This window comes from Lacisediminimonas profundi, assembly GCF_008831265.1.
Taxonomy (GTDB): domain Bacteria; phylum Pseudomonadota; class Gammaproteobacteria; order Burkholderiales; family Burkholderiaceae_D; genus Lacisediminimonas; species Lacisediminimonas profundi.
The window spans coordinates 403,701-461,371 of record NZ_VTTH01000003.1 but is presented as its reverse complement, the minus strand read 5'-3'; the positions used below and the strand labels follow the sequence as shown (position 1 = coordinate 461,371).

At 61.9% G+C, this 57,671-nt stretch carries 55 protein-coding genes (1 of these 55 only partly in view); 13 read left to right on the top strand and 42 right to left on the bottom strand.

The features are described from left to right. The 4 genes from FVE66_RS11820 to FVE66_RS11805 form a co-directional block, all read left to right on the top strand. Nucleotides 1–931 carry the 3' portion of an MFS transporter gene (locus FVE66_RS11820; protein WP_151447619.1) on the top strand. 374 nt of this gene lie to the left of the window's left edge, so the window shows 931 of its 1,305 coding nt (coding positions 375–1,305); its start codon lies off the left edge, out of view; the stop codon is at nt 929–931. 31 nt (nt 932–962) lie between these two features. Then, nucleotides 963–1,436: a rhodanese-like domain-containing protein gene (locus FVE66_RS11815; RefSeq protein WP_151447618.1), complete on the top strand. Its 474-nt coding sequence runs from the start codon at nt 963–965 to the stop codon at nt 1,434–1,436. A 36-nt stretch (nt 1,437–1,472) separates the two neighbouring features. Next, a complete protein-coding gene (locus FVE66_RS11810; protein WP_151447617.1) occupies nt 1,473–1,931 on the top strand; it encodes a hypothetical protein in 459 nt (152 codons plus the stop codon). A 275-nt stretch (nt 1,932–2,206) separates the two neighbouring features. Then, nucleotides 2,207–2,437: a hypothetical protein gene (locus FVE66_RS11805; protein WP_151447616.1), complete on the top strand. Its 231-nt coding sequence runs from the start codon at nt 2,207–2,209 to the stop codon at nt 2,435–2,437. A 70-nt stretch (nt 2,438–2,507) separates the two neighbouring features. Here the strand turns inward: FVE66_RS11805 and FVE66_RS11800 are convergent, their stop codons facing one another. From FVE66_RS11800 to ndk, 17 genes are all read right to left on the bottom strand, one after another. Next, nucleotides 2,508–3,032, bottom strand: a complete 525-nt coding sequence (locus FVE66_RS11800) for a phosphoribosyltransferase (RefSeq protein WP_151447615.1) — start codon at nt 3,030–3,032, stop codon at nt 2,508–2,510. A gap of 8 nt (nt 3,033–3,040) precedes the next feature. Next, nucleotides 3,041–4,354 carry an adenylosuccinate synthase gene (locus FVE66_RS11795; RefSeq protein WP_151447745.1) on the bottom strand — a complete coding sequence of 438 codons (1,314 nt, stop codon included), beginning with the start codon at nt 4,352–4,354 and terminating at the stop codon, nt 3,041–3,043. Beyond that, nucleotides 4,354–5,508, bottom strand: a complete 1,155-nt coding sequence (locus tag FVE66_RS11790; protein WP_151447614.1) for an ATP phosphoribosyltransferase regulatory subunit — start codon at nt 5,506–5,508, stop codon at nt 4,354–4,356. Before FVE66_RS11790 ends, FVE66_RS11795 begins: the two co-directional genes overlap by 1 nt. Before the next feature lie 24 nt (nt 5,509–5,532). After that, nucleotides 5,533–5,721 carry a DUF2065 domain-containing protein gene (locus FVE66_RS11785; RefSeq protein ID WP_151447613.1) on the bottom strand — a complete coding sequence of 63 codons (189 nt, stop codon included), beginning with the start codon at nt 5,719–5,721 and terminating at the stop codon, nt 5,533–5,535. A 6-nt stretch (nt 5,722–5,727) separates the two neighbouring features. Continuing rightward, nucleotides 5,728–6,642, bottom strand: a complete 915-nt coding sequence (hflC, locus tag FVE66_RS11780; protein WP_151447612.1) for a protease modulator HflC — start codon at nt 6,640–6,642, stop codon at nt 5,728–5,730. After that, a complete protein-coding gene (hflK, locus tag FVE66_RS11775; RefSeq protein WP_151447611.1) occupies nt 6,642–7,943 on the bottom strand; it encodes an FtsH protease activity modulator HflK in 1,302 nt (433 codons plus the stop codon). Before hflK ends, hflC begins: the two co-directional genes overlap by 1 nt. 49 nt (nt 7,944–7,992) lie before the next feature. After that, on the bottom strand, nt 7,993–9,117 hold the full coding sequence (gene hflX / locus FVE66_RS11770) for a GTPase HflX (protein WP_151447610.1): 1,125 nt from the start codon (nt 9,115–9,117) through the stop codon (nt 7,993–7,995). A gap of 35 nt (nt 9,118–9,152) precedes the next feature. Beyond that, nucleotides 9,153–9,389 (bottom strand): RNA chaperone Hfq, encoded by a 237-nt coding sequence (gene hfq, locus FVE66_RS11765; RefSeq protein WP_151447609.1) that lies wholly within the window; start codon nt 9,387–9,389, stop codon nt 9,153–9,155. 137 nt (nt 9,390–9,526) lie between these two features. Beyond that, complete coding sequence (gene der, locus FVE66_RS11760) at nt 9,527–10,873, bottom strand: ribosome biogenesis GTPase Der (RefSeq protein ID WP_151447608.1); 1,347 nt, start codon at nt 10,871–10,873, stop codon at nt 9,527–9,529. A gap of 15 nt (nt 10,874–10,888) precedes the next feature. Then, a complete protein-coding gene (bamB, locus tag FVE66_RS11755; protein ID WP_151447607.1) occupies nt 10,889–12,055 on the bottom strand; it encodes an outer membrane protein assembly factor BamB in 1,167 nt (388 codons plus the stop codon). A 29-nt stretch (nt 12,056–12,084) separates the two neighbouring features. Then, on the bottom strand, nt 12,085–12,741 hold the full coding sequence (locus tag FVE66_RS11750; RefSeq protein ID WP_151447606.1) for a YfgM family protein: 657 nt from the start codon (nt 12,739–12,741) through the stop codon (nt 12,085–12,087). An 11-nt stretch (nt 12,742–12,752) separates the two neighbouring features. Further along, the gene (hisS, locus tag FVE66_RS11745) at nt 12,753–14,120 is read right to left on the bottom strand and encodes a histidine--tRNA ligase (protein ID WP_151447605.1); all 1,368 of its coding nucleotides are present in this window, start codon (nt 14,118–14,120) and stop codon (nt 12,753–12,755) included. A 57-nt stretch (nt 14,121–14,177) separates the two neighbouring features. Further along, nucleotides 14,178–15,428: a flavodoxin-dependent (E)-4-hydroxy-3-methylbut-2-enyl-diphosphate synthase gene (gene ispG / locus FVE66_RS11740; protein ID WP_151447744.1), complete on the bottom strand. Its 1,251-nt coding sequence runs from the start codon at nt 15,426–15,428 to the stop codon at nt 14,178–14,180. Between the two features lie 146 nt (nt 15,429–15,574). Then, entirely contained in the window at nt 15,575–16,558 is a 984-nt protein-coding gene (locus tag FVE66_RS11735; RefSeq protein WP_151447604.1) for a helix-turn-helix domain-containing protein, read from the bottom strand. After that, nucleotides 16,551–17,354, bottom strand: a complete 804-nt coding sequence (pilW, locus tag FVE66_RS11730; RefSeq protein ID WP_241673181.1) for a type IV pilus biogenesis/stability protein PilW — start codon at nt 17,352–17,354, stop codon at nt 16,551–16,553. The genes FVE66_RS11735 and pilW overlap by 8 nt, the downstream gene beginning before the upstream one ends. Beyond that, on the bottom strand, nt 17,351–18,523 hold the full coding sequence (rlmN, locus tag FVE66_RS11725; protein ID WP_151447603.1) for a dual-specificity RNA methyltransferase RlmN: 1,173 nt from the start codon (nt 18,521–18,523) through the stop codon (nt 17,351–17,353). The genes pilW and rlmN overlap by 4 nt, the downstream gene beginning before the upstream one ends. A 35-nt stretch (nt 18,524–18,558) precedes the next feature. Continuing rightward, nucleotides 18,559–18,984, bottom strand: a complete 426-nt coding sequence (gene ndk / locus FVE66_RS11720; protein ID WP_151447602.1) for a nucleoside-diphosphate kinase — start codon at nt 18,982–18,984, stop codon at nt 18,559–18,561. Nucleotides 18,985–19,176: 192 nt separating this feature from the next. Between ndk and FVE66_RS11715 the strand changes: the two genes are divergently transcribed. Continuing rightward, on the top strand, nt 19,177–19,869 hold the full coding sequence (locus tag FVE66_RS11715) for a Bax inhibitor-1/YccA family protein (protein WP_151447601.1): 693 nt from the start codon (nt 19,177–19,179) through the stop codon (nt 19,867–19,869). 58 nt (nt 19,870–19,927) lie between these two features. Here FVE66_RS11715 and rlmD read toward each other — a convergent pair whose 3' ends face one another. The 6 genes from rlmD to surE form a co-directional block, all read right to left on the bottom strand. Continuing rightward, nucleotides 19,928–21,283, bottom strand: coding sequence for a 23S rRNA (uracil(1939)-C(5))-methyltransferase RlmD (gene rlmD, locus FVE66_RS11710; RefSeq protein ID WP_151447600.1), 1,356 nt, complete (start codon nt 21,281–21,283; stop codon nt 19,928–19,930). 66 nt (nt 21,284–21,349) lie between these two features. Continuing rightward, nucleotides 21,350–22,129 (bottom strand): 3'-5' exonuclease, encoded by a 780-nt coding sequence (locus tag FVE66_RS11705; protein ID WP_151447599.1) that lies wholly within the window; start codon nt 22,127–22,129, stop codon nt 21,350–21,352. Beyond that, complete coding sequence (gene rpoS / locus FVE66_RS11700) at nt 22,126–23,121, bottom strand: RNA polymerase sigma factor RpoS (RefSeq protein ID WP_151447598.1); 996 nt, start codon at nt 23,119–23,121, stop codon at nt 22,126–22,128. The genes FVE66_RS11705 and rpoS overlap by 4 nt, the downstream gene beginning before the upstream one ends. Beyond that, a complete protein-coding gene (locus tag FVE66_RS11695) occupies nt 23,122–24,060 on the bottom strand; it encodes a peptidoglycan DD-metalloendopeptidase family protein (protein ID WP_151447597.1) in 939 nt (312 codons plus the stop codon). 33 nt (nt 24,061–24,093) lie between these two features. After that, complete coding sequence (locus FVE66_RS11690; protein WP_151447596.1) at nt 24,094–25,047, bottom strand: protein-L-isoaspartate(D-aspartate) O-methyltransferase; 954 nt, start codon at nt 25,045–25,047, stop codon at nt 24,094–24,096. Continuing rightward, nucleotides 25,044–25,781 carry a 5'/3'-nucleotidase SurE gene (gene surE, locus FVE66_RS11685; RefSeq protein ID WP_151447595.1) on the bottom strand — a complete coding sequence of 246 codons (738 nt, stop codon included), beginning with the start codon at nt 25,779–25,781 and terminating at the stop codon, nt 25,044–25,046. The genes FVE66_RS11690 and surE overlap by 4 nt, the downstream gene beginning before the upstream one ends. Nucleotides 25,782–25,958: 177 nt before the next feature. Between surE and FVE66_RS11680 the strand changes: the two genes are divergently transcribed. Next, nucleotides 25,959–26,936 (top strand): NADPH:quinone oxidoreductase family protein, encoded by a 978-nt coding sequence (locus FVE66_RS11680; protein WP_151447594.1) that lies wholly within the window; start codon nt 25,959–25,961, stop codon nt 26,934–26,936. Here FVE66_RS11680 and FVE66_RS11675 read toward each other — a convergent pair. Continuing rightward, nucleotides 26,920–28,989 (bottom strand): DNA repair helicase YoaA, encoded by a 2,070-nt coding sequence (locus FVE66_RS11675; RefSeq protein ID WP_151447593.1) that lies wholly within the window; start codon nt 28,987–28,989, stop codon nt 26,920–26,922. The genes FVE66_RS11680 and FVE66_RS11675 overlap by 17 nt on opposite strands. Beyond that, nucleotides 28,986–29,198: a YdcH family protein gene (locus FVE66_RS11670; protein WP_151447592.1), complete on the bottom strand. Its 213-nt coding sequence runs from the start codon at nt 29,196–29,198 to the stop codon at nt 28,986–28,988. The genes FVE66_RS11675 and FVE66_RS11670 overlap by 4 nt, the downstream gene beginning before the upstream one ends. 181 nt (nt 29,199–29,379) lie before the next feature. Here FVE66_RS11670 and FVE66_RS11665 point away from each other — a divergent pair, with 181 nt between their 5' ends. Further along, on the top strand, nt 29,380–30,186 hold the full coding sequence (locus tag FVE66_RS11665) for a PP2C family protein-serine/threonine phosphatase (RefSeq protein ID WP_151447591.1): 807 nt from the start codon (nt 29,380–29,382) through the stop codon (nt 30,184–30,186). Nucleotides 30,187–30,278: 92 nt separating this feature from the next. Here FVE66_RS11665 and FVE66_RS11660 read toward each other — a convergent pair whose 3' ends face one another. From FVE66_RS11660 to FVE66_RS11600, 13 genes are all read right to left on the bottom strand, one after another. Then, nucleotides 30,279–30,992, bottom strand: a complete 714-nt coding sequence (locus tag FVE66_RS11660; RefSeq protein WP_151447590.1) for a hypothetical protein — start codon at nt 30,990–30,992, stop codon at nt 30,279–30,281. A gap of 21 nt (nt 30,993–31,013) precedes the next feature. Then, entirely contained in the window at nt 31,014–32,123 is a 1,110-nt protein-coding gene (gene zapE / locus FVE66_RS11655) for a cell division protein ZapE (RefSeq protein WP_151447589.1), read from the bottom strand. 141 nt (nt 32,124–32,264) lie between these two features. Further along, nucleotides 32,265–32,690, bottom strand: coding sequence for a hypothetical protein (locus FVE66_RS11650; protein ID WP_151447588.1), 426 nt, complete (start codon nt 32,688–32,690; stop codon nt 32,265–32,267). A 47-nt stretch (nt 32,691–32,737) separates the two neighbouring features. Further along, complete coding sequence (lpdA, locus tag FVE66_RS11645) at nt 32,738–34,165, bottom strand: dihydrolipoyl dehydrogenase (RefSeq protein ID WP_151447587.1); 1,428 nt, start codon at nt 34,163–34,165, stop codon at nt 32,738–32,740. 115 nt (nt 34,166–34,280) lie between these two features. Then, nucleotides 34,281–35,531 (bottom strand): 2-oxoglutarate dehydrogenase complex dihydrolipoyllysine-residue succinyltransferase, encoded by a 1,251-nt coding sequence (gene odhB, locus FVE66_RS11640; RefSeq protein ID WP_151447586.1) that lies wholly within the window; start codon nt 35,529–35,531, stop codon nt 34,281–34,283. A gap of 59 nt (nt 35,532–35,590) precedes the next feature. Beyond that, complete coding sequence (locus tag FVE66_RS11635; RefSeq protein ID WP_151447585.1) at nt 35,591–38,446, bottom strand: 2-oxoglutarate dehydrogenase E1 component; 2,856 nt, start codon at nt 38,444–38,446, stop codon at nt 35,591–35,593. Nucleotides 38,447–38,731: 285 nt separating this feature from the next. Continuing rightward, complete coding sequence (gene gltA / locus FVE66_RS11630; RefSeq protein WP_151447584.1) at nt 38,732–40,036, bottom strand: citrate synthase; 1,305 nt, start codon at nt 40,034–40,036, stop codon at nt 38,732–38,734. 75 nt (nt 40,037–40,111) lie between these two features. Then, a complete protein-coding gene (locus FVE66_RS11625; protein WP_151447583.1) occupies nt 40,112–40,381 on the bottom strand; it encodes an FAD assembly factor SdhE in 270 nt (89 codons plus the stop codon). A gap of 48 nt (nt 40,382–40,429) precedes the next feature. Continuing rightward, complete coding sequence (locus FVE66_RS11620; protein WP_151447582.1) at nt 40,430–41,140, bottom strand: succinate dehydrogenase iron-sulfur subunit; 711 nt, start codon at nt 41,138–41,140, stop codon at nt 40,430–40,432. Between the two features lie 11 nt (nt 41,141–41,151). Then, nucleotides 41,152–42,930 (bottom strand): succinate dehydrogenase flavoprotein subunit, encoded by a 1,779-nt coding sequence (sdhA, locus tag FVE66_RS11615; protein WP_151447581.1) that lies wholly within the window; start codon nt 42,928–42,930, stop codon nt 41,152–41,154. 2 nt (nt 42,931–42,932) lie between these two features. After that, nucleotides 42,933–43,304, bottom strand: coding sequence for a succinate dehydrogenase, hydrophobic membrane anchor protein (gene sdhD / locus FVE66_RS11610; RefSeq protein ID WP_151447580.1), 372 nt, complete (start codon nt 43,302–43,304; stop codon nt 42,933–42,935). A 2-nt stretch (nt 43,305–43,306) separates the two neighbouring features. After that, nucleotides 43,307–43,717, bottom strand: a complete 411-nt coding sequence (gene sdhC, locus FVE66_RS11605) for a succinate dehydrogenase, cytochrome b556 subunit (RefSeq protein WP_151447579.1) — start codon at nt 43,715–43,717, stop codon at nt 43,307–43,309. Between the two features lie 101 nt (nt 43,718–43,818). Next, entirely contained in the window at nt 43,819–44,610 is a 792-nt protein-coding gene (locus FVE66_RS11600) for a GntR family transcriptional regulator (protein WP_151447578.1), read from the bottom strand. A gap of 356 nt (nt 44,611–44,966) precedes the next feature. Here FVE66_RS11600 and FVE66_RS11595 point away from each other — a divergent pair, with 356 nt between their 5' ends. From FVE66_RS11595 to FVE66_RS11575, 5 genes are all read left to right on the top strand, one after another. After that, entirely contained in the window at nt 44,967–45,956 is a 990-nt protein-coding gene (locus FVE66_RS11595; RefSeq protein WP_151447577.1) for a malate dehydrogenase, read from the top strand. A gap of 343 nt (nt 45,957–46,299) precedes the next feature. Further along, the gene (locus FVE66_RS11590; protein ID WP_151447576.1) at nt 46,300–46,815 is read left to right on the top strand and encodes a hypothetical protein; all 516 of its coding nucleotides are present in this window, start codon (nt 46,300–46,302) and stop codon (nt 46,813–46,815) included. A 90-nt stretch (nt 46,816–46,905) separates the two neighbouring features. Then, complete coding sequence (gene acnA / locus FVE66_RS11585; protein ID WP_151447575.1) at nt 46,906–49,641, top strand: aconitate hydratase AcnA; 2,736 nt, start codon at nt 46,906–46,908, stop codon at nt 49,639–49,641. 55 nt (nt 49,642–49,696) lie between these two features. After that, on the top strand, nt 49,697–50,011 hold the full coding sequence (locus FVE66_RS11580) for a hypothetical protein (protein WP_338325385.1): 315 nt from the start codon (nt 49,697–49,699) through the stop codon (nt 50,009–50,011). 138 nt (nt 50,012–50,149) lie between these two features. Next, the gene (locus FVE66_RS11575) at nt 50,150–51,418 is read left to right on the top strand and encodes a DUF2863 family protein (RefSeq protein ID WP_151447574.1); all 1,269 of its coding nucleotides are present in this window, start codon (nt 50,150–50,152) and stop codon (nt 51,416–51,418) included. Between the two features lie 901 nt (nt 51,419–52,319). On the opposite strand, the gene def is transcribed toward FVE66_RS11575, so the two are convergent. Genes def through FVE66_RS11555 form a run of 4 tightly spaced genes read right to left on the bottom strand, consistent with a single transcriptional unit; the run spans nt 52,320 to nt 56,895 of the window. After that, on the bottom strand, nt 52,320–52,853 hold the full coding sequence (def, locus tag FVE66_RS11570; RefSeq protein ID WP_151447573.1) for a peptide deformylase: 534 nt from the start codon (nt 52,851–52,853) through the stop codon (nt 52,320–52,322). After that, nucleotides 52,850–53,728, bottom strand: a complete 879-nt coding sequence (gene galU, locus FVE66_RS11565) for a UTP--glucose-1-phosphate uridylyltransferase GalU (RefSeq protein ID WP_151447572.1) — start codon at nt 53,726–53,728, stop codon at nt 52,850–52,852. Before galU ends, def begins: the two co-directional genes overlap by 4 nt. After that, complete coding sequence (gene ligA, locus FVE66_RS11560) at nt 53,728–55,788, bottom strand: NAD-dependent DNA ligase LigA (protein WP_151447571.1); 2,061 nt, start codon at nt 55,786–55,788, stop codon at nt 53,728–53,730. The genes galU and ligA overlap by 1 nt, the downstream gene beginning before the upstream one ends. 15 nt (nt 55,789–55,803) lie before the next feature. Beyond that, complete coding sequence (locus FVE66_RS11555) at nt 55,804–56,895, bottom strand: cell division protein ZipA C-terminal FtsZ-binding domain-containing protein (protein ID WP_151447570.1); 1,092 nt, start codon at nt 56,893–56,895, stop codon at nt 55,804–55,806. 334 nt (nt 56,896–57,229) lie between these two features. Here FVE66_RS11555 and FVE66_RS11550 point away from each other — a divergent pair, with 334 nt between their 5' ends. Continuing rightward, a complete protein-coding gene (locus tag FVE66_RS11550; protein ID WP_151447569.1) occupies nt 57,230–57,439 on the top strand; it encodes a hypothetical protein in 210 nt (69 codons plus the stop codon). The last annotated feature ends 232 nt before the right edge of the window (nt 57,440–57,671 follow it).

Sequence of the window (57,671 nt, the reverse complement as noted above, 5' to 3'; positions counted from 1 at the left end):
GCTGACCTGGTCGATGACGCAGACCTCGAAACTGGACATCACGCGCGCCGACCAGCGGGGATTCGTCATCGGCCTGAACGAATTCTCGGGCTACCTGGGCGTTGCGCTCGCCGGCATCCTGACCGGATACGCCGCTTCGCTGTGGGGGCCGCGAGCAGGTTTGCTGTGGTTCGGAATCGCGGTGATTGGCCTGGCCACCTTGCTGGCTTTGGTCGCAGTGGTCGAGACGCTCCCGTGGGCGAGAGCCGAGATCAAGGCGCACGCTGCAATACAAAGCATCGCTTCCTTCAAGCCGCGCTATGCCAGCGTCACACGCGCCGAACCCTCGACCGGCGAGATGTTTGCGCTGATGACGTGGCGGGACCGGCGCATGGCAGCCCTGTGCCAGGCCGGCCTGGTGGAGAAATTCGTCGATGCGCTGGTATGGGCCTTCTGGCCGGTGTACCTCCACAAGCAAGGCCTCAGCTTGCCAGCGATCGGATGGGTCGTCGGCGTATATGGGTTTACCTGGGGCGTCTCCCAGTTTTTCACGGGCCGGATGTCCGATTGGTTCGGCCGCCACTACTTTAACGTGGCAGGCATGTTGATTTGCGGCCTCGGCGTGGCCGCGTTTCCCCTTGGTGCCGGCTCGCTCTGGTGGAGCATCTCCGCCGCGGTCACCGGCCTTGGGATGGCGATGCTCTATCCCAATCTGAGCGCGGCAGTGGCCGATATTGCCCATCCGGACTGGAGGGCCTCGGCGATCGGGATCTATCGCTTCTGGCGCGACCTGGGGTATGGGATTGGCGCACTCGGCCTGGGCGCCGCTGCGGCCCTGGGTGGCGACATCGAGTATGCATTCTGGTTCGTGGCTGGCTCGATGATCCTGTCCGGCCTCGCCTTGTTCCACTTCGGTGAAGAGACCCACCCGCGCCTCAACCCGGCGCCCTGATTTATCCAACACAACAAACGAGAGACAAAAAATGGCAATACCAAAGTACGCATCCAATCGCCTGAGAAGCTTCGCCGTGGTGGCGGCACTTGCCCTGTGTTCGCCCTTGGCCGCGCACGCGGCCCTCGACAAGGCTGCTGTCGAGTCGCTGGAGTCCTATTTCGACTTCATCGATTACAACAGCGGGACCATTGCGGCCCAGCAAATACCCGAGGCCGACTGGAAGAAAATTTACGCCCTGGATGTGCGTGACGCGGGCCAGTTTTCGAAGGAGCACATCCCCGGCGCAGTGAATATTGAATGGCGCAAGGTGTTTGCCGAGCGGAATCGGCTGCCCAAGGACAAGACGATCCTTGTGTATTGCAACACCGGCTCATTCTCCGGCCAGGTCGCCATGGCGCTGCGCATGGCGGGATTTGAAAACGTGCGGATCCTGCATGGTGGATTCGCTGAGTGGCAGGCGCGAGGAGGCATGGATGCCTATCGGCGCGCTACCGCCAAATAAGGTGCACGCGAGAAATATGCGATACAAGGAGACAACATGAAAAAAACTTTGCGGCCCCGGCTGGCAGCCCTGGCAGTTTCTGTGTTGCTGGCATCGACGGCTGTCGCCGCCGAAAAAATGTCATTAGCCGTTCCTGGTGCTCTCGACCGGGAGGGGCGTAAAGTCCTGACCTTCATCGCGAAGGATCCGCCCGGTCAGCGCTGCAACGGTAATCTGCAAGTAGCAGCTGAAATCGCGAACACCTACCTCGTGCCGATCCAGTTGCTCCCGTCTACGCTCGCTCCCGGGCTGCCTGCGCCAGCAGTTTTTTACGGAGCGCAGAATATCGCTGCGGACGGCGGCGATCACAATGGCGGCGTCAGCTATCAGATCGTCGCGGATATTCTCGAAATGGAAGGCGTTCCCAAGCAGGGAAAGGCGGGGCTGCTTTTCAACGGCAAAGTCAGGGAGCAACTCGACGGTCTGAAGGCGACTATCAAACAAGGTGGCAAGTAGCGTACGACACAGCCGGGATTCCGTCGCCACGCCCCCCCCCGGGGAAATCGCATTGAGGGGCTGAAGTACAAAAGAGGGACAGGGCTGGCCTTTCTGCCCTGTCCTCTCCCTCGCAAGCTGAGCACATTGCTGATCACCGGCTTGGCAGCATTTGGTCCATTCAAGCTATCCACCAGTAGAATGATGGCTGCGACGACCAACCGGACATCCCGAAGGTCGCAACATTCGCGGCCAATTATTCCGGCGCGACCTAAACCTGCTTGAAGGAAAAATCAGTGACAACAGTATTTGCGCTCCCGGTGTTTGACGGAACGGTAATCGTCAACGGGAACGAGCTATTCAAAGGACAGGGTTCGGCAACACAGTGGGCTCAACGGCTGGCAGCCGAACTTGGCATCGAAGTGACGGCCAGGAAGATTGGCAACGGCTGGGCACTATTCGGGACGGTAGATGGGGTTGATTGCGTCTGGGGCATCTACGGTCAACGCCTGAAGCGCGTCAATTGAATTGCCAGGATTACCGCCGAAAAAAAGCCCGCAGCAGCGGGCCATTCCAGCAAAAGCGGGCCTTGTCAGCTCACTCGCCCCATTTCCTCTTCAGTCCCTCGATCGTCATGCCGTCATACTCTTCGAACGGTTGATGAATCCAGGGACTCGTATCCAGGTAGCGGAGGTAGTAATCCGGTGTAAACGACGAGCAAGCCTTGCACCAGATCACTGCCGTCTTCACCTCGGTCACTTCCGGGAATGATGACTGCAATTGCCTGTGCACCGCCTTCAGGGTCACCCCTGAATCCGCCAGATCGTCGATCAGCAATATCCGCCCCTTCAAGGGCCCCGCCGTGGTGCTGACATGGGTGCTGACCTCGATCTCGCCCTGCACCGTCCCCGCCTCTGCCCGGTACGAACTGGTGGAAAGAATCGCCAAGGGGACTTGAAACAGCCGCGAGAATACGTCGCCGGGCCGGAGGCCGCCGCGTGCCAGGCACAGGATCTGGTCGAATTTCCAGCCGGATTTGTGAACCAGAAGAGCCAGCGCTTCAATTTCGCGGTGGTACTCGTCCCAGTTCACCCACAGGTGCTTGTCGTCCGATGCCGGCACGTCGCGAATTATTTGAACGGATGGCGCAGCACGATCGTCTCTTCGCGGTCGGGGCCGGTGGAGACCATGTCAATCGGCACCTTGATCAACTCCTCGATGCGCTTGATGTAGGCGATTGCCGCAGGCGGCAGCGCGTCCATCGACCTGGCGCCAACGGTTGTCTCGCTCCAGCCGGGCATCTCTTCATATACCGGCTCGCAGAGCGCTGCTTCCTCAGCGCCGCTCGGGAAGATGTCCACATCGCGGCCATCCACCTTGTAGCCGGTGCAGATTTTCAGCGTCGGCAGCCCGTCCAGCACGTCGAGCTTGGTCAGGCAGACGCCGGTCACGCCGTTGATCTGGACCGAGCGCTTCAGCAGGGCCGCGTCGAACCAGCCGCAGCGGCGCGCACGCCCGGTGACCGTGCCGAATTCATGGCCGACGCTCGCCAGGTGCTTGCCAACGCCCTGGTCGGTCGGCAGTTCCGACGGGAACGGACCGGAGCCAACGCGCGTGGTGTAAGCCTTGGTAATGCCCAGCACATAGTGCAGCATGCCAGGACCGACGCCGGCGCCAGCGGCCGCATTGCCGGCCACGCAGTTGCTGGAGGTGACGTACGGATAGGTGCCATGATCGACGTCCAGCAGGCTGCCCTGCGCGCCCTCGAACAGGATGCTGCCGCCGGCCTGGTGCACTGCATAGAGCGCGCTCGACACATCGGTCACCATCGGACGGATGCGTTCAGCATAGGCCAGCGCTTCATCCAGCGTCTTCTGGTAGTCGACAGGGTCGGCTTTCAGGTACTGGGTGAGCACGAAATTATGGTAATCCAGGTTTTCCAGCAACTTCTCGGAAAACCGCTTGGCAATGAGCAGGTCGGCAACGCGGATTGCGCGGCGCGCCACCTTGTCTTCGTAAGCCGGGCCGATGCCCTTGCCGGTAGTGCCGATCTTCGATGCGCCGCGCGCTGTTTCACGGGCTGCGTCGAGCGCAGTGTGATACGGAAGAATGAGCGGGCAGGCGTCCGAAATCTTCAGGCGCGACATCACTTCCACGCCGACTGCCTGCAGCTTGTCGATTTCGCGCAGCACGTCCGGCACGGACAGCACCACGCCATTGCCAATGTAGCAGGCCACGCCCGCACGCATGATCCCGGACGGGATCAACTGCAATGCCGTCTTCTGCCCGCCGATCACCAGCGTATGGCCGGCGTTATGGCCGCCCTGGAAGCGCACCACGCCCTGCGCATGGTCGGTCAGCCAATCGACGACCTTGCCCTTGCCCTCGTCGCCCCATTGGGTTCCGACCACCACCACGTTTGTTGCCATGCTCTTGTTCGACATCATTTTTCCAACTTTTTGAGTATCAATTTTCCATTTTCAAGCACGATTGCGCGATCGCACTCGAACTCGTCCTGATCGTTTTCATGCCCGGGCAGGCTTTGTATCACGACCTCGCCCGCAGCCCGCAGGCCTGCAATCATATTGCGTAACCCGTCGTCCCTGCCCCACGGCGCGCGCACCGCCGCCTTGGGCTCGGCCATCGGCATCAGCCGCGCGAGTTCGCGCAGGTCCATCGAAAATCCGGTTGCCGGCCGTGCACGGCCAAATGCCTCCCCGACCTGGTCGTAGCGCCCGCCGCGCGCCACCGCGTTCGGCAGGCCGGGAACGTAGACCGAAAACATCGCGCCGCTCTCGTATTCATAACCGCTCAGGTCGGCCAGGTCGACCGTGACCGAAGAGGGATCGGCCAGATCGGCCAGCGACTGCAATTCGTCGAGCGCGCGCCGGATCGACGGGTCGTCCGGCAGCACTTCGCGGGCACGCTCGATCACCTTGCTGTCGCCGTACAGTGTCGGCAATGCCAGCAGCGCGCGGCGCACCGGCGGCTGGCAATCCTGCGTGACCACCTGCAGTCCCGGCACATCCTTGGCGCGCAGCAAGGCGCCGATCTCGTCCTTGAGCCTGGTTGCGACAGCATCCATTGCTGTCAGCGCGCGGAAAATACCGACGTGACAAAGGTCCAGGCGCACGCGCGAAAATCCGGCGAGATCCAGCGCGGCAAGGGCCAGTTCCTGTATCTCGGCATCGGCTTCCAGCCCGGCATGGCCGTAGATCTCGGCTCCGATCTGGAAGGGTTCGCGGGTGGCGTGCAAGCCCGACGGCCGGGTATGGAGCACGCTGCCGGCATAGCACAGCCGGGTTACCGAGGGACGATTGAGCAAGTGGGCATCGATGCGCGCGACTTGCACCGTCATGTCGGCGCGAACGCCCATGGTCCGGCCGGACAGCTGGTCCACCAGCTTGAACATGCGCAGGTCCATGCCGTGCCCGGCGACGGGCAGCAGGGACTCGAGGTACTCGAGCATGGGCGGCATGACGAGCTCATAGCCATAGGAGCGGAAGCGATCCAGGATCGCCCGGCGCAGTTCCTCTATCTTGCGCGCTTCAGACGGCAAGACATCGGCAATGTTCTCGGGAAGGAGCCAGTTGGGCATGACAGGACTTCAGAAAAAATCAGGCTAAATTAGGGAAATGCCAAGGACAGCAAGGCCCAGGAGCAGGGACAGGAGGCCAAAGAAACGCAGTTGGCCGTCAGAGAGCCTGGCGATGTATTCAAAGACTTGCCGCCAACGCGCGGGAAATACAAACGGCCCGATCCCTTCCAGGACCAGCACCAGGCCGATTGCAACTACCCAGGCTTCCGACACGAGCCGCTACTTCTTGGCGGGCGGTGCCGGTGACTTGGCAGGCCCGGCCGAAGATACGCCCGGCGCCTTGAAGTACCTGAAAAATTCCGAACTCGGATCAAGCACCATCACGTCGCTGCGACTCTTGAAGCTGGCACGATACGCTTCCAGACTACGGTAGAACCGGTAAAACTCCGGACTCTGGCCGAAAGCCTGGCTGTAGATCTGGGTTGCCTTGGCGTCACCTTCGCCGCGCACGTTCTCCGCATCGCGATAGGCTTCGGCCAGGATGACGGTGCGCTGGCGGTCGGCGTCAGCGCGGATTTTCTCCGATTCTGCCGAGCCTGTCGAGCGTAACTCATTGGCAACACGGGTACGCTCCGCCTTCATGCGGTCGTAGACGGAGGCGTTGATCTGCTCCACATAGTCAACCCGCTTGAGGCGCACGTCGACGATGCCGACACCGATCTGCTTCGCTTCTTCAGCCACCTTCACGCGAATCGCATCCATGACCTTGCCGCGTTCGCCGGAGATTACCTCGCGCACTGTGCGCTTGGTGATTTCCTCGTTCAGCGCGGCCTTGACCGTCTGCGCCATGCGGTCGTGGGCACGGCGTTCGTCACCGCCGAAGCTGATGAAGAAAAGGCGCGGATCAATGATCTGGTATTTGACGAAGGCATCCACCAGGATGTTCTTCTTTTCGGCCGTGATGAACCGGTCCGCTTCCGGCGAATCGAGCGTAAGGATGCGCTTGTCGAGGAAGATGACGTTCTGGAACGGCGGCGGCAACTTGAAGTGCAGCCCCGGTTCGCTGATCACCTGCTTGACTTCACCCAGCGCGAACACGATCGCATAACGGCGCTGGTCGACGACGAACAGGGTGGAGAAAGCGATCGACAGCAGGATCAGGCCCGCAATCGCATAGGAGAAAATACGGTTCATCAGCGTGCCTCCCGGTCACGTGCATCACGGCTGCGGGAAGTCGCCGGACGGGTTGCCTCTGCCGGCGCCTCCGGCGCAGGTACAGGCGCTGCCTGGCCAGCCGCTGCCTGGCCAGCCGCGGCTGCAGGCTTGCCCGACGCGCTATCGGCCGCAGTCTGGGCAATCAGCTTGTCCAGCGGCAAATAGAGCAGATTGCTGCCGCTGCGCGCATCAACCATGACCTTGGCGGTATTGGAAAATATCTGCTGCATGGTTTCGAGGTAAAGGCGGTCGCGGGTAACCGCCGGCGCTTTCTGGTATTCAACCAGAACGTGCTTGAAGCGGTTTGCATCGCCTTGGGCAGTGGCTACCACGCGGGAGCGGTAGGCTTCAGATTCCTGCTGCAGGCGGGACGCTGCGCCGCGCGCTTTCGGAATCACGTCGTTGGCGTAGGCCTGTCCTTCATTTTTCTGGCGCTCGCGATCCTGCCCGGCACGCACCGCATCGTCAAATGCAGCCTGTACCTGTTCGGGCGGCTGTACTCCCTGCATGGTCACATTGGTGATCTGCACGCCGGACCGGTAACGATCGACGATCTGCTGCATCAGCTGGCTGGTCTCGAATGCGACTTTCTCGCGGCCTTCGTACAGGACGAAATCCATCTTGCTCTTGCCAACGATTTCGCGGATCGAGGTCTCGGCAACCTGCTTGATCATCTCTTCCTGGTCGCGATTGTTGAACACCCAGTCGGACGCGTTCTTGAGCTTGTACTGCACGGCGAACTGGATATCGATGATGTTTTCATCGTCGGTAAGCATCAGCGATTCTTTCGCCTGCTTGTTACGCACGTTGGTGCGATAACCAACTTCCACAGTCCGTACCTGCGATACGTTGACGATTTCGTGGGCCTGGACCGGATAAGGCCAACGCCAGTTGAAACCGGCCGGCGTCATGTGGCTGTAGCGGCCAAAGGTCATGACCACGCCGGTCTGGCCTTCCTGGACAATGAAGAATCCGCTCACCAGCCACAGGAACAGCACGATGACAGCGAGTACGCCCGCGCCAATGCCGGCACCGCGCATCTCGGCCTTGAAGCCGCCGTTGCCGCCGCCGTCGCCACTGCCGCCGCCCTTGTTGCCAAACAGGCGATTCAGGCGCTGGTTGAAGTCGCGCCAGAGTTGGTCCAGGTCAGGCGGGCCGTCTTGCGGCCGCCGGCCGCCCTGGTTCTGATTCTGCTTGTCGTCGTCCTGGGAACCTCGTCCCCATCGCGGATCGTTCAGCGAGAATTTCAGTCCAAATTTTTTGATCAGGGAAACGAGCATTCTGTTTGCGATCCGCTTGAAGTTATTTGGGTTTTGAAAGCCAATCGAATCAGTGCCTCGCCTCGGGGCGATCGTGCTCCTGTTCCTGCTCGATGGAGTGTTCGCCCTGCGCCGTCGCGGCATATTCGGCAACGGCCTGCCTCAGCAAATCAACGCCGGAACCGGTCTGGGCGCTAATGAAAACCCGCCGGATTTTATCATATTCGTCACGCTCCAAAGCCGGTTCGAGACCGGCCAGGTCGATCTTGTTATAGACCAGTATCTGCGGGATGTGGTCTGCACCGATTTCCTTCAGCACCTCGTTGACCTGCCCGATCTGCTCCAGCCGGGCCGGGCTGGCCGCATCGACCACGTGCAGCAGCAGATCCGCATGGATCGTTTCTTCGAGGGTAGCGCGAAAAGCCGCGACCAGCTGGTGCGGCAGGTCGCGGATGAATCCCACCGTATCGGATACCACGACATTGCCGACTTCGCCCATGTAGACCCTGCGCGAAGTCGTGTCGAGTGTCGCAAACAACTGATCGGCCGCATACACGCCGGCTTTGGTCAGGTTGTTGAACAGTGTGGATTTACCCGCGTTGGTATAACCGACGAGCGATACTGAAAACGAGCTGTTGCGGCTGCGGGCACGACGTTGCGTGACCCGCTGCTTGTGCAGCTTGCCCAGCTTGGCGCGCAGGGACTTGACCCGTTCGCCAAGCAGGCGGCGGTCAGTTTCCAACTGCGTCTCGCCGGGGCCGCGCAGGCCGATACCGCCCTTCTGTCGTTCAAGGTGAGTCCAGCCCCGCACCAGCCGGGTGGCAAGGTGCTGCAGCTGGGCCAGTTCGACTTGCACCTTGCCTTCGTGGCTTTGCGCGCGCTGCGCGAAAATATCCAGGATGAGGCTGGTGCGGTCGACTACCCTGACCTTCAGCAAGCGTTCGAGATTGCGCTGCTGCGCCGGACTGAGCGCATGATCGAAGATGACGATCTCGAGATCGAGGTCAGCGACCGCCTGCGCGATCTCCTCGGCCTTGCCGGATCCGACGAAAAGCGCTGCGTCCGGACTGCCACGGCGCCCCGTCACGGTAGTGATGGGCTCCGCACCGGCAGTCCGGGACAGCAGCGACAGTTCTTCGAGGCTGGCCGCGAAGTCGCCCTTGCCGAAGTCGACTCCGACCAGGGCTGCACGCATGGTGTTACTCGTTGTCAAATTTTGCGCGGACGGTCCTACTCGGTGTCCGCTTCCTGACTGAGATTCACGGCACGGGCCGGCACCACCGTCGAAATTGCATGCTTGTAGACCATCTGGGTGACGGTATTACGCAGCAGCACGACATACTGGTCGAAGGATTCGACATGACCCTGCAATTTGATGCCGTTGACGAGGTAGATGGAGACCGGAATGTGTTCCTTGCGCAAGGCATTCAGGAACGGGTCTTGTAACAATTGCCCTTTATTACTCATGGAAACTCCATTGTGTTGTTGTGATAGGAGGTGGCGGCAACCGGCGGCATTTCAAGTGCTGCGCCGCATGATTGCCAAACGACTGTAAACGATTTTCATCGTTCTTGCCAAAGAAAGCGCAAGTATCGCAAGTATTGCTACCGCTCTTCGCGGCTGAACGGATTTTTCCCCGAACGGAATTCTATGCGCAGCGGTGTGCCGGCCAGCGCGAACGTATCGCGGAAATGCTTTTCCAGGAATCGCTTGTAATTGTCATCGATGCTGTCGAGCGAATTGCCGTGGATGACGATGATCGGCGGGTTCTGGCCGCCCTGGTGCGCGTAGCGCATCTTGGGCCGGATCGAGCCCTTGCGGCGCGGCTGCTGATGCTCGACTGCTTCCGCCAGCGCACGCGTCAGCTTGGGCGTCGGTATCTTGGTCATCGCCGCCTTGTACGCAGCATCGACCGACTTCAGCAACAGTCCGATGCCCGTGCCTTTCTGTGCCGAGATGTAGTGGAACTTCGCAAAGGTCAGGAAGCCGAGCTTGCGGTCGATGTCGTTCTTGATCTCGTCGCGACGGGAACTGGTCAGTCCATCCCATTTGTTGACGCCGACCACCAGCGCCCGGCCGCTCTCGAGGATGAATCCGCCGATATGCGCATCCTGCTCCGAAATATCCTGCTGCGCATCGAGCAGCAGGACCACGACATTGGCTTCGGAGATCGACTGCAGGGTCTTCACAACCGAAAACTTTTCGATCGCCTCGAACACCTTCCCGCGCTTGCGTATGCCGGCGGTGTCGATCAGCGTATAGTGCCGGCCATCGCGCTCGAAAGGAATTTCGATTGAATCGCGGGTGGTGCCGGGCATGTCGAACGCAATCACGCGCTCCTCGCCGAGCAGGGCATTGACCAGGGTCGACTTGCCGACGTTGGGCCGGCCGACGATGGCGATGCGCACGCCGCGTTCGGCCTGCGCCTCTGGTTCTTCGGTGGCGCCCGCGTGCGCTGCTTCCACCTGGTCGAGTGCCACGTCGACCAGGTCCATCACGCCGTCGCCATGCGCCGCGGAAATCACGTAAGGATCACCAAGGCCCAACTCGTAAAACTCCGCCGTGACAGCGGTGTAGCGCATGCCCTCGGACTTGTTAACGACCAGCATCACCTCACGACCGGACTTGCGCAGGAAATCGGTGATGGTCTTGTCATGCGGGGTCAAGCCCTGGCGGCCATCGACGATGAACATGACGACGTCTGCTTCGGCGACAGCCTGCCGCGTCTGCTTGGCCATCTCGTGCAGGATGCCTTCCTTGGCAACCGGCTCGAAGCCGCCGGTATCAATGACCAGGAACGGCCGTTCGCCGATCCGGCCTTCGCCGTAGTGTCGATCCCGGGTGAGTCCGGGCATATCCGCAACCAATGCGTCGCGCGAACGGGTGAGCCGATTGAACAGCGTGGATTTGCCGACGTTTGGTCGGCCAACGATGGCAATTACCGGCTTCATTTAAGTTGCTTCTAGCTATTTTGTGGACAGCGCAAGCAACGCACCGCCCCGGGTTTGGACGACGAGGTTATCCCCTACCAGGATCATGCCGGCGACCGGACTGCCGTCGCTGGTGATACGGGCGAGGAAAGCACCCTCCTCGCGGGAAAGGAAATGGACGTAGCCTTCCATGTCACCGACTGCGACCGCGCGCCCGATGGATACCGGCGCGGTGAGGTCGCGGTTCTGCAATTTGTTGTTGCGCCATACGCTGCCGCCAGAATCGCGGGTGTAGGCATTGACGACGCTCTTGTCATCAACGCCGAACACGAAGCGCTCGTCGACAGCCAGTCCGACCGTGCTCGACAAGGGCCGGTTCCAGCGGCCATTGCCGTTGGCCACATCAAGGCAGCCCACGCGCCCCTGGTAGGCAACCGCACAGACTTCGCGCCCGCTCACCACCGGAGCGCCGGAAACGTCGGCGATGCGCTCAAGTTCGGTGGCGCCGCGCGGCTCGCCGATGCTTCCTTCCCAGCGCGGCCCGCCGTTCGACAGGGCCAGCGCCAGCAGGCGGCCACCTGGCAGTGCCACGAAGGCAGTACCTGAGGCGATCACGATGCCTGGGGCTGCCCGCAGCGTCAGCGGCGGCGCAGTGCGTTGCAAGGTCCAGCGGCGCTTGCCGCTGGCGATTTCGTAGGCCGAGATCCGGTTGTCCAGGCTGCGCACGACAACCACGCCCTCGCCTACTGCGGGGGCGCTCAGGATTTCGCTGCTCAGTTGCGCTTTCCAGCGCAGCTTGCCGGTATTGTCATAGGCAAGCAGGGATCCGTCGCGCGAGCCGACTGCGATGGTCTCGCCATCAGTGCCAACGCCGGCCGTCAGCCGGGTGCCTGCGGAGATACGCCATACTGCGCCTCCGCTCGCCGCGTCGTAGCGGGCAACTGTGCCGTCAGCGGCAGCGGCATAGACTGAACCGGCGCCAGCGGCGGGTTTGAGCGCGGAATCGCCGGCAGCGCCGATCGAAGCCGACCACAGGGTGCGCACCGCCATGGTCTGCTCGAACTGGGCCAGGGGCGCCGGCGGATTGCGCGGCGCCGGCTTGCTGGCGAACGGATTCAGCGACGACATCGTCGAACAACCGGCGAGCACGATTGCCACGCCCGCCATCAGCAGTCCTGCTGGAACCTTGAGCTTGCCCTGCATTCTTTCCCCTTTTTGTTCTTTTCCGGCTATCAGCCGGCCTTGCCGGCGCTGTCACTGCTGCCGCCCAGGGCATCCAGCTTGATCTGGATCAGCTGGCGGGCAGGATTTTTCGGATCGGATTTTTCCAGCGCGGTGCGGTAAGCAGCGCGGGCATCCTCGATTTTTTGCTGCGCCACCAGCACGTCGCCCCGGCGGTCCGCGAGTGCGCTGGCAAACTGCGCCGGCGCATCGGCGGCGAGCAGTTTCAATGCATCGTCAAACTTTTTCTCATCGGCCAGCAAGCCGGCCAGGCGGATGCGGGCAATCACGCGGAATTCGTCATCGCGGCCCTTGTCGGCAACCCATTGCAGCCTGGACCTGGCGCCGGCCATGTCGTTGGCATCATAGGCATTGCGTGCCGCCACCAGCGCGCCCATCTGGGCGTAGGCCGTGCGGGAAAACTTGTCCTGGATGTCGGCCGCCACACGCTGCACCTTGGCATTGTCCTTGGCTGCTGACGCTTTCTGCAGTTCGTCGTAGAGCAGGGACGCCTGCGCCGACTGGTTGCGCTCCCATGCCGACCAGCCAGTCCAGCCGGCGTAGGCGGCAAGCGCCACGATCAGCGCCCAAGTGACCAGATTGCCATACTGTTTCCACCACGCTTTCATCGTGGCCAGTTGTTCTTGTTCTTCGTGATCGTATGCCATGTTCCGGGCCCTCAGGGTTTGTAATGAACGTGCGAGCCGTGGTCGTGGCCATGATCATGGCCATGATCGTCGTCACCGACGATCTGATCGACCAGATACTCCGCAACTTTGGAAAAAGGAACCGTCGCCTGCCGGTTTTCAGCAGACTCGCCGCGCAGGATCTTGACGGTGGCCGTGTCGCCAGCGACTTCATCCTCGCCGATGATGACGGCGAAGCCGGCTCCGCTCGCATCAGCCCGCTTCATCTGCGCTTTGAAACTGCCGCTGCCGCCAGCCGATGCGCAATGTAGCACAACATCCAGCCCGGCATCGCGCAAACGCTCTGCCAGCACAAAGGATTGCATCTGTGCCGCTTCGCCCTGATGGACAAGGTAAACGTCGCACTGGCTGGCGGCGGGCTGCTCCCCTGCCCCCTTCATCAGCTCCAGCAGGCGCTCGACGCCCATGGCGAAACCGCAAGCCGGGGTCGGCTTGCCGCCGAACATTTCGACCAGCGGGTCGTAGCGGCCGCCGCCGCATACGGTTCCCTGGGAACCGAGCTGGTCGGTGACCCACTCGAACACGGTGCGGTTGTAATAGTCCATGCCCCGCACCAGCCGCGGATTGATGGTGAAAGGGATATTGTTGTGCCGCAGGATGCGCTGCACGCCTTCGAAATGCGCCAGCGAGTCGGCGTCCAGGTAGTCAACCAGCTTCGGCGCTGCGTTGACCATGTCCTGCATGGCAGGGTTCTTGGTATCGAGGATGCGCAGCGGATTGGAATGGAGTCGGCGCGTCGCATCGGCGTCGAGCAACTCCCGGTTCTGCTCGAAATAGGCGACCAGGTCGGCACGATGGCGGTGGCGCTCGTCGGCGTTGCCAATCGAGTTCAGTTCGAGCCGGATACCGGACAGGCCGAGATCGTCCCACAGGCGCTGGCACATCAGGATCAGTTCCGCATCGACATCCGGGCCGCTGAACCCGATCGCTTCCGCGCCAACCTGATGGAACTGGCGGTAGCGGCCGCGCTGCGGCCGCTCATGGCGGAACATCGGCCCGGCGTACCACAGGCGCTTGGGGCCGTCATAGGTCAGGTTGTGCTCCAGCGCCGCGCGCACCACGCCGGCGGTGCTTTCCGGGCGCAAGGTCAGGAGGTCGCCATTCATTGAGTCAACGAAGGAATACATTTCCTTCTCGACGATGTCGGTGACGGCGCCCAGGCCGCGGGAAAACAGGGCGGTAGGTTCCACGATAGGCGTGCGGATCTGCTGGAATCCGTAACTTTTCAGGACCGACTCCACCGTATTCTCGAACAACTCCCAAAGCGGCGCGTCTGCCGGCAGGATGTCGTTCATCCCGCGGATACCAACTAATTTTTCCGGTTTCTTGTTGTCTGACATGTCGATGTTCGAAAAGGCGCGGCACAGCGCGCCATTGCATTGATTGAAAGAAGCCGGCTAACTGCCGTAGCGGGTCTTCACGTAATTCAGCACGATGTCCTGGAATTCCTGGGCGATGCTGGCGCCGCGCAGCGTCACCGCTTTCTGTCCGTCCACGAAAACCGGCGCAGCCGGCGCTTCGCCGGTGCCGGGAAGGCTGATGCCGATGTTGGCATGTTTCGATTCGCCCGGACCATTCACGATGCAGCCCATCACTGCCACGTTCATTTCCTCCACGCCCGGATACGCCAGTTTCCAGACGGGCATCTGCTCGCGCAGATAGGTCTGGATGCTGTCGGCCAGTTCCTGGAACACGGTCGACGTCGTGCGTCCGCATCCCGGGCAGGCGATCACCATCGGTGAAAATTTCCGCAAGCCCATGGTCTGCAGGATTTCCTGCGCAACGATCACTTCCCGGGTGCGGTCGCCGCCCGGTTCCGGCGTCAGCGAGACACGGATCGTGTCGCCTATGCCCTCCTGCAACAGCACGCCCATCGCTGCGGTGGAAGCCACTATGCCCTTGCTGCCCATTCCCGCTTCGGTCAGCCCGAGGTGCAAGGGATAGTCGCAGCGGCGCGCCAGTTCGCGATAGACCGCAATCAGGTCCTGCACCCCCGATACCTTGCAGGACAGGATGATGCGGTCGGCCGCCAGGCCGAGCTCCTCTGCCCGCCGCGCATTTTCAACCGCGGACGTGACCAGTGCTTCATACATCACCGCTTGCGAGGACCATGGCTGCGCCCTGGCCGAATTCTCGTCCATGATGCGCGCCAGCAGTTCCTGGTCCAGGCTGCCCCAGTTCACGCCAATGCGAACCGGCTTGTCATGACGGCAGGCAGCTTCGATCATCTGGGCGAACTGCGTGTCACGTTTGGCGCCCTTGCCGACATTACCCGGATTGATCCGGTACTTCGACAGCGCCTGCGCGCACTCCGGAAAATCCTTCAGCAGCGTATGACCGTTGTAGTGGAAGTCGCCGACCAGCGGCACATCGACGCCCATGCGGTCGAGCTGCTCGCGAATCGACGGTACGGCGGCCGCCGCTTCCGGCGTATTGACCGTGATACGGACCAGTTCCGATCCGGCTCGCGCCAGTTCCTTGACCTGGATCGCGGTTCCGATCGCATCGGCCGTATCGGTATTGGTCATCGACTGCACCACCACCGGCGCGCCGGCGCCGACCGCGACCTCGCGGCTGCCGTAACGAATCACGGCACGACGGGTCATGTGACGAGCAGAGGGACCGGAAGCTGCGGGACCAGATGGCATGGAATCAGAAAGTTGGGTTTCAGGCGAGATCGACATGTTTTCTCCGGGTTCAGTGGAGCGCAGCAACCAAAGGCTTGTGCGCGCAAACAACTGGCCGATCTTCTAATTGTTCGCAGTAGTACGACAGCATTGTCAGGGTCGCGGCTTCACTTCAGCTCAAGGCGGGCAACGTTATTCTTCGCGCCCGAGCGCAGATCGAGCGCCTGGCCGCGCAGGATCGCTTCGACACCACTGGCGTTGCCCAGCACGACAATCAAGGGGCCGCTCAAGTCCACGCGCTCTGTTGTTCCAGCCCGGATCATCCTGGAGAACAGCACGGTTTTATCGGACTTGCGAACCTCCATCCAGCAATCCTGCCTGGCCTTCACCACCAACGCACGCTGGTCGCTCATCGCGCCAGTGTCGGCAACAACAGTCTTCTCCGGCGCGGACAGCACCGGCTGCGTGGCAGCGGGTGCCGGCGCCACCGGCACAACAGGAGCGACCTGGGGCAGCGGCGACGTCACAATATCCGCAGGAGCCACAGGAGCCGCAGGAGCCGCAGGAGCCGCAGGAGTCGCCACAGCAGCAGCCGGCGCAGGACTTGTTGACCCGCTCGTCGCCGCAGTGCCGGCCGGGCCCTCCGGACGAGCGCTTACACCATCGGCTACCGTATCCAGCCAGCCTGCCTGCCAGGCAGAAAAAGCGGCAACCAGCACCAGCAGCAGGACCGCCAGCCCGATCAGCGTACGGGATGGGCCGTTCCGGTTCATCGGCGCCAGCCGCACGGGCGAAAATGGCGCGGCCGGCAAAGGCCGGCGCAGCGGAGCCGATTCTTCCAGGGGTGCGGTGTCGACAGCAAACGCCGATACCAGCGGTGCGGGGTCGATCGCGAGCAGCTTGGCGTAGGCCCGGATAAAGCCGCGGGTGCTCGCCATGCCGGGCAGTGCCGCGTAATTGCCGGCCTCGATCGCCTCGATCTGGCGCGGCGCCAGGTTCAGGCGGGATGCGACATGCTCAACCGTCCAGCCAAGTTCCTGCCGGCGAGCCGCCAGGCGGGCACCCGGCTGCATCTGTATTACAGGAGGATGCTGCGGTGCCTCCTCGGCTGCCGCCACTTCATCCTTGCTATCCATCGAGGGATCACTCATCGAAGGCTCCGCGTAGGTAGGCCGCGTATTCCGGCGAATTCGGGAAACGACGGCGCAACTGGTTGGCCAAGCCCGCTTCGGCCATCTTGTCCCCGCCGCGATGCTCGACCCTGATCGCCGTCCACAGCACATCGGCAGTCAGCCGCTCCGCCGAAAGCACCCTGCGTGAGTAAAACTGCGCGCGCGGCTGGTCGCCGCGGGCCAGGTAGAGCTTGGCCAGGCTGAGGTTGATGTCCGGATTGCCGGGCTCGAACTGGAACGCACGGGCGAGGTATTTCTCGGCCTCGGCCATGTTCTTCATGCGCAGGCTGCACATGCCGGCATTATTCAATGCCCTGGAGGGCGACGAATACTGCCGGTTGGACAGCGCCTTTTCGAAATAGGGGATCGACTTGTCGGCGCGGCCGGTCTGGCACAGGAACCAGCCGTAGTTGTTGGCCAGGTCGGGATTGTCGGGCGCAAGTTTCATGGCCTGCTGAAAATTCTCCTCAGCCAGCCGGTTTTCCGCCATTTCCATGTAAATCAATGCGCGCACGCTGTAGGCGTCGGCCAGGGCCGGGTCGATCTGGAGCGCCTGCTTGACTTCGTCCAGCGCGGTCGTCATCTGCCCCTGCTCGAGGTAGCCGATGGCCAGTTGCAACCTGATCTGGGCACGGCGCTGGATCTCGGTCTGGTCGGACGTGGTAGGCAAGTCATTTTTCGGCGCAGCATCGGTCGCGCAGCCACCCAGCAGCGCCAGCAGGAGCGCGGCCAGCACAGTGGCTGACAAGCTGCGGTAAAACCGCGCTGCGATCACGACCGGATCTCCACGATGCGACCGAAATCCTCGCCGTACTTCTGCTGGTATGTGGACATTTTCTGCATGCGCTCCTGAACGCGGGTGCGATCCTGGACCTCTCCGGCCAACTGGCCGCAGGCGGCATCGATGTCGTCGCCGCGCGTCTTGCGCACCGTGGTGACGATGCCGGCGTCCATCAGCACCTTGGCGAAAGCCCTGATGCGGTGATCGGGAGAACGGGTAAGACCGGATTCCGGGAAAGGATTGAATGGAATCAGGTTGAATTTGCACGGCACCGGATTCTGGCGGGACTGCACCAAGGCGATCAGTTCGCGCGCATGCCGGTCACTGTCGTTGACCCCGTCCAGCATGCAGTATTCAAAAGTAATGAAGTCACGCGGCGCGAATTCCAGATAGCGGCGGCAGGCCGCCATCAGGTCCGCCAGCGGATATTTGCGGTTGAGCGGGATCAGCGAATCGCGCAGGGCATCGTTGGACGCGTGCAGCGACACCGCCAACGCAACCGGGCAGTCCAGCCCGAGCTTGTCGATCATTGGCACCACGCCGCTGGTCGACAAAGTCACGCGCCGGCGCGACAGTCCGTACGCATTATCGTCCAGCATGATCTTCAGCGCCTTGACGGTCGGCTCGTAGTTCAGCAACGGCTCGCCCATTCCCATCATGACCACGTTGGTGATCTGGCGTTCGCCCTTGGGTCCTGGAGCCACGCCCTTGCTTTTTCGCAGTGCGAATTCAGCCATCCACAACTGGCCGATGATCTCGCCGCTTGTCAGGTTGCGGCTGAATCCCTGCTTGCCGGTAGAGCAGAAGCGGCAGTTCACGGCGCACCCCGCCTGAGTAGAGATGCACAGCGTGCCGCGCGTCTCTTCAGGAATGAACACGGTTTCGACAGCGTTGCCGTTGCCGACATCCACCAACCACTTGCGGGTGCCGTCGCTCGACGTGTGGTCGCTCAGCACCTGCAGCGGCCGCACCACGGCGCGCGTGGCCAGCTTTTCGCGCAGCGACTTGGCCAGGTCCGTCATTTCGGCAAAGTCGCTGGCGCCATACTGATGGATCCAACGCTGCAACTGCTTCGCGCGAAACGGCTTCTCCCCCATCTCGCCGCAGAAAGCGACAAGTTGGGCGGGATCCAGGTCCAGCAAATTGGTCAGGGCGTCGGTCATCAGTTTTGGGTAATCAGCTTTGTTATCAGCGAGGATCAGCGGGAATAAACGTTCAGGGCCGGGAAGAAATAGGCGATTTCCACTGCTGCGGTTTCAGCTGCATCGGAACCGTGAACGGCGTTGGCGTCGATCGAGTCGGCGAAATCGGCGCGGATCGTGCCCTTGTCAGCCTTCTTCGGATCGGTCGCGCCCATCAGGTCGCGATTCTTGAGGACAGCGCCCTCGCCTTCCAGCACTTGCACCATCACCGGGCCGGAAATCATGAAGTCAACCAGGTCCTTGAAGAAGGGGCGCTCGCGGTGCACTGCATAGAAGCCTTCTGCTTCGGCGCGCGACAACTGGGTCATGCGAGCGGCGATGATTTTCAAGCCGGCGCCCTCAAAACGGGAATAGATCTGTCCGATCACGTTTTTTGCGACTGCATCGGGCTTGATAATTGACAGGGTACGTTCGATGGCCATCTGTAAAAACTCCAATAAAAATAAAGGTTTAGGGCGATGTCTTGAAATTTCAAGGAACCTTTGATTTTAGCACGAAACACCCCATATCCAAGACACGCAAAGGCGCAACAAGCTATTCCCAAGCCCCTTGCGCTACCACGGTGTCGTGTTATTCTTGGCAACGTCTTCCCCCTGATCGAGGAGAGTTTCAACATGGAGCAGAACCTGCAACATACATACAGCGCAAGCGGCGAATCGCTGCTTGCTCGCCACCGGGTACTGCGCAATACCTATTGGCTATTGGCCCTTTCCATGATTCCCACCGTACTGGGAGCGTGGATCGGTGTACAGGCCAAATTTTCGTTTTTTGCGGGAAGTCCGTTCATCGGATTCATGATTTTCATGGCAATTGCGTTCGGTTTCTTCTACGCAATTGAAAAAACCAAGCATTCCGGCTTGGGCGTAGCCGTCCTGCTCGGCTTCACGTTCTTCATGGGCCTGATGCTTTCCCGGCTGATCGGACACGTGCTTGGCTACAACAACGGCGGCTCGCTGGTCATGACGGCGTTCGGCGGCACTGCCTCGATCTTCGCGATCATGGCGACCGTAGCGACCGTCTCCAAGCGCGACTTCAGCGGCATGGGCAAATGGCTGTTCGCCGGCGTGCTGATCATCTTGCTGGCTGCTGTTGCCAACATCTTCCTGCAACTGCCCGCCTTGCAGATGACGATTTCGGTAATCGCGATCGCAATTTTCTCGGCTTACATCCTGTACGACGTGCAGCAGGTGCTCAATGGCGGCGAGACCAACTACATCTCGGCCACACTGGCGATCTACCTCGACCTGTACAACATCTTCGTGAACCTGCTGTCCTTGCTCGGCATCATGGGCGGCGAGCGGGATTAACTCCCGGAACCAATAAAAAAGCCGGCCTGCGGGCCGGCTTTTTTTCGCCTTGCCGCTCTCAGTCGACCAGATCGAACATCGCGATCGACTCCACGTGCGCCGTGTGCGGGAACATGTTGACCACGCCAGCCTTGCGCAAGACATAGCCAGCCTTTTCCACCAGCGTGCCGGCGTCACGCGCCAGTGTGGACGGACTGCAGGACACGTAGACGATGCGCCGTGGACGCAATTCCGGATGAGAGTCCTTCAATGCGGCGAGCGCCTCGCAGACCGCTACGGCGCCGTCGCGGGGCGGATCGATCAGGAAGCGGTCGAATCTGCCGAGATCGACCAGATCCTGCGCCTGCAACTCGAACAGGTTGCGGGTCTGGAATACGGTCCGGTCCGCCAGCCCGTTGTGAATCGCGTTCTCGCCGGCGCGCCGGGTCAGCGTCGCACTGCCCTCGATGCCGACCACTTCGCGCGCCCTGGTCGCCAGCGGAAGGGTGAAATTGCCGAGCCCGCAGAACAGGTCGGCAATGCGCTCGCCGGGCTGCGGGTCCAGCATGCGCAGCGCACTCGAAACCAGAACGCGGTTGATCTGGTGGTTGACCTGCGTGAAATCAGTCGGTTTGAACGGCATTTCGATGCCGAATTCCGGCAATGTGTAACGCAGCGTCGACACCGCCGGGTAAAACGGATAGGCGGTGTCCGGGCCAGCCGGCTGCAGCCACCATTCGACCTGGTGGCGGTCGGCAAATGCCCTCAGCTTATCCTCGTCCCCGGTCGCCAGCGGGGCCATGTTGCGTAGTACGAACACTGTGGTGCGCCGGCCTTCGTACTCGCCGACCGCCAGTTCCAGCTGCGGGAATGTGTCCGGCTCCGCCAGCGAGCCGATCAGCGTCCGCAAGGCCGGCAGCATGGCCGACACATTGCGCGGCAAGACCTCGCAGGACAGCATGTCGGTGATGAAGCCCTTTCCCTTCTCATGGAAGCCGACCAGGATGCCGCCCTTCTTTGCGACCCTGCGGATCGACAGCCGCGCGCGATAACGGTATTCCCAGGTCGGCCCCTGCACCGGCCGCAACACCATTTCCGGGCGGATGCGGCCGATATGCGCGAGGTTGTCCTCCAGCACGCGCTGCTTGGCGGCAACTTGCGCGGATGGTTCGATATGCTGCATCGCGCAGCCGCCGCACACGCCGAAGTAGGGACATTTCGGCTTCACCCGCAGCGCCGACTCGCGGTGCAGCGCCGTCATCTTGGCGGCTTCCCATTTGGATTTGCGGCGATAGGAGGCATAGGACACGGTTTCGCCGGGCAACGCGCCCTCGACGAACACGACTTTGCCGGGCGTGCCGTCCTCGTTGCGCATGTGACCGACCCCACGGGCCTCCATGTCCAGTGATTCAATTTCTATTAGTGGATCAGGCATCGCCAAGCTGCCGGCCCTTGAAGGCCTGGCTGAAAAAAGAGTGATGAAAAAATGCCAGCCGGTGGTTTATTGCTGCGGCCAGGCGTCCAGATAGATTTTCCAGTGCGGCGAGTCCAGCCTGGACAGCGCCTCGCGAACCAGGGCCATCTCTTCCTGATAGGCGGCGGGCGTCAACTCCCCGCGCATCAGCCGAAAGCGGCAATGCACCAGGTATGTGTTGACGACGTCGGTTTCACAGTAGTTGCGGATATCGACCAGCCGCCCCTCCTGGAAATAACTCCAGACCTGCGAGCCGTCCACCCCCTGCTTGCCGGGGAAGCCGCACAGCTTCGCCAGGTCGTCCAGCGGCGCATTGGCGCGTCCGGTGTAGAGGGCCAGCACGTCCATCAGGTCCGTATGGCGGCTGTGATAACGGCTCAGGTAGTTGTTCCACTTGAAGTCGCGGTCCTCGTCGCCGGTCTCCCAGTAACGGGACGCGCTGATGCCATGTATCAGTGCGCGGTAGTGCAGCACCGGCAGGTCGAACCCGCCACCATTCCACGACACCAGTTGCGGCGTGTACTTGTCGATCACCCGGTAGAAGTCCTGCACCAGCCGCGCCTCGCCATCCTCCAGCGTGCCGAGCGAACGTACGCGAAAGCCGTCGTCATCGCGGAATACGCAGGAAATGGCGGCCACCTTGTGCAGGTGATGCTGAAGGAAATCGGATCCGGTCTTCTCGCGCCGCGCGGCAAAGGCCATGGCGGCGACATCGGCGTCGGCAGTCTCGGGAGAAATGCCATTCAGCACGCGCAGTCCGGCAACATCGGGAATGGTCTCGATATCGAAAACGAGGATGGGAATCAAAGCAGTGCGTCCTTGTTCACGCCACGCGCAGTCAGGGCCCGCTTGAGCTTGATCAGCGCTTCTTGTTGTATCTGCCGCACCCGCTCCCGCGTCACGCCCATTTCGGCGGCAAGTTCTTCCAGCGTAGCCGGGTCGTCATTGTCCAGGCCGAACCGACGCGCAATGACGATGCGCTGCTTGTCCGGCATTTTCTGCAGCCAGTCGCGCACCAGCACGTTGACTTCATGCTGCTCGGCGCGCGTGTCCGGATTGTCGTCACCGCTGCCAGGCAGCAGGTCGACCAGGCTGGCTTGCGGATCGTTGTCAAGCGGGGCATCCAGCGAAGTGGCATGCTCGGAGAGGGCAAGTATGTCCTGCACATCCTCGACCGGCCGATCGACCAGGTGGGCGATGTCTTCTGCAGTAGCGTCCTTGCCGTTGTGATGCTGTGCTTCGAGGTGGTATTTGGCACGCAGGATCTGGTTCAGTTCACGCACCATGTGGACCGGAAGCCGGACGGTGCGAGCCTGGTTCATGATTGCGCGCTCGATGCTCTGCCGGATCCACCATGTCGCATAGGTGGAGAAGCGGAATCCCCGCTCCGGCTCGAACTTGTCGATTGCGCGCATCAGCCCGAGATTGCCTTCCTCGATCAGGTCCAGCAGCACCACGCCGCGATTGATGTAGTGCTTCGCGATCGACACCACCAGGCGCAGGTTGTGCTCGATCATCTTCTGCCTGGCCGGGAAATCACCGCTCTTGGCCAGCGTCGCAAAATGCACTTCTTCCGGTACGCTCAACAAGGGGCGCAGGCCGATCTGGTTCAGGTAGTGTTGGGTGGTGTCAGTCGACAACTCTGCCGCCAGCACGCGCTTGAGTTCGTCGATGCCGTCCACGACTGCCGCGACCTCGGCGGGCTCCAGCCCTTCCTCGTCGTCGCCAGCGGACTCGAGTTCAGGCAATCCCTCGGGGCCGGGCTCGTCGTCTGTATCGTCGTCGGCTGATCGGTTCATTTAGCGATTCGGCAAGAATTTTGTCGGATCCACTGGTTTGCCTTGCTGCCGGATCTCGAAGTGCAGTTTCACCGAATCAGTGTCCGAGTTGCCCATTTCAGCAATCTTCTGGCCCTTGCTCACTATTTGACCTTCCTTTACCAGGATGGTTTTATTGTGCGCATAGGCAGAAAGGAAGTTGCTCGTGTGCTTGACGATGACGAGGTTGCCGTAGCCGCGCATGCTGCCGGCATACAGTACCGCGCCACCGCCAGCGGCCAGCACCGGTTGCCCGAGCTTGCCTGCGATATCGATGCCTTTCCTGGTCGCGTCAAAGGCGGCAAGCACCCTTCCCTCGGTCGGCCATATCAGGTCGAGCGCGTCCTCGTTGGCGGCGGCCGGCTCGGCCGGCTTGGCTGCCTCGGGTTTCACCGCAGCAGTTGCAGGAGAAGCCTCCGATTTCTGCATCTCGGCAAGCGCGGCATCCGAATACGGGCGCTTGTCGCCACGCGGACCGGTCTTGGCGGGCGCAGCGGCACCCGGGCTGGAACCGAGCGGCCTGACTTCCACACCCTGGTTCACGGCCACGCTGCCGGTCTGCGCACCGTTCACGGGAGCCACCTCCGGCGGCAACACCCGCAGCACCTGGTCGACCTTGATGTCGTTCGCACTGTTGAGGTTGTTCCACGTCACCAGGTCGCGCCAATTCTGGCTGAACTCCTGCGCGATGCGCAGCAGCGTATCGCCGCGCCTGACGGTGTAATAGCCGCGCTGCGCCAGCTGGACCTGCGCAGCGCCAGCGGCCGCCTGTGCCGGCGGCCGCTGCTTCGATGCATCGGTGGAACGGGATTGGCCCGGCGCCCGATCGACGATCGGGGCCGAGGTCCTTGTTGTTGTGCAAGCGGCGATCAGGGACAACAGTCCGACCGCCACCAGTATCCGGGATGGTATGTTTCTCATTGCTGATTTGTATCGTGGGCGCCAGTCGCGCATTCAGGCAGTACCTGGGCGAAGCGGCACGAAATGACAATCCTCCAACGTCGCCGTGGACCAGTCAAACCTGCTTTTTCGCTCGATCAGCTGCAACACCTGGTGGCGCCCGCCAACTGGCGCCACGAGTCTTCCGCCTATGCTCAGCTGCTCCAGCAGTTGCGCCGGCACTTCCATCCCGGCAGCAGCGAGGATGATGCCGTCAAACGGCGCAACTTGCGGCAGGCCAAGCATACCATCTCCATATTGCAAGCGGATGTTGGCAATCCGTAGCGGACGCAGGTTGGTCTTGGCAAGTTCATGCAGCGGACGGATCCGCTCGATCGAATAGACTTCGGTCGCGACCAGCGACAGCACGGCTGCCTGGTAGCCACAGCCGGTGCCGATTTCCAGGACGCGGTCGAGCTTGCCACCGTTGGCGTTGTCGCGCATGACTTCAATCATGCGGGCGACGATATACGGCTGGGAAATCGTCTGGTGATGGCCGATCGGCAAGGAGGCGTCGATGTAAGCCTGGCTGGCCAGCGCGGGCTCAATGAACAGGTGACGCGGCACGGCTTCCAGCGCTGCCAGCACCTTCTGGTCGCGCACGCCCTGCTGGGCAACCCGCTCCACCATGGCACGCCGGACGGCATCCGAGACCATCGGCGATTGACGCTCCTGCGGGAGCGCAGCCACCGCCGCCATATTGCTTGTGCGCCTGGTTTCCGACACCAGGCTCGTGCGCCGGGTTTCCGGCACGGGGTTCGTACGCCGGGCTTCCGGCGCCGGGGTTACTGCCGGGGCCAAGCTCTCGCGAGGCGCGCGTGCGGCGCTGCCCTGTCCGTGGTTGCCGGCTGCATTGCGCGTCGCCGTTTGCGGTGTGCGCGTGCGATTTTCGTCCGTGTGTGCGGAACGGGACCCGCGATCGTCAAGTTCCGCCAGCGACAGCGGAAATCGTTTTCCGGGCTTGTTCATGCCAGCAAGTCGCGCAGTTGGTCCAGCTTGGCGCCATGGGTAAGGTCAATCTGCAATGGAGTCAGCGAGACATAGCCCTCGCTGATTGCCCGAAAATCGGTGCCTTCGCCGTCGTCCTTGGCACGCCCCGCCGGTCCAATCCAGAAAATCTCGTTGCCATGCGGATCGGCGCTGCGAATCACTGGCTCCGACTGATGCCGTTTGCCAAGCCGGGTCGCCTTCCATCCCAGGATCTCGTCATAAGGAAGGCTGGGGATGTTCACGTTCAACAGGTAGGGCTGGCCGATGGCATCCAGGCGGCGCTCGACCACTTCGCGGGCAATGCGGGCGGCAGCATCGAGGTTGGCCCATCCATGCGCCGCCTGCGAAAAGGCAATCGCCGGTATTCCGAACAGGAATCCCTCGGTCGCCGCGGCCACGGTTCCCGAATAAAGCGTGTCGTCCCCCATGTTCTGGCCTTGGTTGATGCCCGACACCACCAGATCGGGCCGCTCGGCCAGCAGTCCGGTCAGCGCCACATGCACGCAATCGGAAGGCGTTCCATTGACCGAGTAGATCCCGCCCGGAGAGCGGTATACCCGCAACGGCCGATCGAGCGTCAGCGAATTGGACGATCCGGAGCGATTGCTCTCGGGTGCCACCACCGTGATGTCTGCAATGGGTGCCAGTGCGTTTGCCAACGCTTCGATGCCCGGCGCACGGTAGCCGTCGTCGTTGCTGATCAGGATTTTCATGGCAAAGATTCTAACCGATGCGAAGTCCGGTTCCCTTATCGTCCGCGAGAATTCCGGCATAATCTGCCGATCAAAACGGTCGTTCGCTTTTACCGGGCAGCCGCGCAACACAAGTCGAAAACATGTCGCACACAAGCCGAAATCAAGTCAATAACAAATCAAATAGAGGGGAAGAACGTGAAAGCCGTCGTATGCAAGCAATGGGGACCGCCTGACAGCCTGGTTGTGGAAGACCTGCCTGATCCGCTACCAGGTCCGGGACAAGTGGCGATCGAGATCCACGCGGCCGGCGTGAATTTCCCGGACGTCCTGATCATCCAGAACAAATACCAGGTCAAGCCGGCACTTCCTTTCACCCCCGGCAGCGAACTGGCTGGCGTGGTGCGGGCGGTGGGCGAAGGCGTCAGCCAGTACAAGGCCGGTGACCGTGTAATTGCCTTTGTCGGGCAAGGTGCGTTTGCGCAACAGGTGTGCGCCCCGGTCAATGTGGTGATGCCGATGCCGCCCGGGATGGATTTCGATATCGCCGCCGCCATTACGCTCACCTACGGCACATCGCATCATGCGGTGATCGACCGTGCCCAACTCAAGGCGGGCGAGACCATGCTGGTACTGGGCGCGGCCGGCGGCGTCGGCCTGGCCGCGATCGAGATCGGCAAGGCAATCGGCGCGCGCGTCATTGCCGCTGCCTCTACTGACGAAAAGCTGGAGGTGTGCCGGCAGCACGGTGCGGATGCGACCATCAATTACAGCACGCAGGATCTGCGCGAAGCGATCAAGGCGGCAACCGATGGTCGCGGTCCGGACGTGATTTACGATCCGGTCGGCGGCAGCTACGCCGAACCGGCGTTCCGTTCCATCGCTTGGCGCGGCCGCTATCTGGTAGTCGGGTTTGCCAATGGCGAAATTCCGAAACTGCCGCTCAACCTGACACTGCTGAAAGGGGCATCGCTGGTTGGCGTGTTCTGGGGCGACTTCGCCAAGCGCGAACCGCAGGCCAACTTCCGGGCGATGCAGCAGTTGCTCGGTTGGCTGGGCGAGGGCAAGATCCGCCCGCACATCTCGGCCCGCTACGGACTGGCCGACACCGCTCGCGCGCTCAACGACATGGCGGCCCGCAAGGTCACCGGCAAGGTCGTCATTCAGCCACGCTAGCTTCGTCCGCGCCAGCTTCCGGGGTGCTGGCGTTGCTGGTGTCCGGCGGGGCCTCAAGCCCCGCTGGCGAGGCGAAGAACTCGGCCACGGCCGCTAGCTCCCTGGTCCTGCGAAACGGTGGCAGGCTTTGCCAGATGCGGCGCCCGTATGGCTTGGAGATCAGGCGCGGATCGCAAATCATCAGCACGCCCCTGTCGCTGTAATCCCGGATCAGCCGGCCGGCGCCCTGCTTGAGCGTAATGATCGCCTCGGGCAACTGGTGGTGCATGAAGCCGTTCAGGCCGCGGCTCTCCATCGCCGCAATGCGTGCCGCCAGCACCGGGTCGTCGGGCGGCGCGAACGGCAGCTTGTCAATGATGACTGCCGACAGCGCCTCACCCCTGACGTCAACGCCCTCCCAGAAACTCTGGCTGCCAATCAGCACCGCATTGCCGGCGGCCCGGAACCGGTCCAGCAACTCGGTGCGCCCGGCCTCGCCCTGCACCAGCAAGGGGTAAGTCAGCTTGCGCTTCTCGAATTCGGCGCGCAGCCGCTCGGCAGCCTTGCTGACTGCGCGCAGTGTCGTGCAGAGCAGGAAACTGCGGCCGCCCGCTGCCATGATGACCGGCAGCGCAGCATCGACCACTTCGTCCGTGTACTGCGGCGAATTCGGGGGAGGCAAATTCTTGGGCACGTACAGCAGCGCCTGTTGGGCATAGTCGAACGGACTGGGCCAGCTGCGGGCCGGCTCGTTCCACAAACCCATCTGCGAGGCGTAATGCTGGAAATCGTTTTTCACCGCCAGCGTGGCCGACGTGAAGATCCAGGCCCGCGGCACGCCTTCGCGCTGCTTGCTGAATATCGGCGCAACCGACAAGGGCGTCTGGTGCAACTGCAGCGACGATGCATACGCCTCCAGCCACTGCACTTTCTGGTTGTCCTGGGGCTCGGCGCCGGGCGCCGGATTCCAGTTGGCGAGCTTGCCGGCAATGTCGACGGCACGCACCCGGCACTGTTCGATGGTCTCGGCACGCTCGGCCTGCGTTGCCAGCGTCGCGATCATCGCGTCCAGTTCTTCCTTCAGCTTTTCCAGCGCCGGAAAGAAAGGACTGGACGGTGCAACCTGATGCGCCGCGAGCCGCACCGAGTCCTGGGGGAAAGTCAGCCGCAAGTCGCGCGCGGCACGCTCGACCGGCGACACCACCTTCGGCCAGTCGGCGCCGTCGCGCGCGTGGGTGAGCCCCTCGGCCAGCACGTCGCGGCACAGTTCGAGTATGTGCGAGGTCGAGACCGTCTCGCCAAAGAACAGCGTCGCAGTATCCGGCAGCTGGTGTGCTTCATCGAAGATTACGGTGTTGGCGGACGGCAGCAGCTCGGCCACGCCGGTGTCCTTGAGCGCCACGTCGGCGAAGAAGAGATGGTGGTTGACCACCACCACATCTGCCTGCTGCGCCTCCTTGCGCGCCTTCATCACGAAGCAGTCCTGGTAGTACTGGCATTCCGAACCGAGGCAATTCTCGCGGGTCGAGGTCACCAGGTTCCAGATCGGCGCCCCTTCCGGCACCCGGGCCAGCTCGGCCTTGTCGCCGCTACCGGTGGTCTTTACGAAACGCGATATCTCGCGCAGGTAGCCGACATCCTCGCGCGAGGTCATGCGCCCGTTCTGCAACGTGCGTTCCAAATGGAAATGGCAAACGTAATTGGCGCGCCCCTTGAGCAGCGCAACCGACACCGGCACGGTCAGCGCTTTGCGCACGGTGGGAATATCGCGCAGGAAAAGCTGGTCCTGCAGGTTCTTGGTGCCGGTCGATATGATGGTCTTGCCACCCCACAGCAGTGCAGGAACGAGATAGGCGAAGGTCTTGCCGGTGCCGGTTCCTGCTTCTGCAATCAGGGTTGAGGCGCCGGCGATGGCATCGGCGATCGCCTTGGCCATTTCGGTCTGCGCAGCGCGGCTGCGATAACCAGGGACCGCAGTTGCCAGCGGCCCATGGTCACCGAACAGGCGCTCCAGTTCGGTGTCATGCTGTCCGGCCGCGGAATCGTCGCGGCCGGTGACGGTTTCATCGCTCAAGCAGGTATGTCCGGTATCAACTGCATCTTCAACAAGGTAATGTGATCCTTCAGCTGCAGCTTGCGCTTCTTCATCCGACGGATCTGCAATTCTTCATGCGTCTGGGAATCGATCAGGGTATGGATTGCCAGGTCGAGGTCGCGGTGTTCGACCTCGAGTTCCACGATGCGGCGGCGAACGGCGTCTGGAGTAGACGAAGAATGGGTCATGTCTCTTTTTTAACAGCCTGCCCTGCGATTGAAGCAAAAAACCAACACTCTTGTCGAACAGGTCATGCATCGCGACGCGATGGTGGCGCCAAAACGTTCCCGGCCGGCAGGCAGCATTACACGCATGTAATAATTCGAGCGCAGGCCAGGAACAGCCCGAAGTTTAATCCACGCATCACTTATGAGCCAGTACAAGATCGAAGCAGCAACCGGACAACACATCGGCGACCGCAAGGAGCAGCAGGACCGCGTCGGCTTGTTCGCTGCCCCGAAGGCGCCCGGCTACATGATGGGCGTACTGGCCGATGGCATGGGCGGCTTGACCGGTGGTTCGATTGCGGCCGAGCAGGTCATCCACAGCGCGCGCCAGGCGTTCGAGCATTTTTCTCCGGTAACCGACAAGGTCGAGGCGATGCTGGAGTCGATCGCGCGCGATGCCCACACCATCATCAACCTGTCTGGTATCTCTTCCGAAAAACAGCCGCACAGCACCATGGTCGTGCTGGTACTGACCCCGGAAGGCGAGGCCATCTGGGCCCACGTCGGCGACTCGCGGCTGTACCGTTTCGATGGTCCGAATTGCACTGAGCGCACTGTCGATCATTCGTTTGTCGAACGGATGGTCAGGGAAGGCAAACTAACGAAAGAGCAGGCGCGCAACCACCGCTTGTCCAACCTGCTTTCCAATGTACTCGGCCCGACCACCGCCAATCTCGAGGTCACGATAAACCGGCACGCGGGTCTGAAGCCCGGCGACAGCTTCCTGCTGTGCAGCGACGGCGTGTGGGCCTATTTCGAAGACCGCGAACTGGGCCCGGTCATATCCATGAATTCAGCGCGGGAAGCGTCGGAAATACTGGTGCGCAAGACCCGCGAGCGCTCGCACGGAACGATAGCCGACAATTGCACCCTGGCCGTGATCAAGCTGGTCCAGGTGGAGGTGCCCAAAAAGGCTTACTCGGCGGAGAAGATGCGGCGCGCGGTTTGAGCTTGCCTGAATAGTTTTTACGCTCGTTGGACCGTCCGCGGCGACGCGATCGAACGCCATCCCCGTAATGGCGTCATGTTGACCCCACTGCCCTACTTCCGCGGCGCCGCCTTCCCCGCCTGCTCGGCTTCCTTGCGCGCCTGGCGTTCGGCCACCTCGCGCTGGCGCTCCTGCGCAGCCTTCACCTTGCGATCATAGTCGCCGACATTCTTCTCGCGCTGCGCCTGGTCCCGGGCCGCCTGTTCGTTACGCTGCTGCAGGCGCTGTTCCTGTTTCAGTGCGCGCGTGTCAGGAGCCGGTGCCTGGGACTGCACTCGCGCGGCTTCCTGCTGCCGCTCTTCGCTCGACAGCCTCTTGCGTTCCTGTGCCGCCTCGCGTGCCTTCACTTCCTGCTCGCGCTCGCGGACGTCGCGCTCGTCGTCGATGCGCCGCTGGGACAGCGCCTCGTCACGACGATCGGCCTTATCCTTCCTGAGCCAGGCCTTGGCCGCAACGTCGGTGGCACGCAGTTCAGCCAGCGCGGCGCGGCGGCGGTCCTTGGCCGCGTCCAGGCAACGGGTGGTCAGGAACTTCGCATAGCATGCGCGCTGCTCGGCCACGTAGGCCTGCTCCACGCGCGCCGTTTCCGCGGTGACCCGGTCGATGGCACGGTCCGCGTCTTCAGCAGAACTGAACGCAGGCACGGCGGCGGGCGCTGCATCATTTTGCTGGGCCTGCGTCGACGATGACACGCCCGCCAGCAGGATGACGACCAGCGCAATCGATCGAAAGCTTGCGCGAATACCTGTATCTGGTGACGACAGCAAACGATTGCCCTTCCTGGCGTTCTACGAGATGGACTGCGCCACTTCCCGGCGCTCGCTGTCCATGTACTCGCGTGATTGCATTTCAATGATGCGGGATACTGTGCGATGAAATTCATTCGCCAGCATCCCTTCCGTGTACAACTCGTCGGGCGGCACCGCCGCCGACATCAGCAGTTTCACCTTGTGATCGTATAGTACGTCGATCAGCCAGGTAAAGCGACGCGCTTCCGACGACATCGCCGCCGACATCTGCGGCGTGTCCGACAGGATCACAGTGTGAAAGCGGCTGGCGATCTCCAGGTAATCGTTCTGCGACCTGGGTCCGCCGCACAATGTCGCAAAATCGAACCAGATCACGCCGCCGGCGCGACGCAGGCAGCGAATTTCCCTCGATTCGATACGAACACGCGGATCTTCCTCGGCGGTATCGGCCAACGCGGTAAATGCGTCCCGCAATGCCGAATTCGCCGCCTTTCCGAGCGGCGTGTGGTACGCAGTCACTTGTTCCAGCGTGCGCTTGCGATAATCGATCCCGGCGTCGACATTCAGCACGTCCAGCCGCTGGTTCAGCAGTGCAATTGCCGGCAGCATCCGATCGCGGTGCAATCCGTCCGGATACAGATGGTCCGGTGCATAGTTCGACGTCAACACGAAGCTCACCCCGTTATCGAACAATGCCTTGAACAGGTTGTAGAGAATCATCGCATCGGCGATGTCGGACACATGGAATTCGTCGAAGCAGATCAGGCGGTATTTGCGGGCAATCCTGCGCGCGACTTCGTCCAGCGGATCGGCCACGCCCTTGAGCTCGTCGAGTTCGCGATGCACGGCCCGCATGAACTCGTGGAAGTGCAGCCGCGTCTTGCGCACGACGGGAACGACCAGGTAAAAACTATCCATCAGGAAGGACTTGCCGCGCCCTACCCCGCCCCACAGGTAGACGCCGCGCGGCACTTCCGGCCGGTTGATCAGCCGGCGCAGCCTGCCGGCGCGCTGCGACTTGTACGCAACCCATTCCTCATAGGCACGCTGCAATCGCTCGACTGCGCGCTCCTGCGCCGGATCGCTACTATAGCCACGGGTCTGCAATGCATGCGCGTAGTACTGCCTGACGTCGAGTTTCTTTTCCAAGCTGGTCCCTGTGGCGGCTGGCAGCCGCTCTTTGATCTTCGCCGTGCCGGCAATATATTCTGACCAATTCTTGCTGATCGATTCTTGCTACCGGCAGCCATGCAAGGCGCGCCCGCCTTCCCGCGAGCGCGCCTGCCCGGATTACTGAGGATTCATTTCAACCACGATGCGGGCCGGATACCCACCCACCGACCTGCCGCCCCCGATCGGGAAATTGAAGCCGACGCCGACCCCGACATTGCCGCTGCCGCCACCGATGCCGACGCCGACATTCGGATTGCCGGCAACGCCATAAGGCGAGGGCCGGTACAGCACTTCGGAACTGCGGTATCCCGGCTTGCTGCAACTGACCCGCAGGTCGCCGGCGGCGACACCCACCGGCACCACTGCCGGCGGCGTCACATCCCAGCGGCCGCTGGACGTGGCGACAACGCAGCGCGCGCCTGGCACTGGCTGGCCGCCACTTGCGACCTGGATCTCGACATTGCCGCTGTCGGCCCGGGTCGCAGGATCCGACACGCAGGCCGACAGCATCAGCACAGTCAGCAGGGCTGCGGCACGGCGCATCGGGCTCTCCCGGGTAGTACGTTGAAAGGCCGTAATCAGAAATGGAATCAGAAGTTGAGCGCCCGCTTGTCCACCGCGAGCGCCGCTTCCTTGGTTGCTTCCGACAGCGACGGATGAGCGTGGCAGATACGGGCGATGTCTTCCGACGAAGCACGGAATTCCATCGCGACGACCGCCTCGGAAATCAGCTCGGACGCCATCGGGCCAATGATGTGAACGCCAAGAATTTCGTCGGTGGTCGCATCAGCCAGGAATTTCACGAAGCCGGAAGTATCGCCCAAGGCGCGCGCGCGGCCATTGGCCAGGAACGGGAAAGAACCCGCCTTGTACGCCACGCCATCGGCCTTGAGCTGCTGCTCGGTCCGCCCCACCCAAGCAATTTCCGGCGACGTATATATGACCCAGGGAATTGTGTTGAAGTTCACATGCCCGTGCTGTCCCGCAATACGCTCGGCAACCGCGACGCCCTCTTCTTCCGCCTTGTGGGCCAGCATCGGACCGCGCACGACATCGCCGACCGCCCACACGTTGGGCAGGCTGGCGCGGCAGTCGCCATCTACAGCCACGAAGCCGCGCTCGTCGAGCTTCAAGCCGACCGCATCGCCGTTCAGGCCGTTGGTATTCGGCACCCGGCCGATCGACACGATCAGCTTGTCGAACACTGCCTTCTGGGCAACGCCCTTGTCATCGGTGTATTCGACGCTGACTTCCTTGCCATTGTTGACGATGGCACCGATCTTGACGCCGAGATGGATCGCCAGGCCCTGCTTGGTGAACAGCTTGTGCGCCTCTTTCGCGACCTGCTCGTCGACAGCGCCGAGGAATGCAGGCAGCGCTTCCAGCACCGTCACCTGCGAACCCAGGCGGCGCCAGACGCTGCCCATTTCCAGGCCGATCACGCCGGCGCCGATCACGCCCAGGCGGGCCGGCACGGCGTCGATCGCCAGTGCGCCGATGTTGGACAGGATGGACTTTTCATCGAATTCCGCACCGGGCAGGACCCGCGGACTGGATCCGGTGGCGATGATCACATGCTTGGCCACCAGGATTTCCTCGGCCGCGCCGCTGACCTTGATTTCATAGCCGCCGCCATCGGCCTTGGCGAACGAGCCGTGGCCGTGGAAGAAGCTGACCTTGTTCTTCTTGAACAGGTACAGGATGCCGTCGTTGTTCTGCTTGACCACTGCGTCCTTGCGGGCAACCATCTTGCCGACATTCAGCGACAGTCCCTTGACCTCGATGCCGTGGTCGGCAAAGGCGTGGCCGGCATGTTCATAGTTCTCGGACGACTGCAGCAATGCCTTGGAGGGAATGCAACCGACATTGGTGCAGGTGCCGCCGGGCGCAGGACCGCCCTTTTCGTTTTTCCAGTCGTCGATGCAAGCGGTGGAAAGGCCGAGCTGGGCCGCGCGAATGGCGGCGATATAGCCACCAGGGCCGCCGCCGATGACGACGACATCAAAATTTTTCGACATGTTGTGTTCCTTTTTCGATTCCGAACGGAAGGCAGCGATGACGAGTTGCGCCAACGGGAACGGGCAGCCATGCCGCCCTCGCCCGTTGGCGCCGCACTTCGCTGCGGCTGCCTGCTTACAAGTCCAGCAGCAAGCGCGCCGGATCTTCCAGCGCTTCCTTCATCGCCACCAGGCCGAGCACTGCTTCGCGGCCGTCGATGATGCGGTGGTCGTAGGACAGGGCCAGGTAGTTCATCGGACGAATCACGATCTGGCCGTCTTCGACAACCGGGCGATCCTTGGTGGCATGCACGCCGAGAATTGCCGACTGCGGCGGATTGATGATCGGGGTCGACAGCATCGAGCCGAACACGCCGCCGTTGGAGATCGAGAATGTGCCGCCGGTCAGCTCTTCCAGCGTCAGCTTGCCGTCGCGGGCCTTGACGCCGAACTCGCCGATCTTCTTTTCGATCTCTGCAATCGACAGCTGGTCGCAGTTGCGCAGGATAGGCACCACCAGGCCACGCGGCGATCCGACGGCGATGCCGATGTCGAAGTAGCCGTGGTAGACGATGTCATTGCCGTCGATCGATGCATTGATCAGCGGATACTTCTTCAGCGCAGCAACGGCTGCCTTGACGAAGAAGGACATGAAACCGAGCTTGACGCCGTGTTCCTTCTCGAACTTGTCCTTGTACTTGTTGCGCAGATCCATGACCGGCTTCATGTTCACTTCGTTGAACGTGGTCAGGATCGCGTTGGTCGCTTGCGACTGCAGCAGGCGTTCGGCAATACGCGCGCGCAGGCGGCTCATCGGCACCCGTTGCTCGGCACGCTCGCCGAGGTCGAACGAGGGCGCGACCACGGCAGCCAGGGCCGGGCGCGCAGCAGGTGCCGCCGGTGCAGCGGCGGGTGCTGCCTTGGCCTGGACTGCGCCAATCACGTCGCCCTTCGTAACACGGCCATCGCGGCCGGTACCGGCTACCTGGCTGGCCGACATGCTGTTCTCGGACAGCATCTTGGCTGCGGCCGGCATCGCAATAGCAGCGGCGGCAGGTGCAACTGCGGCAGCGGCCGATACGGGAGCCGGGGCTGCGGAAGCTACTGGAGCAGCGGCAGCAGCAGGAGCGACTGCGCCCGCCTGGGCTTCCGTATCGATACGCGCAATGATTTCACCGGCCACGACCGTGCTGCCGTCAGCCTTCAGGATTTCGGTAATGACTCCGGCGTTGGGCGCCGGCAGTTCCAGCACCACCTTGTCGGTTTCGATGTCGATCAGGTTTTCGTCGCGGGCGACCGCGGAGCCAACCTTTTTATGCCATTGCAGCAAGGTCGCTTCGGCGACTGATTCCGACAGCTGGGGTACTTTCACATCAAGAATTGCCATGTAACTCTCCGTTTCGGGTTGTTCGTGCGGCGCGCCGGCTTCCGGCGCGCCGCCGTGGATTATTTCGTCAGGACGAAGCCCTTGAGCTTCGAGAATGCAGCATCGAGCAGGGCTTTCTGCTGTGCGTAGTGCTTGTCGTAGTAGCCGACTGCCGGCGAGGCGCTGGCCGGACGGCCTGCATAGGCCAGCTTGTGACCTTCGTCCAGGCTTTCGAAGATGTTGTGCTGGATCTGGAACCACGCTCCCTGGTTCTGCGGCTCGTCCTGCGCCCAGACCAGTTCATTGAAGTTCGGGAACTTCTTCAGCTCGGCAGCAAACGCCTTGTGCGGGAACGGATACAACTGCTCGATGCGGATGATCGCTGCATCGGTGGCGCCACGGTCCTTGCGGGCGGCAACCAGGTCGTAATACACCTTGCCGGAGCAGGCAATCACGCGCTTGACCTTCTTCGGATCGATCTTTTCATCGACCTCGCCGATGACGGTCTGGAAGCTGCCTTTGGCCAGATCTGACAGCGCTGAGCCGGCATCCTTGTTGCGCAGCAGCGACTTGGGCGTGAAAATCACCAGCGGCTTGCGGAACGGACGGATCATCTGGCGGCGCAGCAAGTGGAATATCTGCGCAGCCGTGGTCGGCTGGATCACCTGCATGTTGTTGTCGGCACACAGCTGCAAGAAACGTTCGATGCGGGCCGATGAGTGTTCCGGACCCTGGCCTTCATAGCCGTGCGGCAGCATCATGACCAGGCCGGATGCCCGGCCCCACTTCACTTCGCCGGAGCTGATGAACTGGTCGATCACGACCTGGGCGCCGTTGGCGAAGTCGCCGAACTGCGCTTCCCAGATCGTCAGCGTGTTGGGCTCTGCGCTGGAATAGCCGTATTCGAAGCCGAGCACGGCCTCTTCCGACAGCACCGAGTCGATCACGGTGAACGGCGCCTGCTGTTCCGAGACGTTTTCCAGCGGGATGTAGCTGCCCTGGTCCCAGCGTTCGCGCTTCTGGTCGTGCAGCACGGCGTGGCGGTGCACGAAAGTGCCGCGGCCTGCATCCTGGCCGGTCAGGCGGATTGCATAGCCGGACGACAGCAGGGATGCCAGGCCGAGATGCTCGCCCATGCCCCAGTCGAGATTCATTTCTCCGCGGCCCATCGCTGCGCGGTCAGCCAGCACCTTCTCCACCAGCGGATGCGGCTTGAACGCTTCCGGCACGCTGGTGATGCGCGCGGCCAGCCGCTTCAGCTCCGCAACCGGCACGGCAGTGTCGGCGGCATCAGTCCACTTGCGGTTGAGGAAGGGCATCCAGTCAACTGCAAACTTGCCCTTGAAGTTCGAGATGACCGGGTCGACCGTGTGGCGGCCCGCATCCATCGCATCGCGGTAGGCCCTGGCCATTGCGTCGCCATCGCCCTCGGCGATCGTGCCCTGCACCGCCAGCTTGTCGGCATACAGCTTGCGAGTACCGGGATGCTTGGCGATTTTCTTGTACATCAGCGGCTGCGTCAGCGCCGGCGTATCCTGCTCGTTGTGGCCGAGCTTGCGGAAGCAGACGATGTCGACCACGATGTCTTTCTTGAATTCAAGACGGTAGTCGAGCGCAATCTGTGACGCCAGCACGACCGCCTCGGGATCGTCGCCGTTCACGTGCAGCACCGGCGCCTCGATCATCTTGACCACGTCCGAGCAATACAGCGTCGAACGGGCATCGCGCGGATCGGAGGTGGTGAAGCCGATCTGGTTGTTGATCACGATATGGACCGTGCCGCCCGTGCCGTAGCCGCGGGTCTGCGCCAGGTTCAGCGTTTCCATCACGACGCCCTGCCCTGCGAATGCGGCGTCGCCATGCACCAGCACCGGCAAAACCTGCGAGCCATCCTTGTCGCCGCGGCGATCCATGCGCGCCTTGACCGAACCCTCGACCACCGGGTTGACGATTTCGAGGTGCGAAGGATTGAACGCCAGCGACAGGTGGACCGGTCCGCCCGGACTGGTGATGTCCGACGAGAAGCCCTGGTGGTATTTGACGTCGCCGGCCGGCAGGTCATCGGCGTGATGGCCTTCGAATTCGGCAAACAGTTCCTGCGGCATCTTGCCGAGGGTGTTGACCAGCACGTTCAGTCGGCCGCGATGGGCCATGCCGATCACGATCTCCTGCACGCCATGGGCGCCGGCGCGCTGGATCGTCTCGTCGAGCGAGGCGATGAAGCTTTCGCCGCCTTCGAGCGAAAAACGCTTCTGGCCGACGTATTTGGTATGAAGATAGCGCTCCAGGCCTTCGGCTGCGGTCAACCGCTCGAGGATGTGACGCTTCTTTTCCGGGCTGAAATCCGGGGTGGCGCGGGTCGATTCCAGGCGCTCCTGCAGCCACCGTTTTTGCGTCGGATCGGTGACATACATGAACTCGGTGCCGATTGTGCGGCAGTACGTGTCGCGCAGCGCGTTCAACAGGTCGCGCAGGGTCGCGGTTTCGGTGCCGAAGTAGGTATTGCTGATATTGAACACGATGTCCATGTCAGCATCGGTGAAGCCGTAGAAAGCCGGATCGAGTTCCGGGATCGACGGACGTTCCTGGCGCTGCAGCGGATCGAGGTTGGCCCAGCGGTTGCCGAGAAAACGGTAAGCACCGATCAACTGGGTGACGGCGACGCGCTTGCGGCCCATCTCGGCATCGGCGGATGCGGAGACGGTGCGGATCGGGCCTTGCTTGGCGCGCTCTGCGAAGGAAGCCACGACCGGCGCATGGGCGACATCGGGACGGCTGCTGCCATCGACAGCGGGGACATGCTGCATCGCGTCAAAATAGGCGCGCCAGTTGTCGGGAACGGAACCTGGATTGTTGAGGTAAGCCTCGTACAGTTCTTCAACGTACGGTGCATTGCCTCCAAACAGATAGGAATTGGAGAAGTAGTTCTGCATCATCTTTGCTCACCTTTCTTCGCGCTTCGCGAAGTTAGCGGGTTCATGAACCTTCCGCGACACGGCCTGACCGGTTGGCGGATTGCATATCAAGTTGTGGGGAAGGGCTGTGGTATTGGGTGTAGCGGGCACGTTTTAATAGGCGGAAAGCATAACACAGGAGCAGCAAGCAAGTTGACGGCTCCCGGGCTTTTTGTCGCAGCGACCACGTCCGTCCTGCCCTGACGTAAAAAAAGCGGGCCGAAGCCCGCTTTTTTCATGCCGGATCAGATCCGGACAGGACGCAACTCAAGCACGCAGCTTCATGGCAGGAACGTCGCGCTGGGTCGGGCCCACATACAACTGGCGCGGACGGCCGATCTTTTGCTCGGGATCGGAAATCATCTCGTTCCACTGCGCGATCCAGCCGACGGTGCGCGCCATCGCGAAGATGCCGGTAAACAGTGAGACCGGGATACCCAGTGCCGACTGCACGATGCCGGAGTAGAAGTCGACGTTCGGATACAGCTTGCGGCTGACGAAGTATTCGTCTTCCAGCGCAACCTTTTCCAGCGCCATCGCCAGCTTGAACAGCGGGTCGTTTTCCAGGCCCAGTTCAGCCAGCACTTCGTGGCAGGTTTCGCGCATCAGCTTGGCGCGCGGATCGTAGTTCTTGTACACGCGATGGCCAAAGCCCATCAGCTTGACGCCCGAATTCTTGTCTTTGACCTGCTTGACGAATTCGCCGATCTTGTCGACCGAACCGATCTCGCGCAGCATGTTCAGCGCCGCTTCGTTGGCGCCGCCGTGTGCCGGGCCCCACAAGCAGGCGATGCCGGCAGCGATACAGGCGAACGGGTTGGCGCCGGAAGAACCGGCCAGCCGAACGGTCGAGGTCGACGCGTTTTGCTCATGATCCGCGTGCAGGATCAGGATGCGGTCGAGCGCGCGCACCAGCACGTCGTTCACCTTGTACGGCGAGCACGGCGTGGAGAACATCATGCGCATGAAGTTCGCGCTGTAGGACAGGTCGTTCTGCGGGTACACGAAGGGCTGGCCGACCGAATACTTGTATGCCATCGCCACCAGCGTCGGCATCTTTGCGATCAGGCGAATCGCCGACACTTCGCGATGGTGCGGATCGTTGATGTCGAGCGAGTCATGGTAGAACGAGGCCAGTGCGCCGACCGTGCCGACCAACACCGACATCGGGTGCGCGTCACGACGGAAACCGCGGAAGAAGAATTGCATCTGCTCGTGCACCATCGTGTGATTGGTGACGGTGCCGACGAACTGGTCTTTCTGGCCCTGGTTCGGCAGCTCGCCGTTCAGCAGCAGGTAGCAGGTTTCGAGGAAGTCGCAGTTCACCGCCAGCTGCTCGATCGGATAGCCGCGATACAGCAATTCGCCCTTGTCGCCGTCAATGTAGGTGATCGACGAATTGCACGATGCGGTCGACATGAAACCCGGATCGTAGGTGAATTTGCTGGTAGCGCCGTACAGTTTGCGGATATCCACGACATCGGGACCAATCGTCCCTTTGTAGACGGGAAACTCCACCGATGGCGAGCCGTCGGCGAACGACAGCGTGGCTTTGGCGTCAGATTTGTTCATGGATGTTCCTTATTTCTTGTAGTAAGCGGCAGTACAACAAAACTCTATCGGTTCACGACGACGACCCGGAACTGCTCATGCCGAGCGCAGCCGCACCAGCAAGCTGCGCACCTGCGGCAAGTCAAGCTCGCCTTCGGGTTCCTGACTGGCCAGCAGCAGGCCCATCAGATCATTGTCGGACAACTCCATCAGGCGGGTGAAAGCGTCAACTTCCTCGTCTGTCAGTGCTGACTCGTGCGCATCCAGGAATCGCGTCAGGATCAGGTCGTTCTCCAGCAATCCCCTGCGGCTGCGCCAGCGCAGGCGGGCGCGTCGTGCGGGATCTGATTGGTGGGTCTGCGACATGATCTGGAACCGGGAAACAGCGGAACCCGAGGCTCCGCCAGATAACAATTAAACAGCGCGACGAACCAGCAATTCCTTGATCTTGCCGATTGCCTGGTTCGGGTTCAGCCCTTTGGGGCAAACGTCGACGCAATTCATGATCGAGTGGCAGCGGAACAGCCGGTACGGATCTTCCAGGTTGTCCAGGCGCTCGCCTGTCGCCTGGTCGCGGTCGTCGGCGATGAAGCGATACGCTTGCAGCAGGCCAGCCGGGCCGACGAACTTGTCCGGATTCCACCAGAAAGACGGGCACGAGGTCGAGCAGCACGCGCACAGGATGCATTCGTACAGCCCGTCGAGCTCTTCCCGTGCAGCCGGCGTTTGCAGCCGCTCTTTCTCGGGAGGAATCGACTCATTGACCAGGAACGGCTTGATCGAGTGGTATTGCTTGAAGAAGTTCGTCATGTCGACGATCAGGTCGCGAATGACAGGCAAGCCGGGCAAGGGACGCAGCACGATCGGCTCCGAGAGCTCGTTCAGGTTGGTCGTGCAGGCCAGGCCGTTCTTGCCATTGATATTCATCGCGTCCGACCCGCACACGCCTTCGCGGCACGAGCGGCGCAGCGCCAGCGAGTCGTCGACGTCGGACTTGATGCGCATCAGCGCGTCGAGCAGCATCTTGTCGGTGTCCTGCAGGGTGACCGTGAGGTCCTGCATGTAGGGCTTGGCGTCCTTGTCCGGATCGTAGCGGTAAATCTGGAATTTCAGCGTGCGTGCCATATTCAAATCTCTTAGAAGGTGCGTGCTTTAGGCTTGAAGGTCTCGACCGACAGCGGCTTGGTGATCACAGGCTTGTAGTCCAGGCGGTTGCCTTCGGAATAGAACAGCGAGTGCTTCATCCAGTTCTCGTCGTCGCGCGCCTCGAAATCGCGGTGCGCATGCGCGCCGCGGGACTCCTTGCGCGCAGCGGCGGAGACGATGGTCGCCTTGGCCACTTCGATCAGGTTGTCAAGCTCGAGCGCTTCCACGCGGGCGGTATTGAATACCTTGGACTTGTCCTTGAATGAGACGTGCTTGCGGCGCTCGTCCATTTCCATGATGGCCTTGACGCCGCCGTCGAGCAGTTCCTGCGTGCGGAACACGCCGCAGTAATGCTGCATGGACTGGCGAATGCCGTTGGCGACATCCTGCACACGCTCGGAACCGGTGCTGGTTTCGAGCCGGTCCAGGCGCGACAGCGCTAGGTCGGCAGCATCAGCCGGCAGCGGCTTGTGGCTGCGTGCCTTGAGGTTGCTGGCCACCACATGGTTGCCGGCAGCACGGCCGAATACCAGCAGGTCGAGCAGCGAGTTGGTGCCGAGACGGTTGGCACCGTGCACCGAGACGCAAGCGCATTCGCCGATGGCATACATGCCGTTGACGATCTCGTTCGGATTGCCGTTCTTGGGCGCGACCACCTGGCCGTAGATATTGGTGGGAATGCCGCCCATCTGGTAGTGGATGGTGGGCACGACCGGAATCGGCTCGCGGGTGGCGTCGACGTTGGCGAACTTGTGGCCGATTTCGAGGATCGACGGCAGGCGCTTCTTGATCGTGTCGGCGCCGATGTGGCGCAGGTCGAGCAGCACGTGGTCCTTGTTCGGACCGCAACCGCGGCCTTCCTTGATCTCCTGGTCCATCGAACGCGACACGAAGTCACGCGGCGCCAGGTCCTTCAGCGTCGGCGCGTAACGCTCCATGAAGCGCTCGCCATTGCTGTTGATCAGGATGCCGCCTTCGCCGCGCACGCCTTCGGTGATCAGCACGCCGGCGCCGGCTACGCCGGTCGGGTGGAACTGCCAGAATTCCATGTCTTCCAGCGGCAGCCCGGCGCGTGCCGCCATGCCCATGCCGTCGCCGGTATTGATGAAGGCATTGGTCGATGCAGCCCAGATGCGGCCGGCACCACCGGTTGCGAAGATCGTGGTCTTCGCTTCCAGGATCATGACATCACCGGTTTCCATCTCGAGCGCAACCACGCCCAGCACGTCGCCGTCGGCATCGCGGATCAGGTCGATCGCCATCCACTCGACGAAGAAATGGGTGCGAGCGCGGACGTTGCGCTGGTACAGCGTGTGCAGCATCGCGTGGCCGGTGCGGTCGGCCGCGGCGCAAGCGCGCTGCACGGGCTTCTCGCCGAAGTTGGCCGTGTGGCCACCGAACGGACGCTGGTAAATGGTGCCGTCCGGATTACGGTCGAACGGCATGCCGAAGTGTTCCAGCTCATAGACGACCTTCGGGGCCTCGCGGCACATGAATTCCACCGCGTCCTGGTCACCGAGATAGTCGCCACCCTTGACGGTGTCGAACATGTGCCAGTACCAGCTGTCCTCGGTCATGTTACCGAGCGAGGCGCCGATGCCGCCCTGGGCGGCAACGGTATGGGAACGGGTCGGGAACACCTTGGACAGCACGGCGACATTCAGGCCGGCTTCCGCCAGTTGCAGGGAAGCGCGCATGCCGGAACCGCCGGCGCCGACGATGACTGCGTCGAAACGACGCACGGGGAGAGAGGATTTGATTGCTGCCACGATTAGACTTTCCAGAGAATCTGAGCCGCCCATGCGGCACATCCAACCAGCCACGCGATGGTGGCCAATTGCAGGATCAGGCGCAGGACGACCGGTTTGACGTAATCCATCCAGACATTACGCATGCCGACCCAGGCGTGATAGAACAACGAGAGCAGCGCTACGAAACTGAACAGCTTGAACCATTGACGGGCAAACATGCCGGCCCACGACTCGTAGCCGATGTCGCCGGCGAACAGGAACGAGACCAGCAGTACCAGCGTGTAAGCGGCCATCACGATGGCGGTCAGGCGTTGCGCCAGCCAGTCGGCGGTGCCGTAATGCGCGCCGACGACGAGTCGACGCGGTCCGATATTGTCAGGTGTATGCGCCATCTTCAGAATGCTCCAAACAGTTTCAGTGCGACCAGCGCGGTCAGGAAAAGGCTGACGCCGAGCGTGGCCACCGCAGTCTTGCGGGCGCCTTCCTTGGTGCCGGCAACATGGACGTCGAGCAGCAGATGGCGAATGCCGGCGCAGAAATGATGCAGGTAGCCCCAGGACAAGGCCAGCACCACCAGCTTGACGAACCAGAGCGACAGGAAGCCCTTGAAATAATCGAAGGAGATTTCAGAGGTCAGGCTCTTGTCGAGCAGGAACAGGATGAATGGAAGAAGAAGGAAGATCAGTGCGCCGCTGACGCGATGCAGGATCGAGACGATTGCGGCCAGCGGCATCCGGTATCGCACGATCTGCGTGATATGGATGTTCCGGAACTGTGGCCTTTCTTTTTTTACTGCTTCTGACATGCTTGCCCCTCGAAATCGAAACTTTGCAATTTTCGCCTATTTTCATGCACCGCACCAATACTTCTTGATGATCCGGCACAAAGCTGCGCCCGACTATACTGCTAGCCGAGCTCGTTTTGATAGTGGTGATTCTCCGTATGGTACAACCCGCGCCGCACTTCGACCGGTTTGTCTCCATAAGTGTAGGACACCCGCTCGACCGAGAGCAGCGGCGTACCGGATGCTACGCCAAGCAGGCCGGCGACAGCCTCGTCGGCCGCGACCGCGCGGATGCGCTCGGTGGCCCGGATCATGCGGGTGCCGAACTCGGTCTCGAACAGTCCGTACATCGGGCCCTTGTATTCAACCAGCCGCTCGGTGGTCAGGCCCTTGAACAGGAGTCCGGGCAGCCACAGCTCGTCAAGTATGATCGGCACGCCGTCGAAAGACTGGACCCGCTTGATGAAAATGACGGAGTCGCCGGCACGCAGGTCAAGCAGGCGCGCCACTTCCGCCGGCGCCCGCAGCCGTTTGACCTCGATGACGCGATTTTCCGCCGGATGGGGCTCGCCGGTATCCGGCATCAGGCGCAGGAAGCGGAACTGGGCCCGGGCCTCATGGTGGGTAGCGACGAAGGTGCCCTTGCCCTGCCGGCGCACCACCAGGTTCTCGGCCGAAAGCTCGTCGATCGCCTTGCGCACGGTGCCCTGGCTGACCTTGTAACGGGCAGCCAGTTCAACTTCGCTCGGAATCAGCTCGCCAGGCTTCCACTCGCCCGACTGCAGGCTCCTGGTGATCAGGGCCTTGATCTGCTGGTACAAGGGGCTGAAAGTCGGCGAACTGCCAGAGGAGGAATGTCCGGTGCCAGCAGCCAAAACAGGGGAATTCGTCAGATGCGAAGGGGCGACACTCATGATTGGCATTTGACCATAAAAGGCCGTTTGCCGTCCAGAAAAAAGTGGGGGTAATATGTCTTATATAAGACATAAGATAAGCGTTGACAGAGTGCCCTCGCCGGCCTACACTCGCGGCAACTTTTCCCCGCCGCCTCCGGCGCAATGGCCGGCAGGCCGTGGCGCCCACTTCACCACGCATTCAGGCTGACGCGACATGTTTTCACCGGTATCATTATTCGTTCCCGCGAATAAGTTCGTTCCCGCGAACAAGCATCGCCAGCATCGCAGCCCGATTTCGTCAGCACCCCACATAGCACCAGACATAGCACCTCACGCATCGCTTATTATTTTCCACACCACTTTGGAGATTCAACATGGCTAAAGCCCCAATGCGCGTGGCCGTCACCGGCGCCGCCGGACAGATCGGTTACTCCCTGCTGTTCCGCATCGCCAACGGCGACATGCTCGGCCGGGACCAACCGGTCATCCTGCAGTTGCTGGAGATCCCGGACGAAAAGGCGCAGAAGGCACTGAAGGGCGTCATGATGGAAATCGACGACTGCGCCTTCCCTCTGCTGGCCGGGATGAGCGCGCACAGCGACCCGATGACCGCATTCAAGGATGCCGACGTTGCCCTGCTGGTCGGCGCCCGTCCGCGCGGCCCCGGAATGGAACGCAAGGACCTGCTGGAAGCCAACGCACAGATCTTCACGGTGCAGGGCCGCGCGCTGGACGCCGTCGCCTCGCGTAATATCAAGGTGCTGGTGGTCGGCAATCCGGCCAATACCAATGCCTACATCGCGATGAAATCGGCGCCGAGCCTGCCATCGAAGAATTTCACCGCCATGCTGCGCCTGGACCACAACCGCGCACTGTCGCAGGTCGCGGCCAAGATCGGCAAGCCCGTCTCCGCAATCGAAAAGCTGTGCGTCTGGGGCAACCACTCGCCGACCATGTACGCCGACTACCGTTTTGCGACCGCTGACGGCCAATCGGTCAAGGACCTGATCAACGACCAGGTCTGGAACAAGGACGTGTTCCTGCCGACCGTCGGCAAGCGTGGCGCAGCGATCATCGAAGCACGCGGACTGTCGTCGGCGGCATCGGCAGCGAATGCGGCGATCGACCACGTTCGCGACTGGGTGCTGGGCACCAACGGCAAGTGGACCACGATGGGCATCCCGTCGGACGGTTCCTACGGCATTCCTGAAGGCACCATGTTCGGCTACCCGGTCACGACCGAGAACGGCGAATACAAGATCGTGCAAGGACTGGAAATCGACGCTTTTTCGCAAGAGCGCATCAACCTGACGCTGAAAGAGTTGCAGGAAGAGCGCGACGGCGTCAAGCATCTGGTCGGCTGACAGCAGTAGCGTAGTAGAGTAATGCTGCCGGCGCGTGCGCCGGCAGCTTCGCACCAAACCTGTCCCGAGCCGATCCATCACCTGTGCCCGACGGCATTCCATCGAACAGCAGTAGCCCAACTCAATGCGCATGTTCAAGTTCTTCTTCCAGGGCAGTCCGGCTTACGAACCGGCACCACGCATGCAACAGTGTTGCGCGCGCCCTGCAACAAGAGCTTCGACGACAACGGTGCAATTGCCCCGGCTCGCAGTCGCCCCTTCCCCCTGCCTGCACGAAGACGACGGCTGCGACCGCCGCACCCAGGCTGGCTTTCCCCGGCGAACCTACAAGGAGACAATCGCCATGAAATCAGTCCTCAATGCCCTGATGCTGGGCGCCGCATTCGCCGCATTCACTCCGGTCGCGATGGCGCAATCCTCGCCCCCGGCCAAGCCGCAGGCAAAGGCGCAGAAAAAGACGGTCAAGTCGAACAAAGCCGACAACAAGGAACAGGGCCCGGCCCTGGAAGATGACAAGGACCTGGACGTCGCCAAATCGAGCGTGACCGATCTGCAGTGCGCCCATGGCGACAAAGTCACGCTCTACGAGAACGCCGACGACAACAGCCACATCGGCATGCGCTGGAAAAAGCATCTGCTGCGCATGCATCGGGTGGAAACGACCACCGGCGCAAACCGCTTCGAAAGCCGCAAGCATGGCCTGGTATGGATCGGCATTCCGGCCAAGGGCATGCTGCTCGATTCGAAGCGCGGCCAGCAGCTGGCGAATGAATGCCGCAGCCAGGCCCAGGTGGTAGCCCAGTCAGGCCCGCAGGAACCGGCGCAGCCGCAACTGCTGATCACGGAAGCGAAAAAATAAGCGTCGTCGACACCTTGGCATTGCCGGGCCATGAGCAGAACAAGATCACAAAATTCACAACCGTATTGATATGCAAACCAAGGAGAGGTCATGTCTCGCAACATCCTGAAAACGCTGAAGGACTTCAAGGTCAGCAGTTCCCGCAAAGGAAAGTTCTACTCGCTCCCGGCCCTGGGAAAAACGCTGGGCGTCGATATCTCCCGGCTGCCGGTCTCGATCCGTATCGTGCTGGAGTCGGTGCTGCGCAACTGCGACGGCAAGAAAGTGACCGAAGAGCACGTGCGCCAGCTGGCAAACTGGGCGCCGAACGCGCCGCGCACTGACGAGATTCCGTTCGTTGTCGCACGCGTCGTGCTGCAGGACTTTACCGGCGTGCCCCTGCTGGCCGACCTGGCCGCCATGCGTGGCGTGGCCGCCGCCGCGGGCAAGAATCCGAAAAATATCGAACCGCTGGTGCCGGTCGACCTGGTGGTCGACCACTCGGTGCAGATCGACCACTACGGCACGAAGAAGGCGCTCGACCTGAACATGAAGCTGGAATTCCAGCGCAACAACGAGCGCTACCAGTTCATGAAGTGGGGCATGCAGGCATTTGACACCTTCGGCGTCGTGCCTCCCGGCTTCGGCATCGTGCACCAGGTCAACCTTGAGTACCTCGCACGCGGCGTCCACAAGAAGGATGACGTCTATTACTTCGACTCGCTGGTCGGTACCGACTCGCACACCACCATGATCAACGGCGTCGGCGTCGTGGCATGGGGTGTGGGCGGCATCGAGGCAGAAGCCGGCATGCTGGGCCAGCCGGTGTATTTCCTGACCCCGGACGTGGTTGGCGTGAACCTGACCGGACGCCTGCGTGAAGGCGTGACGGCAACCGACCTGGTGCTGACCATCACCGAAATGCTGCGCAAGGAAAAAGTCGTCGGCAAGTTCGTCGAATTCTTCGGCGAAGGCACGGAGTTCCTGTCGCCGACCGACCGCGCGACCATCGGCAACATGGCGCCTGAATACGGCGCGACCATGGGCTTTTTCCCGATCGACGCATCGACCATCGACTATTTCCGCGGCACCGGCCGCAGCAAGTCCGAGATCGACGCGTTCGAAAATTATTTCCGCGCGCAGAAAATGTTCGGCGTTCCGAAAGAAGGCGAGATCGACTACAGCAGCGTGGTCAGCCTCGACCTCGGCACCGTGGCGCCGTCGCTGGCTGGCCCGAAGCGTCCGCAAGACCGCATCGAGATCGGCAATGTGAAGTCCAACTTCGCCACGCTGTTCTCCAGCCCGGCCTCTGAAAACGGCTTCAACAAGAAGGCGGAAGACCTGCCTGCCGTGTACGAGACCACCGACGGCGTCAAGCTCAGGAACGGCGACGTGCTGATCGCTTCGATCACCTCGTGCACCAACACCTCCAACCCGAGCGTGCTGCTGGCAGCCGGGCTGCTGGCCAAGAAAGCGGTCGAAGCCGGCCTCAAGGTCTCGCCGCACATCAAGACCTCGCTGGCGCCCGGATCGCGCGTCGTCACCAAGTACCTGGAAGCAGCAGGCCTGCTGCCCTACCTGGAAAAGCTGGGCTTTGCGGTCACTTCCTACGGCTGCTCCACCTGCATCGGCAACGCCGGTGACCTGACCAGCGAACTCAACGAAGCGATCGTCAAGAACGACGTCGTTGCGGCCGCCGTGCTGTCGGGCAACCGCAATTTCGAAGCGCGCATCCATCCGAACCTGCGTGCCAACTTCCTGGCCTCGCCACCGCTGGTGGTCGCCTATGCGATCGCCGGAACCATGCTGAAAGACCTGATGACCGAGCCGGTCGGCAAGGGTAAAGGCGGACGCGACATCTTCCTGGGCGACATCTGGCCGACCACCAAGGAAATCAACAAGCTGATGCGCTTCGCGATGAACGCCAAAGTGTTCAAGGAAAATTATGCCGAGGTGAAGGACAACCCGGGCAAGCTGTGGCAGGGGATCAAGGGCGTGGCTACCGGCGAAGTCTACAACTGGCCGAAATCGACCTACATTGCGGAGCCTCCTTTCTTCCAGGACTTTTCCATGCAGCCGGCCGCGGCAGCGACCGGCATCAGCGGTGCGCGCGCGCTCGGCGTGTTCGGCGACTCGATCACCACCGACCACATCTCCCCTGCCGGTTCCATCAAGGAATCGAGCCCGGCCGGCGTCTGGCTGAAGGCAAACGGCGTGCTGAAGGCCGACTTCAACTCGTACGGCTCGCGCCGCGGCAACCATGAGGTGATGATGCGCGGCACGTTTGCCAACGTCCGCATCAAGAACCTGATGGTCCCGGCCAAGCCGGACGGTTCCCGCGTCGAAGGCGGCATCACCCTGTACCAGCCGGAAGGTACGGAAATGTCGATCTACGACGCCGCCATGAAGTACATCGACAGCGGCGTGCCGACCATGATCTTCGCTGGCGAAGAATACGGCACCGGCTCGTCGCGCGACTGGGCTGCCAAGGGCACCCAGCTGCTGGGCGTGAAGGCAGTGTTTGCCCGTTCGTTCGAACGGATCCACCGTTCCAACCTGGTTGGCATGGGCGTGCTGCCGCTGCAATTCATCGGCGACGACAGCGTGGACAGCCTTGGCATCACCGGCAACGAGACCTACGACCTGAAAGGCCTCGAAAACGAGATCACGCCGCAGCAACGTGCGACGCTCGTGATCCACCGTGCCGACGGCAGCACCCGGGAAGTCCAGGTACTGTTGCGCATCGACACGCCGATCGAAGTCGACTACTACCGTCACGGCGGCATCCTGCCGTTCGTGCTGCGCCAGTTGTTGGCCGACGCGCCCGACGCTGCACGCGCGGCGTAAGCAGTAATTGCGGTCGCGCACGCCGTGCGTGCGCGACCGCAAGCAAGCCGTAAGCATGCGGCGCTATGCTGCAGCAGGATCGACGCCGCTTTCCGCGGCGTTTTTTTTTGATGCTGGCGATCAACTTCGCCGCGCTTGTTTCTGTGGAGATTCTATGTGGAAGATTGCAGTGGGGTTCATCGTCTTTTCCCTCCTGGCGCTGTTTCTGATCATGAAGGGCGGCGACAAAATTGACATGCAGGGTGAAGCGGGGCACGGCGTGCCGACATCTTCCGCGCCCGATTCGGCTCCTGCTCCGACCGCAGCACCTGCACCTGCCCCAGCACCTGCCCCAGCACCAACCGCCGCACCCGCTGCTGCCACCAGGTAAGTCCGCTGGCTGGCACGTGTCAAAAGTTGCAGCCGCGCATGCAGTGTGCAGTGCGCGGCTTTTTTATTTGGTAACGGGACAAGCCCCGCAGGCGGCACTACAATACGCTTCGAACAATAATTCCCCGCCCCACTGACCATGCGCCGTCCCGGTAAAGCAAGATCCCACAAGCCCTCGGGCGAAAGCCAGCGGCTGATCCAGCTTGCACAAGCAACGCTGGCCGCCGGCAGCCGCATCGAGGAACGACTCTGGGAGCGCCAACTCGACGCCGTGTTGCACAAGCAGATGGTCACCGGCCATCAGCAAACCATCGATAGCGCGCTGGACCATCTGTTCCAGCATGATCCAGCTGCCTATGACGCCCTGATGGATTCGGCCGAATCGGCCAGCGAGAGTTGCACGCTCGAACACGATGGCAAAACCTGGGAGGCGCTGCTGGTTGCCGTGCCTGTCCTCGCCTGGACCCGCTATAACATTCCCTCCGGCCCAGTACCGGCGGACATGCTCAACACCCTGTCGGCGCACATGTACGCCCACCTGCTGGCCGCCGATACCCGGCTGGCGCTGGCGCCGGCCCTGTATTCCATAGACCAGCTTCCGCGCACTCATGCGGAAACCTACTCGCTGCTGCAAAAGATGGCTGTCGCAGCGGTGGACGGCAAGCCGGTCCGGCTGGCAGCAAATCCGCAGCAGACGGCGCCGTTCCTGGCCGACACCCGCTATCTGCTGGCCGCAGTGGTTACCGCGCCGCAGGGTCCCTTCTTCCGCTGGCAAGCCCCCGAGCCGGCGGGCACCGACCTGGCCGCAGCCCGGGCGAATGCCTATCAGCAGTGGCAAAGCCAGACCATCCCCAACATCGAACGCCTGATGCCAGGCTGCGCCGTCGAACTGCTGCTGCCAGAAGCCTACTTCGTCGCCTGCCGCGAGGGTGACAAACGCATCCGCCCGATCTCCGTTCACGCCGCCGTGCATTACCTGACGCAGCTGCTGTCGATTGAAGCGACCGCACTGTCGGCGATCATTGCCGGATTCAGCAGCGCAGAGTCCGGTGGCCGGATCGACGAATACCGCATCGGCTTTTCCTTGAAGCAGGATGGCGAGCTGGTCTACGGCATAGTCTGGCCGCTGTACGGAGAAGAGAGCGGCGAGGAAGAGCCGCTGGACAGCCTGATGGCGCGCGACCTGATCTCCGGCAAGCCGGTGATCAGCGAGGAGCAGACGCCGATCCAGCAGATCATCACCCTGCTGCGCGAAAACGGCATCGCCGACATCAAGCATCACGCGGAGATTTTTCCGATGGAGTTCTGCGACGACTGCGGTTCGCCGTTGTTTGCCGACCAGGATGCGGAGCTGGTGCATGCGGAGATGCCGGAAAATGTGGCGGAAGCACCGACGCATTTGCATTGATCGTCAATGTTTTTCCGCCGCAGCAAGAGGGTCAGGGCTGATCGACTTCATCGCTCCCTCCCTTTCAAGGCTGAGCATTACCCATAACCGTGGTTGAGCGGTTTTGTGGATTTGTGGCTCTCTGGCTTGCGGTTGGAGTGGCTGGGTTTGGTGTTTGTGGTTGTGAAGCCGGGAGACACCCCGGCGGGTGTGTTCCTTTCTTTTGAAAAAAGAAAGGAACCAAAGAAAAGAAGGTCAAAACCCACTTGGCCAACGCCCGCTTCGATAGCCAACCAGACTCGGATGTCTGGGCTAATCCAGTGCGACGTTCGCGAGAGATGGTCCCTCGGCTTTGTGCGGCTTACCTAGTCAGCCAACCCGGCGAAGTGTCTTATACCGATGCCCGGCGCACCGTTGACTCTTAATTTTTTTCGAAGCTTCAAACAAGCGACGGGTCTGTTCCACGAAAGGCAGAGCACCGCAGTTGCTCCCGGGGATACCCGCGCCCTTGGCAACCCAACCTCACGAGCCAATTAGCGGCTTCGAAAGACATTGGGAGTCAACGAGCGGTGGTGTGCGGTCGGCGGCATTGAAGCGGGTTGACTGATCCCGGTCAGCGGCGAACGTGTGGCAGGACCTCCCTCGCGAACGCCGCAATGGTTCGGCCCAGGCGTCCGAGTCTGGTTGGCTATCGAGGCAGGCGTTGGCCAAGTGGGTTTTGACGTTTTTTCTTTGGTTCCTTTCTTTTTCTAAAAGAAAGGAACACACCAGCCGGGGTGTCTCCCGGCTTCACAACCACAAACACCAAACCCAGCCACACCACCCGCAAGCCAAAAAGCCGCAAAACCACTCACCCACGGATAGGGGTAAGGCTCAGCCTTGAAAGGGAGGGAGCATTCCAGGCGAATTTTTCTACTGCCCCCTAATCGTCGACTGCATCAAGCCCCGGAAACAGGATATCCGTATATCCGAACTTGGTGAAATCCCGTATCCGCATCGGATACAGCACCCCATCCAGGTGGTCGCATTCATGCTGCACCACCCGCGCATGGAAGCCCTCGGCCTCGCGGTCAATCACATTCCCGGCCTGGTCGTACCCGCGGTAACGCAGGCGGGTAAAGCGCGGCACCATGCCACGCAATCCGGGCACCGACAAACACCCTTCCCAGCCCTCTTCCATATGCGCGTCGAGCGGCGTGATCACCGGATTGATCAACACCGTTTCCGGCACCTCGGGCGCATCCGGATAACGCGTGTTCTGCCGGAAACCAAAGATCACCAATTGCAGGTTGACGCCGATCTGGGGCGCGGCCAGGCCGGCCCCTTCGGCAGCGTGCATGGTCTCGAACATGTCTGCAATCAGCGCATCCAGTTCCGGCGTGCCGAATGCCGTCACGGGCTCGGCCTGCCGCAGCAGGCGGGCGTCGCCCATGCGCAGGATTTCGCGCACGCTCAAAGCTGCATTTCCTTCAGGTACTCGGCGAAGGCAGCGCCCGTCTCCGGGTGCTTGAGACCCATCGCCAGCGTTGCCTTCAGGTAGCCGAGCTTGGAACCGCAGTCGTAACGCGTGCCCTGGTAGCGGTAGGCCAGCAAGCGCTGCTCCTTCATCAAGGCCGCAATGCCGTCGGTCAGCTGGATCTCGCCGCCGGCGCCGTGGCCGAGGTTTTCCAGATGGTTGAAGATGCGGCTCTGCAGCACATAGCGCCCGACCACGGCCAGCGTCGATGGCGCGTGCTCCGGATCCGGCTTCTCGACGATGGCGTTGACCTGCTCGATATTGGTCTTGTAAGGCGTGGACGAGACAATGCCGTACTGGCGTGTCTGCGCTCGCGGAACATCCTGCACCGCAAGGATATTTGCCTGTTCATACTCATACAGCGCGGTCATCTGCGCCATTACCGGCGGGGTGCCCTCCGGCACGTCCATGAAGTCATCTGCCAACAACACGGCGAAAGGCTCGTCGCCGACCACCGGCCTGGCACACAAGACCGCGTGTCCTAGACCCAGAGGCTCCGCCTGCCGGATGAAAATACAGGAGACATGCTTGGGGATCACATGCCGGACCAGATCCAGCAGCGCTTCCTTTCCGGCCGCTTCGAGGGTGGCCTCCAGCTCATAGGCCTTATCGAAATGATCTTCGATCGCGCGCTTGTTGCGGCCGGTGATGAATACCATCTCGGTAATGCCGGCTGCGACAGCTTCTTCCACCGCATACTGGATCAGCGGCTTGTCGACGATGGGCAGCATTTCCTTGGGCTGCGCCTTGGTTGCCGGCAGAAAGCGGCTACCGAGGCCGGCAACCGGAAACACTGCCTTGCGAATTTTCTTCATTATTCTTCCCCTAGAAGTTGATTCAAGCCATCCTCGTCCAGTACGGTGACACCCAGTTCCTGTGCCTTGGCGAGCTTGCTGCCGGCTTCTTCGCCGGCAACGACATAACTTGTCTTTTTCGATACCGATCCGGACACCTTGCCGCCGGCCGCTTCGATCAGTGCTGCGGCTTCATCCCGCGTCAGCGTTGGCAAGGTGCCCGTCAGCACGAATACCTTGCCCTGCAAGGGCTTGGGGACGGCGGCGTGGGACTCGCCTTCCGGCCAGTGCACACCAGCGGCACGCAATTGCTCGACCAGTTCGATGTTGAGCGGATCGGCAAAAAAGCTGCGCACCGAACGCGCCACCACCGGGCCGATGTCGGCAACTTCCAGCAGCCGCTCCTCGCTGGCCTGGATCACTTCGTCCAGCCGGCCGAAATGACGCGCCAGTTCCTTGGCCGTCGATTCGCCGACATGGCGGATGCCAAGGGCGTAGATGAAACGCGCCAGGGTGGTCGATTTTGATTTTTCCAGCGCGTCGAGCACGTTCTGCGCAGATTTTTGCGCCATCCGTTCCAGCTCGACCAGCGCCGACAGCCCCAGCTTGTACAGGTCGGCCGCCGTCGTGATGACGTGTTTGTCCACCAGTTGTTCGACCAGCTGGTCACCCAGTCCTTCCACATCCATTGCCCGGCGCGACACGAAATGCAACAGGCCGCCCTTGCGCTGCGCGCCGCACTTTATCCATCCACCTGAACAGCGTGCGACCGCTTCATCTTCCAGGCGGACGATGGGAGAACCGCACACCGGGCAATTTACGGGCATCTGGAACTCGCGTGCATCTGCCGGTCGCCGCTCCGGCACATGCGCCACGACTTCCGGAATCACGTCGCCCGCGCGCCGCACTATCACGGTGTCGCCGATCCGGATATCCTTGCGCCGCACCTCGTCTTCGTTGTGCAGCGTGGCATTGGTGACCGTCACCCCGCCGACGAATACCGGCGCCAGGCGTGCCACTGGCGTAATGGCGCCGGTGCGACCGACCTGCACGACGATGTCCTGCACCACGGTAGTTGCTTCCTCGGCCGGGAATTTGTGCGCCAGCGCGAAGCGCGGCGCACGCGACACGAAGCCGAGCTTCTGCTGCTCCTCCAGCCGGTTCACCTTGTACACAACGCCGTCGATGTCGTAGGGCAGGCCCGGACGGCGCTGTCCGATGTCGCGGTAGAACGCCAGCAAACCCTGCGCTCCCGTGAGCACAGCCCGTTCGCTGCAAACCGGCACGCCCAGCTGCGCATACCAGTCCAGCAATGCTGCATGCGTGGGCGGCATTTCCGCCCCTTCCAGGAAGCCTATGCCATAGGCAAAAAAGCGCAAGCTTCGCTGCGACGTGATGCGCGAATCGAGCTGGCGCAGGCTGCCTGCCGCTGCATTGCGCGGATTGACGAATTCGCGCTGCCCTGCTTCGCGCTGGCGCGCGTTCAGCCGCGCAAAGTCGGCCTTGAACATCAGCACTTCGCCGCGCACGTCGATTACCCGTGGCGGATTGTCGGTCAGCAAGCGCAGCGGAATGCTGCGCACGGTACGGATGTTGGTCGTGACGTCCTCGCCAGTCGCACCGTCACCGCGGGTTGCGGCGCGCACCAGCAGTCCATCCTCGTAACGCAGGTTGATCGCCAGGCCGTCGAACTTCAACTCGGCCGCATATTCCACTTCGTCCGTGGTTTTCAGTCCGTCGCGCACGCGCCGGTCGAATGCAATGATGTCTTCGTCGGAAAACCCGTTGTTGATCGACAGCATGGGCACCGCATGGGTGACCGTCTCGAACTGCGGCAGAGGCGGTGCGCCGACGCGCCGGGTGGGCGAATCGGCCGATGCCAGCTCCGGATGGTCCTGTTCCAGCACCTGCAATTCGCGGAACAGCGCATCGTACTCGGCGTCCGGTATGGTGGGCTGGTCGAGTACGTAATAGGCGTGGTTGTGGCGGTTCAGTTCGGCCCGCAGCCAGGCCGCGCGTTTGGCCGGCGCAGCCGAACCCGGTTCAGCCTGCACCAGGGAAAACAGGTCTGGCTCGCTCATGTTGCGCCGCCAGTGTTAGCTGAACAAGCGCAGCGCGCGTACCGAGCCGGCTGGAATGTCGGCGGCTTCCATCTCGGCGTAAAAGCCGGCAACCTGGCCGGCGATCTCGGCCAGCGCTGCATCCGCGAGCGGCTGCCCGGCGTCGTCAACCACCACGCCGTCAAGGCGGCCGGCAAGCATGCGCGCACAGGCGACCATCGCGCCGAAACCATCGCGGTCGGGCGCAACCCGCGGGACGTCAAGCAGCAACGTCAGCCGGGTGGTGCTCTCCTCGGCCAGCGTCACGTTGGTGGACAGCGAAAACAGTACGCCGCTGTCGCCATCCTGCATCACCAGCCGGCCGTCGGGCCGCAGGTCGAATCCATGGCGCTCAAGCGCTGCCAGCAAAGTACCGATCGACCACGGCGCGCCGCGCGACTGCACGTTGACGCCGAGTTGGGCGTCGTGGTCCGCCACGAACTGATGCAGGTTGCGTGCCGTGGCCATCACATCGGTCATGTCCGGCGCGAACGGCTCGCCGCCGATCTCGTCCGCAACCTGCCGCAACCGGGTCACGATTTCCGAGAACTCGATCTCGTTCAGGCTGCCGGAGCGGTTGGCCATCTGCACGCCGGCACGCAACGTGGTGTAGACGCCGCCGGTGGCAACCGGCTCCCATTGGCCATCCTCCGCTTGCCCGATGTAGTGCACCGCCTTGCTGCCCACATGGCCCAGTCCCTGCAGCGCGGGCAGCACTTTCTCGCCCCGGACCGGGCCTTCAAGTTCGATCGCGATTTCGCAGTCGATCAGTTCATCGACGGGCAGCGCTTTTTGCGGCTGGCGCGCACGGTCTGGTGCGGCATTGCCGGCCACGTCCACGGGCGCCTCGCCCTCGGCTACGGCCGGATGCTCGTCCGATCCTTCTTGCGGAGCGGCATCGTCAAGCTGCGGCTCGCGGCGCTGGCCGGAAGCCGGCGCGGTATCGCGCATCAGCACGTCTTCAGGCGCGGACGAAAAAGCGCGCTCGACGCTTTTCCTTGCCTTGTATTCCTGCCACTTGTTATAGGAGATGACGCCAATGACGATCGAGCTGCCGATGGCGATCAGACTGAGTTGGAGTTCGGTCATGCTGCTTTGGTCTCGCGGGTAGTGACGCGGCCGGAAAGGCGGCATGGCGTCACGTGGGAATGGGGTACGGCCGCAATGTTCTGCACAGGGGGAACGAGGTATGCGCGGAATCTCATCTGGTCTGGCTACGCTCTTGCGCGCGCGGGGGCGTGTAATCGGGCTAGGGTAAGTGTTGCGCTGCAAACTTGTCAAGCCGGGAAGCGCCGCTTTTCAGAGTGAAAAACCCGGCTTTCCGGCATGGAAACCGGTCGCAACGACAGTTGACTGTAATCAATACAATCCGGGGTCCGGCAACTAAGATGAATCTACCCCACACTGCATAGCGGAGGTAGCCGTGTCCCAGCTCAAGGAATACAAACTGCAGGAACTGACAATGCTATCGCTGAGCCCCATGCTGCGGCAGGTCCGGCGCTGGTGGCTGCGGCGCGCGGAAGACCACTTCCTGATCTGCGCAGATGTCGAACAGAAGCGGGTTCGGGAGGCGCAGCAGAATGTGGCCTACTATCAGAGGCGGGCTGCGATGGCGCGGTCGGAGCGGATTTGATTTAGGGTAGTCCTTGCCCGTACCCGTGGTTTTGCGGCTCTTTGGCTTGCGGCTCTTTGGCTTGCGGCTCTTTGGCTTGCGGTTCGGTTGGCTGGGTTTGATGGTTGTGGTTGTGAAGCCGGGAGACACCCCGGCGGGTGTGTTCCTTTCTTTTAAAAAAAGAAAGGAACCAAAGAAAAGCAGGTCAAAACCCACTTGGCCAACGCCGGGTCCGAACGGCAACCAGACGCGG

Bases quoted from the DNA above. Each gene is read 5' to 3' on its own strand.
- FVE66_RS11600 (WP_151447578.1), bottom strand. From the start codon at position 44,610: ATGAGTGTCGCCCCTTCGCATCTGACGAATTCCCCTGTTTTGGCTGCT.
- surE (WP_151447595.1), bottom strand. From the start codon at position 25,781: ATGAAAATCCTGATCAGCAACGACGACGGCTACCGTGCGCCGGGCATC.
- FVE66_RS11815 (WP_151447618.1), top strand. From the start codon at position 963: ATGGCAATACCAAAGTACGCATCCAATCGCCTGAGAAGCTTCGCCGTG.
- rlmD (WP_151447600.1), bottom strand. From the start codon at position 21,283: ATGCCTGATCCACTAATAGAAATTGAATCACTGGACATGGAGGCCCGT.
- FVE66_RS11695 (WP_151447597.1), bottom strand. From the start codon at position 24,060: ATGAGAAACATACCATCCCGGATACTGGTGGCGGTCGGACTGTTGTCC.
- ndk (WP_151447602.1), bottom strand. From the start codon at position 18,984: ATGGCCATCGAACGTACCCTGTCAATTATCAAGCCCGATGCAGTCGCA.
- acnA (WP_151447575.1), top strand. From the start codon at position 46,906: ATGTCTCGCAACATCCTGAAAACGCTGAAGGACTTCAAGGTCAGCAGT.
- FVE66_RS11750 (WP_151447606.1), bottom strand. From the start codon at position 12,741: ATGGCATACGATCACGAAGAACAAGAACAACTGGCCACGATGAAAGCG.
- odhB (WP_151447586.1), bottom strand. From the start codon at position 35,531: ATGGCAATTCTTGATGTGAAAGTACCCCAGCTGTCGGAATCAGTCGCC.
- hisS (WP_151447605.1), bottom strand. From the start codon at position 14,120: ATGTCAGACAACAAGAAACCGGAAAAATTAGTTGGTATCCGCGGGATG.
- FVE66_RS11580 (WP_338325385.1), top strand. From the start codon at position 49,697: ATGCGGCGCTATGCTGCAGCAGGATCGACGCCGCTTTCCGCGGCGTTT.
- ispG (WP_151447744.1), bottom strand. From the start codon at position 15,428: ATGCCATCTGGTCCCGCAGCTTCCGGTCCCTCTGCTCGTCACATGACC.
- FVE66_RS11620 (WP_151447582.1), bottom strand. From the start codon at position 41,140: ATGGCACGCACGCTGAAATTCCAGATTTACCGCTACGATCCGGACAAG.
- FVE66_RS11715 (WP_151447601.1), top strand. From the start codon at position 19,177: ATGGAGCAGAACCTGCAACATACATACAGCGCAAGCGGCGAATCGCTG.
- gltA (WP_151447584.1), bottom strand. From the start codon at position 40,036: ATGAACAAATCTGACGCCAAAGCCACGCTGTCGTTCGCCGACGGCTCG.
- lpdA (WP_151447587.1), bottom strand. From the start codon at position 34,165: ATGTCGAAAAATTTTGATGTCGTCGTCATCGGCGGCGGCCCTGGTGGC.
- FVE66_RS11590 (WP_151447576.1), top strand. From the start codon at position 46,300: ATGAAATCAGTCCTCAATGCCCTGATGCTGGGCGCCGCATTCGCCGCA.
- FVE66_RS11670 (WP_151447592.1), bottom strand. From the start codon at position 29,198: ATGACCCATTCTTCGTCTACTCCAGACGCCGTTCGCCGCCGCATCGTG.
- FVE66_RS11735 (WP_151447604.1), bottom strand. From the start codon at position 16,558: ATGAGTGATCCCTCGATGGATAGCAAGGATGAAGTGGCGGCAGCCGAG.
- FVE66_RS11575 (WP_151447574.1), top strand. From the start codon at position 50,150: ATGCGCCGTCCCGGTAAAGCAAGATCCCACAAGCCCTCGGGCGAAAGC.
- FVE66_RS11790 (WP_151447614.1), bottom strand. From the start codon at position 5,508: ATGCCCAACTGGCTCCTTCCCGAGAACATTGCCGATGTCTTGCCGTCT.
- sdhD (WP_151447580.1), bottom strand. From the start codon at position 43,304: ATGGCGCATACACCTGACAATATCGGACCGCGTCGACTCGTCGTCGGC.
- FVE66_RS11595 (WP_151447577.1), top strand. From the start codon at position 44,967: ATGGCTAAAGCCCCAATGCGCGTGGCCGTCACCGGCGCCGCCGGACAG.
- bamB (WP_151447607.1), bottom strand. From the start codon at position 12,055: ATGCAGGGCAAGCTCAAGGTTCCAGCAGGACTGCTGATGGCGGGCGTG.
- FVE66_RS11650 (WP_151447588.1), bottom strand. From the start codon at position 32,690: ATGCGCCGTGCCGCAGCCCTGCTGACTGTGCTGATGCTGTCGGCCTGC.
- hflX (WP_151447610.1), bottom strand. From the start codon at position 9,117: ATGCGTGCAGCCCTGGTCGGAGTCGACTTCGGCAAGGGCGACTTCGCG.
- FVE66_RS11555 (WP_151447570.1), bottom strand. From the start codon at position 56,895: ATGACCGAACTCCAACTCAGTCTGATCGCCATCGGCAGCTCGATCGTC.
- sdhC (WP_151447579.1), bottom strand. From the start codon at position 43,717: ATGTCAGAAGCAGTAAAAAAAGAAAGGCCACAGTTCCGGAACATCCAT.
- FVE66_RS11665 (WP_151447591.1), top strand. From the start codon at position 29,380: ATGAGCCAGTACAAGATCGAAGCAGCAACCGGACAACACATCGGCGAC.
- rpoS (WP_151447598.1), bottom strand. From the start codon at position 23,121: ATGAACCGATCAGCCGACGACGATACAGACGACGAGCCCGGCCCCGAG.
- rlmN (WP_151447603.1), bottom strand. From the start codon at position 18,523: ATGACCGACGCCCTGACCAATTTGCTGGACCTGGATCCCGCCCAACTT.
- hflK (WP_151447611.1), bottom strand. From the start codon at position 7,943: ATGCTCGTTTCCCTGATCAAAAAATTTGGACTGAAATTCTCGCTGAAC.
- ligA (WP_151447571.1), bottom strand. From the start codon at position 55,788: ATGAGCGAGCCAGACCTGTTTTCCCTGGTGCAGGCTGAACCGGGTTCG.
- FVE66_RS11625 (WP_151447583.1), bottom strand. From the start codon at position 40,381: ATGTCGCAGACCCACCAATCAGATCCCGCACGACGCGCCCGCCTGCGC.
- FVE66_RS11810 (WP_151447617.1), top strand. From the start codon at position 1,473: ATGAAAAAAACTTTGCGGCCCCGGCTGGCAGCCCTGGCAGTTTCTGTG.
- hfq (WP_151447609.1), bottom strand. From the start codon at position 9,389: ATGAGTAATAAAGGGCAATTGTTACAAGACCCGTTCCTGAATGCCTTG.
- FVE66_RS11795 (WP_151447745.1), bottom strand. From the start codon at position 4,354: ATGTCGAACAAGAGCATGGCAACAAACGTGGTGGTGGTCGGAACCCAA.
- der (WP_151447608.1), bottom strand. From the start codon at position 10,873: ATGAAGCCGGTAATTGCCATCGTTGGCCGACCAAACGTCGGCAAATCC.
- FVE66_RS11635 (WP_151447585.1), bottom strand. From the start codon at position 38,446: ATGATGCAGAACTACTTCTCCAATTCCTATCTGTTTGGAGGCAATGCA.
- FVE66_RS11690 (WP_151447596.1), bottom strand. From the start codon at position 25,047: ATGAACAAGCCCGGAAAACGATTTCCGCTGTCGCTGGCGGAACTTGAC.
- galU (WP_151447572.1), bottom strand. From the start codon at position 53,728: ATGAAGAAAATTCGCAAGGCAGTGTTTCCGGTTGCCGGCCTCGGTAGC.
- hflC (WP_151447612.1), bottom strand. From the start codon at position 6,642: ATGAACCGTATTTTCTCCTATGCGATTGCGGGCCTGATCCTGCTGTCG.